The following is a 46,644-nucleotide window of genomic DNA, read 5'->3' as shown; positions in this document are numbered from 1 at the left end:
TATGAATTACGCCCTTGATTTAGCTAAATACTTCATCTTATCATGTTTTAGGTTGAAATTAAGATGCGTTTACCCTGCGATATAGTTTGCATTCAATCAAGTTACATCGTCCAATCTTATGAGCTGGTTTAGCCACTGCTGTTATTGTATCTAATCTTTAGGATAAAGCCTATAAATATTTTTACGGTATAATTATTAATTAGTTTTTTTTATATTTAGATTTGTTAAAATTTAAACAGATTTAAGAAGCTTAGATTATGCTTATTTATAGTGCATTAAAGATTTTTTAGCTCTGCCCAAAATATCAGTGTCCCTACTTAGATACAGCCTGCTATTCAATTGATCTTCAATTTATTATTAGTGAAATTACGCACATGAGCACTAGCATTTTCGGTTACAACCTAAGCGAAGCTATTTACGAAAGTGTCAATACTATTATTTATCGCGGCACAAAACAGGTTGATAGAACATCCGCGATAGTCAAAACCTTCAAAACCGAGCATCCGACAATCGAACAAATTTCCCGCTTAAGACACGAACATAAAATCCTCAGACATTTAGAAAGTGAAGGAATAGTTAAGCCCATAGCCTTAGAAAACTACCATAACGGCTTAGCGCTGATAGTAGAAAATTTTAGCGGTCAATCTTTGAAAGATTTTCTCAACAATCAACCCTTGGCTATAAACGCATTTCTCAAAATCGGCATTCAGTTAGCAAACACTGTGGGAGAGATCCATCATAGTAATGTAATCCATAAAGATATTAAGCCCCAAAATATTTTAATTGAGCCAGAGACAAAGGAAGTAAAAATTATTGACTTTAGCATTGCTTCTCTCTTAGATCGAGAAAATCAAACCGTCACCAATCCCAACTTATTAGAAGGAACTCTCGCCTATATGTCGCCGGAACAAACCGGCCGAATGAATCGATCAGTGGACTACCGCACTGACTTTTACTCCCTCGGTATTACATTTTATGAAATGCTGACGGGTAAGCTACCTTTTTCCGCAAAAGACCCCCTAGAATTCGTTCATTGCCATATAGCTAAAGCACCAATACCACCTAAACAACTGAATCCAGAAATTCCGGATGCAGTTTCTGAAATTGTAATGAAATTATTATCTAAAACGGCTGAAGATAGATATCAAAGTGCTTTCGGAATAAAAGTTGACTTGGAAACCTGCCAGCAGATGCTTTCTTCAGGAGAGATTTTCCCCTTTATTATAGCTCAGCTAGATTCCTACAGCCAATTTCTGATTCCGCAAAAACTCTACGGACGGGAAATAGAAGTTGCTAGTTTGCTAGAAGCCTTCACTCGCGTCAGTGCCGGGAAAACGGAAATGATGCTAGTTTCCGGTTATTCAGGTATCGGTAAATCCTCCTTAGTTAACGAAGTTGATAAACCGATAGTAGCAGCAAAAGGGTATTTTATTAGCGGTAAATTTGACCAGTTCAAGCGAAATATTCCCTATGCTTCCTTAATTCAAGCATTTCAGGAATTGATGCGCCAACTGCTGACCGAAAAATCAGAAAAAATAGCAATTTGGAAGTCTAAAATCCTCGAAGCACTTGGGACAAATGGCCAGGTTATTATTGATGTTATTCCCGAAGTAGAAAAGATTATCGATCCACAGCCTGGAGTTCCAACCTTGGGGCCAGCGGAATCCCAAAACCGATTTAATCAAGTATTTCAAAAATTTATACAGGTGTTTAGTAAACCCGAACACCCGCTAGTTGTATTTTTGGATGACTTGCAATGGGCAGATTCGGCTTCCCTCAAGCTCATCCAACTAATTATGACCGATCCAGATAGTAAATATTTACTATTAATTGGAGCCTATCGGGATAATGAAGTCAGCCCCACTCATCCCTTAATTTATACCTTAGAGCAAATTCAAAATACCAAGGCGATAGTCAATAATATTATCCTCCAAGCTTTAGAAATAACTCATGTAAACCAATTAGTAAGCGAAACCCTTCGCAGTCAAATTTCTGAAATTTTGCCCCTGGCTGAGTTAGTTTTTAATAAAACCCAGGGCAATCCTTTCTTTTTAACTCAACTTCTCAAATCCCTTTATCAAGAAAAACTCCTATCCTTTGATTTCGATCGAGTTTGTTGGCAGTGGGATCTTCAACAGCTTCAAGGCATTGAGATCGGCAATAACGTCGTCGAATTGATGGTCAGCCAGATTCAAAAGCTCTCGTCCCAGACGCAGAATGTCTTAAAATTAGCGGCCTGTATCGGAGATAAATTCAGTTTAGATGTTTTGGCAATAGCTAATAAAAAATCTCAGTCAGAGACGGCAATAAATTTATGGGAAGCGTTACAAACTGGTTTCGTTTTACCGCTCAATAATTCTTACAAAATACCGCTCCTATTTGAGGAGGAAACATCCACAGAAAAGTCAACCGAGCAATTTAATGTCACCTACAAATTTTTGCACGACCGAGTGCAACAGGCATCTTATTCTCTAATTCCAGACGACCAGAAAAAAGAAACTCACCTAAAAATTGGTCAACTACTGCTGCATTCCACAACGCCTGAAGAACAAAAAGAAAATATCTTTATACTGGTTAACCAACTAAATTACGGCACTGATTTAGTCACTTTAGAGAGCGAAAAATATGAATTAGCAGAACTCAATCTGATCGCCGGACAGAAAGCCAAAGCAGCAACAGCTTATGAATCCGCTGTCAAATATTTGAATGTGGGTTTGGGACTGCTCGCGGAGGATAGCTGGGAGAGTCAATATGAGCTGACTTTAAATCTGCATTTAGAAGCAGCAGAAGCCGAATTTATCACCACAAACTTTGAGCGCTCTCAACAGTTGTCTGCTATCATCATAAAACAAGCAAAAACCCTCTTAGAAAAAATCAAAGTCTACGAACTAAAAATTCAGTTTGACATGGCTGAAAACCGAGCAAAATCAGCTATAGAGACTGGTATTAATGTTCTTGAAATGTTCGGCGTTTACCTAGAGCAAGAACCCCCTCAAGGATTGATTATTGAGGATTTAGCCAATCTGCCACCAATGACAGATATGAATAAACTTGCGGCGATGCGGATATTAAGCAGCATCGTGATCTCGGCATATCTTGGCAATGGAGCTATGCTGCCACTAATTATATATACAATGATCGATTTGTCGCTCAAGTATGGTAACTCACCGGAATCTGCTTACGCTTACGTTTTCTATGGCTCTCTTTTATGTGGACCAATGGGGGATATAGATTCTGGATATAAATTTGGCAAACTATCCATTGTTGTATTGGATAAATTTGAAACTAACTCGCTCAACTGTAAGGTTGGGTTAATATTTAATGCTCTTCTCAGATCCTGGAAAGATCATAGTATGGAAACCCGAGAACCTTTGATTAAGGCTATGCAAAGTGGCTTGGAAGTAGGTGATTTGGAATGTGCTTGTCACTGCCTGATCAATTACTGCTACATGACATTTTTAACGGAAAAAGAGCTAGAAAAAGTTGAGTGCGAACAGGAAAAATATGTTGCTATTAGCATTAAATACAAGCAAGATTACGATACTTTTGCAATCAAAATTTATCAGCAATTAGTTAAAAATTTGCTGGGCAAAGCCTCAGATAAATATCAGTTGATTGGTGAGAGTTTTAATGAAGAAGAAATGGTGCCGGTGTTCCTAGAATCTAATAATGGGACTCTGCTGTTTTTTTACCATGCCGCCCAAGGGATGCTTCGTTATTCTTTTAAAGATTACGAAGGCACAATAGTCAATGCTAATTTAGTATCAAAATATGCCAGTTGCGGTGTGGGATTAATTCAGAATGCTCTTGGCAACTTCTACCATTCTCTTGGCCTCCTAGCAATGTATCCCAAAGTCTCAGCGCAAGAACAAGAAGAATATTTAATTCAAGTAGCAGTAAACCAAGAAAAAATGAAAACTTGGGCGTTCCATGCACCGATTAATTTCCAGCATAAGTATGACTTAGTAGAAGCAGAAAAAGCGCGGATTTTGGGACAACCTTTAGAAGCCAGCGATTATTACGATCGCGCTATAGCAGGAGCCAAAGAACAGGGATATATCCAAGAAGAAGCCTTAGCTAACGAACTGGCTGCAGAGTTTTATTTTTTTCGCGGAAAAGATAAAATTGCTCTGATGTATTTAACCGATGCTTACTACGCATATAGTCGCTGGGGAGCTAAAGCTATAGTCAAAGATTTGGAAGCCAGATATCCTCAAATATTTTCCCGGATAGCCAAGCCAGAAACTCAACGTAGCCAGATCGCTACGAGCACTAGCTCGACAAGTGGAGGGAGTGGCGCACTAGATTTAGCGACTGTCATCAAAGCCTCTCAAGCTCTCTCTGGCGAAATTGTGTTGACTAATTTGTTAGCAAAATTGATGAAAATTGCGATCGAGAATGCGGGTGCTCAAAATGGCATTTTCATTTTAGACAAAGCTGGAAATCTACTAATTGAAGCCTATGGCACTGTAGATAGCGATGTAGAAGTGCTGCAAAGAATACCAGTGGAAAACAGTAAGCAACTACCCATATCTTTGATTAACTATGTTGCAAGAACTCAGGAAAATGTTGTATTAAACGATGCGAGTTGTGAGGGAACCTTCACGGCGGATACTTATATCGTCAACCAAAAACCCAAGTCAGTATTATGTACTCCCATCGTCCATCAAGGAAAACTTACTGGCATTCTTTACTTAGAAAATAATCTCACAACAGGTGCTTTTACTCCCGATCGTTTAGAAGTTTTACAACTTTTATCTTCTCAAGCAGCTATTTCGATTGAGAATGCCCGTCTTTATAACGATTTGGAAGCAGCCAATGCTACTTTAGAAGTGAAGGTGGCAGAAAGAACGCAACAGTTACAAGAAAAAAATATCGATTTACAAAAAGCAGAAGAATTAGCGAAAGCCGCCAACTCTGCCAAGAGTGAGTTTCTGGCTAATATGAGCCACGAGCTCCGAACGCCACTTAATGGCATTTTGGGTTACACCCAAATCCTCAAACGACAAAAAAACTTGGCTGACGAGCAAAAAGATGGTCTGAACGTGATTAGTCAGTGCGGCGAACACCTCTTAACCCTAATTAACGATATTTTAGATCTCTCCAAAATCGAAGCCCGAAAAATGGAAATCCACTTGAGTAATTTCCATTTCTCACAATTTTTGGAAGGCCTGGCTGAAATTTGCAATATTCGGGCAGAACAAAAGGGAATCTCCCTGATTTACGAGCCCATTACCCAACTACCTATTGCCGTCCAGGGTGATGAAAAAAGGTTGCGGCAAGTTTTAATCAACTTACTCGGCAATGCGATTAAGTTTACCGAAAAAGGTGGGGTGGCATTCAAAGTAGGATATCAGGGTGGCAAAATCCGGTTTCAAGTGGAAGATACCGGAGTTGGTATGGCACTAGAGCAATTGCAAGACATATTTTTGCCTTTTCACCAAGTAGGAGAAGCCAACCTGAAGGTTGAAGGAACCGGGTTGGGGCTGGCAATTAGTCGCCAATTAGTCCAGATGATGGGCGGTGAAATAAAGGTGAAGAGTAAATTAGGACAAGGGAGCATTTTCTGGTTCGATTTAGATTTGCCAGAGGTATCGGAATGGGCGACTAATTCAGCCAAAGCGAATGCCCACACAATCGTTGGTTTCAAAGGCCGAAAGCGAAAAATTCTCATAGCTGACGACAAGTGGCAAAATCGCTCGATCATGACGGGAATGCTTCAGCCGTTAGGATTTGAAATTCTGGAAGCAACGGAGGGTCAGGACTGTTTAAATAAGGCGGTGGAGTTTAAGCCCGACTGTATTTTAATGGACTTGATGATGCCAGTAATGAGCGGCTTAGAAGCGACGCGCCGGATTCGCAAATCACTAGGTCAGACTAATTTAGTGGTGATTGCTACTTCTGCCAGCGTTTTTGATTTCGATCGACAACAAAGTGCCGAGGTAGGCTGCAATGATTTTATTCCGAAACCCATACGAATCGAGGAGCTTTTAGAAAAATTACGTACTCATTTAGGGTTAGAATGGATTTATGAAGAAAATCTGGAAGAGATGAGGAAAACAGAAGGAGAAAAAAAATCTCTAAGTTCTGAAATTGTAGCTCCCCCCGATGAGGAAATCGCCGTTTTATTCGATCTAGCGATGATGGGCGATCTCCGAGGAATTGCGGAGCGAGCCGCAAAACTAGAACAACTCAATGAGCAATGGGTTCCCTTTGCTAGCCATCTGCGCCAGTTAGCGAAAGGATTTGAAGAACAACAAATCCTAGAGTTTATTAAACAATATAGGACGACAGCCAATGAGTAGTGAACTTGCCGAACAAAGCACCATTTTAATCGTAGATGACACCCCGACTAATTTAGGTGTCCTGTTCGATTTTTTGGCTGATTTTGGCTTCAAAGTATTGGTAGCTAGGGATGGCAAAAGTGCTCTCCAAAAGGTCGAATATGCCGCGCCAGATCTGATTCTGTTGGATGTGCTTATGCCAGGAATAGATGGGTTTGAAACTTGTCGCCGTTTGAAAGCGAATGATGTAACGAGAGACATTCCCGTGATTTTTATGACTGCTCTTGCTGATACGGTGGATAAGGTTAAAGGTTTGAGTCTTGGTGCGGTGGATTATATTACTAAGCCTCTTCAGCATGAAGAGGTTTTAGCTCGTGTTAATGTCCACATGAAGCTCCGCAACCTGTCGAAGAAACTGTTAGAGCAAAATGTGTGCTTGCAAGCAGAAATCGAACAGCGTGTCAAAGCGGAATCTTCGCTCTTGAAGCTGGCATCGGAGTTGGAAAGGCGAGTTGAAGAAAGGACGGCTGAACTTTTCCAATCCAATCAATTGCTCAAACAGGAGATTCAAGAGCGTCTGCAAGCAGAGGCGGGATTGCAACAATCGGAAGCTCAATTGCGAACCCAAGCTCAATGCTTAGAAAAAGCTTTTCGCGAATTGCAATTGACCCAGACTAAACTTGTGCAGAGCGAAAAAATGTCTTCTCTAGGTCAGCTTGTTGCAGGTGTAGCCCATGAAATCAATAATCCCGTTAATTTCATCTATGGGAATCTTTCTTACGCCCATGAGTATACCAAAAGTCTGATTGAACTCGTGAATCTGTATCAGCAGGAATTCCCCGTTTCAGGAGCGAAAATTGCAAATAAAATAGACGAGATAGAACTAGATTTTTTGGTTGAAGACTTGCCTAAATTGCTGACTTCGATGAAGGTAGGTGTAGACCGTATTCGCGAGATTATTCAGTCGCTGCGAATCTTCTCGCGATTAGATGAATCAGAGATGAAACCAGTGGATATTCACCAGGGTATTGAGAGCACTCTATTAATTTTGCATAACCGCGTTAAAGGAAGGGGCGATCGACCTGCAATTGAGGTGGTCAAAGAGTTCGGCAATCTGCCTCTGGTAGAGTGTTATGCTGGTCAGCTTAACCAGGTGTTTATGAATCTTGTCGCTAATGCTATTGATGCCCTAGATGATTACAATGCAACGCGATCGTTAAGTGAAATTAAAGCCAATCCGTCTAAGATTGTCATTCGCACTGAAGTTACCGAAAGTAATCGGGTAGTAATCCAGATTAAGGATAACGGGTCGGGAATGACAGAAGATATCAGCAAACATCTATTTGAGCCATTTTTTACTACTAAACCTCTAGGGAAAGGCATCGGTATTGGGTTGTCAATTTCCCATCAGATTGTAGTGGAGAAACATGGTGGCAAGCTCAATTGTATTTCAGCCCCTAATCAGGGGGCAAAGTTTATTATTGATATTCCCATTAACCAGCAATTATTTGCTAGCAATTTCATTACGATGTCTGAAACAGCCTTGGGAATTTCTTAGTGGATTTTAACTTAAGGGGGCTTAAACAAATTTTAAGCCCAAATAAATCCAAACTCACTTTATACACAGTAAGTACGTCCATGTTTTCTTCCAGCTAGTGCAGAAATCTATAAAATATAGCTATTCTCAAACCTGACACAGCATCAGTAAATGTGCCTAAATGTAGGAGACCGCCATCACAATCACTCAAGAGTGCAATCAGTATTTTTTTGAGACCACATTAAATAGACATCTCCGAAAATTTTTAAACAATTGATGTGAAACGTTTGTGGTTGTGTGACAGCAGGTGTCAACAGCCATAAAGGGAACAAGCGATAAGACTTAAAAAATTAATCAATAAAAACAAGCCTATTTAATCAACTATTTTAATTCATTTTTTTACTTAATTGCACTTTAAGTGAGCAGAACTATCGCACCTTTTCGCCACCTCACTAATCCACATACTATCAAGATTACTTGTTCATAATTTTCCGATTTTATCCAAAATTTTTCTGCGACTACTCTGAAAACTTTTACGACTCTCATTATCTGCTCTACAACTGTTATTTTTTGAACCCGATCGCGATTTTCAGTTTTTTGCTCGGTAGTTAAATCTTTGTTTTGCGTTTTTTTATGAGGTGTAAATAGTGCCTATGAGCCGAGACAAGCTCGATTTGCGTGAAAGAGTTTACTATCACTTAATTTCTTTTGTCGTTCGCAATATATTAATATCAGTAGTTTATCCACTTTTTCCTACCTCTAAATCTACTATTTTTTGCCCGCGACGACTATTATTTAATTTTTAAATTTAGGTATTTTTTGCGATCTTATCCTAACATTTTTTTTGATAGTTTGTTGTATTTTACGGGGTTGGTCGTAGCTATCTACTGTTAATTCCTCTTGACTCAATATTTTTTTACCATAACCTTTCGCTTTCATTGTTTTTACTTGTTATAGGAGGGTCGATGATAATAATTTTCTTAAAACACCTAGCCAATAATGAAAGATATCATTAGCTTTTATTTATCTTAGATTAAATTGTACCATAACATTTGAAATCTCGGCCAGTGGTGCAAATTAACTAAGGTTAATAGAATTTAATCTGCAACTGTTAACTTACGATGTCGGCAGCCTCCTACTTTAATAATTAGCGTTTTTTTTCGGTCTATTTATGGTTGTTGAGCGTTACCACCCTCGGATTGAATAATTAAATTTATCAGTTGTTCGTATTTCAGACCTGCCAAGTTTTGAGTTTCGGATGGATACTTGTCAATTTATTATTAAAACTGAATCATATGAGTATTTTTTGGTAAAATCCTATTTTATACTATCTGCGAGCGAACCGTATTTTTAATTTCGGAGATGTCTAATCTCTGAATTTGGGCAGCAAGGTGATTATTTTTTTGCAGTCATGCACAACATTGAAAGTTAAATAAGATGGTAAGGATTATCAAGTAGCGATCGCACTAAGCTAACTTTTTTATAAATACCGCCCCACAGGCGCTGTAAATCGCCGATCGTGCGAAATTAGCTTAGTGCGATCGGACAAATATTTTTTACTGCGATCGGCTATTTCGAGCGTCAATCATAAGCGTAATAACTTCAATAGAACTTGCAGCAGCTAACAGTCAAAAAATTAATCTAATGTTAACCATAATTTAAAATAAACTTATTGTTATTGCGCCCATTACTTAGGTGTTAAAAACTTAATCTAATGTTAACCATAATTTAAAACAAGCTTATTGTTTCCTATGTCTTTACTTAGGGATTTCCGTCTATCCTATGGAGGAGATTTGTCAAGCCTGCTATCAATATTGAGGACGAGGATTATGATTTTCTTCACTGCACGTTGGCGGCGTGCTTTTATAGTTACGCTAGCGGTAGCAGCATTTTCGCTCTCGTTGATTACTTCTGCTGTAGCTGCTGTCACACTAAACGGTTCGGGAGCCACTTTCCCTAAACCTCTTTACGATCGCTACTTCTCTCAGATGAGAAGTGCCAATCAAATTACTGTAAACTACGAAGGAACTGGCAGCGGTGCTGGTATCAAAGCATTAATTGCAGGCACTGTTGATTTCGCAGGCAGCGACGCGCTGATGACGGCGGCGCAAATAGCCGAAGTAAAGCGCGGTGTCATGGCGGTTCCGACTGCTGGCGGCGCTGTTGCAGTTGTCTACAACTTGCCCGGAGTGACCAATCTGAGGCTAAATAACGATGCCGTGAAAGGCATCTTTGAAGGAAAGATTACTCGGTGGAACGATCCTAAAATAGCGGGAATTTCTGGACAAGCTAAAAACTTGCCAAATACTGCGATTCGAGTAGCTGTACGCGCAGACAGCAGCGGTACAACCTTTATTTTTGCTAACCACTTGCAGGCGATCGGCAGCAGCATCAAAGCAGCCGCTCAGCCGAGTTGGCCGGGGAGCCCTGTCAGCGGTCAAGGAAACCCCGGCGTAGCTGCTTTGGTGAAAAATACAGCGGGTGCGATCGGCTACGTTCAAGATACTTTTGCTCGGCAAAACAATCTCCAAACAGCATTTATTCAAAATAAAGCTGGCCGGTTTGTAGATCCTAGCTTGGCTGAAGCAGAGAAAGCTTTAGCAGGGGAAACATTCCCCGCAGACTTCCGCTTAGTAGAAGGCAATCCCAACGACGGTTATCCGATTGTTGGTTTGACTTGGTTGTTAATCTACAAACAGTATCCTGCTGCCAAAGCAGATGCTATTAAAAAGATGGTCAATTGGGTGATGACTACAGGCCAAGGTATCAACAAACAGTTAGAGTTTACTCAAATTCCTTCAGCTACAGCTCAAAAGGTGATTCAAACAGTGAATCAGAGTGTGGTTGCCAAAAGTTAATTCGGATGTTTTCAGGGAGTTATGAGTTTTGAGTTAAATGTATGACTCAAAACTCATAACTTGCCCGGATTTTGGTGCAGCGCACCCTACAAGCTAGTCCCTCAAGCAAATATTTCACTTTTTACGCCATAAGTTTGTATGACCAATTCTTCAAAGAAACCGAAAAAATTAACTCCGAAGGCTGCTGGAATAAACACACACGTAGACTTGACTGATACGAATGGTGAAGCTTTGTGGCTGGAGTCGGGATTTACAATATTTGTATGGGCTTTTGCGATAGCGACAGCCGGTACGCTGTTCTGGATGAGTTGGATAATTTTTAAGGATGCTTTGCCCGCTATTAGCAAGTTTGGACTGGAGTTTTTTTGGAATCCCAGATGGGATATCGGGGAATTACAGTTTGGGGCTTTGCCTTTTATTTACGGTACGGTGGTTAGTTCTGCGATCGCCATTATCATCGCCATTCCTCTAGGACTTTCAGTAGCTATAATTACCAGCGAGAACTTTTTGCCGAGTTGGGTGCGATCGCCCTTGGGATTCATGGTTGAATTAATCTCGGCTATTCCCAGCGTGATAGTTGGCCTGTGGGGAATTTTTGTTTTGATTCCCTTTTTGTTGCCCTTCCAGCAGTCATTGTTCGATAATTTCAGTTGGTTTCCCCTGTTCAGCAGCGAACCTTTAGGTCCCGGAATGCTGCCCGCTGGAATACTTTTATCGATTATGATTCTGCCCACAGTAGCCGCCATCAGCCGCGATGTATTGATATCAGTTCCAGTCGATTTGCGCAGTGCTTCGATGTCCCTCGGGGCCACCCGTTGGGAAACTATATTTAAGCTGTTATTGCCAGCAGCAAGTTCGGGCATTATCGGAGCGACTATCTTGGCATTGGGGCGCGCTTTAGGCGAAACAATGGCAGTTACGATGGTAATTGGCAACTCGATTCAAATCAACAAATCTATATTAGCTCCAGGCTACTCAATCCCTGCTGTTTTGGCCAGTCAATTTCGAGAAGCTCAAGAAGATTTGCACATCGGCTCTTTAATGTATTTAGCGCTAATTCTATTTGTCATCACACTATTGGTGAACGCAGTGGCAGTATTGCTGGTTAAGCTAATCGGTGTTAAGGGAGCTAATAATTAACACGCTCGAAAGTAATTGGTAACAAGCTCTTTTATGTATTCTTTCCCAGGCTCATGACGGAGAAAGAGAAAAGTCTAACATCCTGAGAACAAGCTCGATCTATCCGCAGAATCAATCTAAAATCTAAAATCTAAAATCGCATGACTAAACCGCCAAAATTAAACAGTATTCTCGATGCAGAAATCTACAATCCCCTCTCACTGAGCAGAAATTTATTCAGTCGCGGAATGACACTTCTTGCCTTCGTATTCACAGCTCTTGCCGTGCTACCTTTGTTCGCTATTTTGTACAAAATATTGGGGGAAGGACTTACACATTTGAGCTGGGAAGTGCTAGTGTCTCTGCCCGCACCCGTCGGAGTTGAAGACCAGCCCAACGGCTTTGCAAATGCGATTATAGGCACTGCTTTAATGGTGGGAATTGCGACATTAATCAGCGTACCTATCGGTGTAATGACAGGAATATTTTTGTCAGAGTTTGGTAGGGAAAATAAGGCGATAGCCAATACCGTCCGCTTTATCACCGTCATTCTCAGCAGCGTTCCTTCAATTGTTGTCGGGGTGTTTGCTTACGCTTTAATTGTTGTTACCACTAAGGCATTCTCAGGATTAGCCGGCGGTGTCGCTCTCGGCATTATCATGTTACCGGTTGTTGCGCTAACAACAGAACAAGCATTAAAATTGGTGCCTGCTTCTTACCGCCTCGCTTCTGCTGGTTTGGGAGGCGGACGCTTTCAAACTATTTTTCGGATTATTATTCCCTCGGCACTCCCGACTATTACCACAGGCATTTTACTCGCAGCTTCCCGCGCCGCCGGGGAAACTGCACCCCTAATTGTAACTGCCTTGTCGAGTCAATTTTGGCCGCCTTTGGTTGAGAAATTGGGGGAGATAGTTCAGTTTCCCGTCAGCGCAGAAACTATCTCCAAAATCCAAGAAATTCCCGAGACACTGCTAACTCCAACTCCTTCTATGTCTGTATTAATATACAGTTATGCCAGCTCTCCTTACAAGGAGCAGAACGAATTGGCATGGACTGCTGCCTCTGTCCTTTTGGGCATGGTTTTGATTACTAGCGTCGCATCCCGTACAGTAACTAGGAAACGCTTTCAAAATCGATAAATCAATAACTAAAGTTCATCTCTCAGTCAAATATTCACACTATAACCAGAGAAATAATGAAACCTAAAGCTAACTTGAAATCAGAAAAATATACCGCTCATTTTCTAGAAGATGCCACTCCGGAAATTGACCCCAATGCAATGCCAGCACTGCGGGTTCAGGACTTGAGTTTCTCCTACGGAACTCACAAAGTTTTGGAAGATTTGTCGATGAATATGCCTCACCGGCAAGTTACGGCGATTATTGGTCCTTCAGGTTGTGGCAAATCTACCTTTCTTAAAGCTCTCAACCGGATCGGCGAATTGGAGGGAAAGGTTCAAATTAAAGGAAGAGTAGAGTTTTTTGGACAGGATATTTACAGTCCTAAAGTCAATATTAATAGTTTGCGCCGCCAAATGGGGATGGTGTTTCAAAGACCGAATCCTTTTCCGCTGAGCATCTACGATAATATTGCTTACGGGGTGAGGATTTTTGGCCGCAAAAGCAAAGCAGAATTAGATGAAATTGTGGAATCTGCACTCAAAAGTGCGGCGCTTTGGGATGAGGTGAAAGACGATTTGAATAAATCCGCTCAGGGGATTTCGGGCGGACAGCAGCAGCGGCTTTGTATTGCTCGCGCTTTGGCGGTGAAGCCGAAAATTTTGCTGATGGATGAACCTTGTTCTGCTCTAGATCCCATTTCTACAATGAAGATTGAGGAGTTGTTTCAGACTCTGCGGCAGCAGTTAACTGTGGTAATTGTAACGCACAATATGCAGCAGGCGGCTCGGGTTTCTGATTACACGGCTTTCTTTAATACTGATGAAAGCCGCATCGGCCGCATGGTGGAATTTGGGCCGACAAGCGGGATTTTTACCTCTGCAAGCAATTCGAGTACCAGGGATTACATTCAAGGTCGTTTCGGTTAATTTACATCTTGAACCTCTTTCATAACAGGCTCGAAGGGCCTGTTCCACAACAGACAAATATTTTTGTGCAGGCATCTTGCCTGCTATAGTTATGTCTTCAGAACAGGCTCGAAGGGCCTGTTCCACAACAGACAAATATTTTTGTGCAGGCATCTTGCCTGCTATAGTTATGTCTTCACCACTGCTTAAGCGAGAGTTAGGTGTTTTCGGCGCAACTCTCATGGGCCTGGGCTCAATCCTAGGTACCGGAGTATTTGTGAGTATCGGTATTGCTGCGGAAATTGCTGGGCAGGGAGTGATTTTGGCTGTGGGTATTGCGGCTTTAGTTGCTGTTTGCAATGGCCTTAACAGCGCTCAATTAGCGGCAAATCATCCTGTTAGCGGCGGTACTTATGAATATGGCTACAAATATCTCAATCCTTGGCTGGGTTTCACTGCCGGCTGGATGTTTTTGTTGGCGAAAACGGCTTCGGCTGCTACTGCTGCTTTAGGTTTTGCGGCGTATTTTTTAAATGCAGTTGGTGTAGCCGATCGCACTTACGAGATCCTAACAGCTTTAGTCGCCCTCGCCGCTCTCACTCTGGTTGTATTGACGGGAATTAGGCGATCGAATATTGCCAATAGTGCCATAGTCTCAGTTACACTTCTATCCTTAGCGGTGTTTGTTGCTGTCGGTTTGCCAGAGGTAAGGTGGGAAATGCCCGCGCTACAAAATGATAGCTCGATCGGCTCCATCCTCCACGCCACCGCCCTGATGTTTGTCGCTTATAGCGGTTACGCCCGCATCACCACAATGAGCGAGGAAGTGCGGGAACCGAGGGAAACCATTCCCAAAGCCATAATTTTCACTTTGGTGCTGACAATGCTGCTTTACGTCGGGGTAGCAGTAGTTGTCGCGGGCGCGGGGGCCGATAAATTGTCTGTACAAACAGGCGGCACGGCTGCACCTCTGGAAGTCATCGCCCGCAGTTTCCGAATTCCAGGAGTTTCTCAACTGCTAGCCGCCGGCGCAATTACTGCCATGTTGGGAGTCTTGCTGAACTTAATTTTAGGGCTGTCGCGGATATTGCTGGCGATGGGGCGGCGCTGGGATATGCCGAGAGTCTTGGCGCGACTGAATCCTTCGGGGACAACTCCCTACGTGGCTGTGGTGGTTGTCGAAGTTACGATCGCACTTTTAATCCTCGTCGGCGATGTCAAAACCACTTGGTCATTTAGCGCTTTTAGCGTTTTGATATATTACGCTATCACCAACTTCGCCGCGCTGCAACTTTCCCCCGCCGAAAGGCTTTATCCGCAGTGGTTGGCTTGGGTGGGTTTGGGAAGTTGTCTGTTCCTGGCTTTCTGGGTTCAGAAGCAAATTTGGCTGACAGGATTGGCATTAATTGCCGCCGGTTTAATTTGGCGGGCGATCGTCCGGCTGCTGGCGAGAAACTAGAATTGTGATAGATTGAAACACCATCCCGGATTGTGGAGGGTCATGCCCGATCGAACTCCCGAGCTTGCGACTCAAGAATCTGTCGCATTCAGCGCCATCAGTCGCTATATCGCTCAAACACTAATTTCCATTCAGGAAAAACATCCCGAATGGATAGCTGAAAAATACAGGAAAACCCCCTGGGCAAAACCTGATTTTCAGTCACTTTTGATTGGAAAATTGACCAAAAGTTTCCGAGTAGCCAGCGATACAGATTCCCTGCTGCTGACTGCCAAAAAATACCTACAAATTCTGCTGGTTCCAGAATTCATTAATTCACCTCAATTCCGCACATTATTTGCCCGAATAGAGTTCCTAGCCCAATCTCAAACAGTCCCAGCTAAATCACAAAACTCAGTTTCGTCAAAACCTCCAAATCCCACCCCAAATCAAACAAATTCGCTTCCTGTCGGCATTGCTATCTTGCTGCTAGATGTTGAAAACTTGCAACTCAACATCGAAACCGAAAAATTCCTAGAGGGAATTTGCCACTATCCCATCCAAATCAAAGTTGCCTTTGCCAATTGGCGCAGCATGGGCAAGAAAGATGCCGAATTTCACCAGCGCGGCTATCAACTAATTCACGTCCCCCCCGGCAAAGACAGCGCCGACTTAAAAATGGCTACAGTCGGCGCATCGATTTTCGTACATTATCCCACAGCCAAAGAGATTTTTGTCTGTTCGTCCGATCGCGCCCTCACTCACCTCAGCAATACACTGCAAGCCCACGGATTAACCGTATTTCAAGTTCGCAAACAAATAGATAAAATCATAGTTTTAAACAGCAAAACCGGACAATTTGAAACCCATTCCCTCGTAACTGTACCGGAAATTACACCCCTCGAACAATTAGTTATTCAGCTAAAAGAATTAATCAAAACCGAGCAAAAACGTACCTCAAGTCAGTGGATAAAACTTTCTACTATTGCAGTTATGTTTAGGCAAAATTACGGTTTAGTCCTCAATCAAGTTGTTGCCACTCATTCCCTAGGCAGTAAAACCAGGGATATATTTCTCAAATATCCCACCGAGTTTGTCGTCCACAAACCCTCAGAACATTCTCAAACTTATGTCACTCTTTTTGAAGTAAAATTGTCCCCCCCACCGCCAAGACTTAACAAAGAAAATCAGAATAACACTGCGACAACACCTGCAACATTGACAGATATTAATTCTCTGGAAGACTTGGAAAAAGCTCTGGTCAAAATAGTTAGCGACTTAACCGGCAACTCTCCTGATAATTCTGTATTTCTCTCCAATGTAGGCAGCGAATTTCACCGACAATACGGCAAACAAATTACCCAAATAATTAAGGACTTTAATCTCGGTAGAAAATTTCCTAAATTTTTGCAATCCTGCACTTCTCTCCAGCTCACAAAAGCAGAAAAAGGCTGGCAAGTTTCCCTAAATTAATTAAAAATTAAAATATATAAACATCCCGATTACTAGAAACTTGAGTTATCATACAACCTGGACGTAAAGAAATGTAAAGGGATATGCAGGACAAAGTTGTGGTTGTGGTGGGTGCGACTGGCGGCATCGGTTCAGCGGTGGCCCGCAAACTCGCCGATGCGGGTGCGAGGTTAGTGCTCGCCGCCAGAGACAGCAGTAAGTTAGAGGCTTTAGCTAGCGAACTTTCGGCAACAGAGGTACTGTGCGTACCCACAGATATCACCGATTTGCCGCAAGTCGAGACGTTGATGCAGACAACTCTAGAACATTTCGGACAAATTGATGCCCTCGTAAACGCCGCCGGTGCCGGAATTCTCAAGCAGTGGAACAAGTTAGAACCCGCTGATTTAGATGCAATGCTTGACTTGAACTTGAAAGGCAGTTTTTATACGTCTCAAGCAGCGGCGAATGTGATGAAAGACCGAAAATCCGGTCACATCTGCAATGTCATCGGGATTTTGGGCAAGCATTCGATGGCGATGGGAACCGCTTATTGCGCTTCAAAGTTTGGAGTAGTTGGTTTCAGCAAGTGCATGGCAGATGAACTGCGACGCTACGGGATTAAGTTTACGCTATTCTATTTTGGCGGGGTAGATTCTCCGTTTTGGGATAATGTGAGTTTGAAGGTAGACAGGTCAAAAATGCTGAGTACCGAAACTGCTGCAAATGCGATTATTTTTGCTCTTTCGGCTGACCCCCAAGCTGTGCCGATGGAGATTAATATTCAGCCGGAAAGTCATTTGTTCTTTTAGCGATTGAGGAGTCAATCGATTTTCGATTTTCGATTTTCGATTTTCGATTGACTTGCGCGAGATCAATGCGGGGGACGCAAGGATTTTCGATTTGAGATTTGGGATTGATTCCACGGATAAATCACGTGGCGGGTACTATCAAGAAATTCTTGGTCATTTGAAGGCAGAAGACAGCGGCGCCTCAAGCCCAGAAAAATTATCATATCTTTAGGTTTGAGAACTTGCACAGCACCTAATTATGTAGGGTGCTCTTCTGCCCCGCACCTTACCCATATAAGTAGCACGTCAAACCATTTTTTTGCCTTAGTCCGATTGGCGAAGGTCTAGCGGTCAAAGCTAAGTTATCGCAGAGAGTGGGTTTCTTTTAAGTGCCGACTTATTTCTGCCTTCAGAGGGAGCTATGATATTCTATCTTGAGGTTATTATTAAGTGGGCGCGCAATGAAAAGTATGAAAAATATCGATTACTCAGTCCCTCCCTTGCAGTTTCGCCTTGAAAATCAGCAGATTTTCCATTTTTCAGTTTCCATTTTCAATTATTGATTATGGAGTTCGATCGCATTCAATTTTACGTTGAAAACGCTAAAGTATCCCGCGACTGGTTTGTCGGCCAGTTAGGCTTTCAATCAACAGCAGGTTATGCCAACAGCCACACTCACACTGAAGCTGTCAGCAGCGGCAACGTATGTTTTATTTTATCTTCACCCCTGACACCCGCTAGTCCCGCTGCTAGTTGGTTGAAGTTTCATCCTCCAGGGATTGCCGATGTGGGTTTTCGGGTAAAAAATATCGAATTAGCAGTAGCTAGAGCGGCTGCTGAAGGCGCTAAAATCCTAGAACCGATTCACGAAGACCTAAACCAAGCAGGCTATTTTAAGCGGGCAAGAATCGCTGGTTGGGGAGATTTAAGCCATACGCTCGTTCAGCGAATTGGCGAGAATTCAGCGCTGCAGGCTTCTCCTAAGCTGCCGCTGTTTACCCGGATAGACCACGTAGTGTTAAATGTTGAATCCGGCGATTTGTCAAGTGCTGTTACTTGGTATCAAAAAATATTAGGTTTTCGACCCCAGCAAAATTTTGACATTCAGACTGAGAAATCGGCTTTGCGGAGCCAAGTTATGGTACACGCTGAAGGTGGGGTGCAATTCCCGATTAATGAACCGGCATCAGCTAATTCTCAAATTCAAGAATTTTTGAGCGCAAATCGGGGGCCGGGAATTCAGCACATGGCTTTGCAAACTAATAATATTGTCGGGGTTGTTGCAGATTTGCGATCGTGCGGTTTGCCTTTTCTACCAGTTCCTCCCACATACTACTCCAAATTGCAGCAGCGGCAAAAATATTTGCCCGCAGATTGGCAAGCAATTGCAGCTTGTCAAGTTTTAGCAGATTGGCAAGAAGATACTCCAGGAGCGATGCTGCTGCAAATCTTTACCCAGCCAATTTTTGCAGAACCGACTTTCTTTTTCGAGATTATTGAGCGCCGAGTTAGTTTAGTTGACGGCAAACAGGTGCAAGCTGGAGGTTTTGGTGCGGGTAATTTTCGAGCTTTGTTTGAGGCAATTGAACGGGAACAAATGAAGAGGGGAAGTTTGATCGATGATTGATCAAACTTCCACTTTTTAGGTCATACAGGCTTGTCGATCAGCACTGCGATATCTTTCCACCCGTAGGCAATTTCTTTGAGTTCAACGCCTGCTCTAATTGTTTGCACTTCCTCCACTTTTTCACCTCCTAAAAATTCATAAAACCTACAGGCTGAATTGTCTCCTAGTACCCAAACCAGCATCGAGTTCAAACTTAATTCTGCCAATTTTGTGGCAACTGTCCTCACGAGTTGCCGTCCGATTCCTTGACGCTGATATTCCTCCAAAATATAGATGGCAAATAATTCTCCTTTATATACATATTTGCCGCTGCGCTCGCAACCACCCGCAGCAAAACCCACAATTTGTCCCGAGTCATTCTCAGCAACGCAGACAAAAACCCCGGTATTTTTGACGTTGGCCAGGATTTCTTGCCAACGGCTTTCTTTTTTTTCATAGGAGAGTTGCGCGAGGTAATCTGTCGGTACAATTTTTCGGTAAGCAGTCCGCCAAGTATCTAGATTCACCCGTGCGATTGCAGGTGCGTCAGCGATGTTAGCTTCTCTCACAATCATCAGAAAATACTCCTTTACCCCCCTGAAATTCTCTGTTTAAGTCCAGGTAAACTATGCGATCGCGCCCTTCTAGTTTAGCTCGATACAGGGCTCGATCGGCCTGTCCAATTAACTCCTCAATCGATAAACCAGCAGCAGGTACAGTAGTAGCAATACCCATACTGAGAGTTATAAACTTACTTACCTTGGAAGCAGCATGAAAAATTGCCGCAGCTTTCAAATCCCTGCGAATTGCTTCAGCTACCCGCTTTGCTCCTTGCACATCAGTTCGCGACAAAATTACCGCAAATTCTTCGCCGCCGTAGCGGGCGGCTAAATCTCCTGCCCGCTGAGCGTTGCTACCTAAAATCTGGGCTACTTGTTTTAAACATTCGTCGCCTCCTTGATGCCCGTAACGATCGTTGTAAAGTTTGAAAAAATCGATATCGCACAAAATTAAAGACAGCGACTCTTTTTCTCGCTCCATCAACTGCCATTCTAACTCCAATTTTTTGTCAAAACAGCGGCGGTTGGGAATTTGAGTCAATCCATCGACCGAAGCGAGCCGCTGCAATTCCATGTTAGCTGCTTGTAATTCTAATTTGGCTTGTTCTAAAGCTAAATTTTGCCGAGCTAATTCTTCACTTTGCCGTTTTTCTTGTTCGTACAAAAATCGGATTGAAGCTTCAGCTTCTTGCAATTCTTGCTCCGCATATTTGCGCTTGACAAATTCTCCTAATTGAGAACCTACCACAGCTATTATCTGAAGTAAATCTTGATCCGGTTGCAGTTCTTCCCGGCAAAAAAAAGTCATTACTCCTACAACTTGGCCCCTAGCGTGAATGGGGAAACCGAATCCCGATCGCAGTCCCGCTTCCTCGGCCAAGCGCGATCGCACGAAATTGCGATCGCCCGCAAGATCGGTAATCCACTGCGTAGAACCGCTCCTGGAAACCGCTCCGGGCAAACCCTCACCCGCCGCCAAAGTAATCTGCTGGTCGTTTTCGGCAAACTCCCTAACTTCCTCGGCTGCCTGCCAAACTGCCACCCGTCGCAAACCAGCAGTTTCCTCGATCGGACAGCAGAGCTGCACGCACCAAAGCGGCTGTTTTTCAGATTTTATTTCCGCACCCAATCTAGTTTCTGTCTCCGCCTCTGCAGGCGTCCAAAGCTCGCCCAGATCCCACCCAAAACTTTGGCAAATAGCTTGCAAAATTCTCGGAGTTGCGCTATCTAGAGAACTTGATTCTGACAGGATATGAGTAACAGCATACTGTGCTTCTTGACACTTTTTTATGCGTTGTTGCTTGGTAATGTCTTTGCCGATATAAACAAAATCTTGTATAACCCCGCTCTCTGTATCCTTGCTTCCTATGCTTGTCTCGAAAGTAGAGCATGAAAACGCGACAATCAGCTTTAAACCTATTTTCGTTTGGCAAGCTACTTTTACTTGAGGCCAATATTGGCTTTTAAGTGCAGGAGGTAGCTGGCTGACTTTGCGTAACAATTCCTCCTCTGCCGTAATCATGGATATGGATTTGCCGATTAATTCCGATTCGGTATATCCAAATAATTGCTGTGCAGCTTGATTCACTTTTTTGATTTTACCCGATGTCCCTGTTACGAACAAAACATCACCTAGGGAATTAATAATTTTGTCAATATAATCGCCAGTCGCAGCTAAGTAATCGGCTTTAATACTGTTTTCGTTTGCCGCCTGAACCATGCTTTGCTGAGCTGCAATGCTATCTGTCACATCTTCGCATAAAATAATCAATCTGTCACCATTGGCTTGTCCCTTATAACCAAAGATGTACAAATTTAGATACAAATAAGATCCGTCTTTGAGAACTCTGGTAATTGATTTTAACTGAAAGTCTTGCTCTCGTTCTTCAATAATGCCTTCAAGGATTCCTTCAATTCCGATCAGTTCAGGAAAACTATCGCGCACGTCTTTTCCTTCGGCTGCTTCCTCATGAATGTAGGCAAAATCTTGCACTTTCAAAGATATTTCTTTAATCTTAAGTTCCCGATCGACTTCGATGTATTCAATCCTGCGTAAGGATAACAGCTTATAAAGAAGAATATTCATACTTCTTGGGCTGCTCTCTACAGTTAATGTTGGAAGTATTTCGTTATTGTAGAGCATCACTCTCCAAGGTTAGCACGTAAAGTTAGTTGTTGTTTTGCTGCTATTTCTCATGGGAATTTTTATACTGACGGATGTCACCAACTGTTACCGCGGGCTAATTTATGGAAACAGTACACTTGAGATTCTCCAAGCAGTTTTTTTAAATTTTAATTAGATGGCAAAATATTAATTTAACCAACTTTTTTTTGAGAAAGCGCAGTCAAAATTAGCTTCGATTGAGGTTGAAATTTATGAACGATACGTAGCGGTTTGGACTATTTGTGCCGCACATTTTAATTGTAAATTCCCCATTGTAAATTCCCGATATGGGTGACAACCGCTAAAGTTGAGGAGCGGCACAGTTTAATTCAAATGTTTCCTTTAATTAGAACCATTCCTATAGACCTTACCTCCCCTGGGTAGTTGTGTCAATTTTTGTAAAGAAAGTGTTACCTTTAAGTGATATAGTATCGAAGGATTTGTATAAAAGCTGAAAAATACTCTGCTAAATGCTGAGACTTATTACCGACTTTGACGGCCCGATCATGGACGTGTCCGATCGCTACTACCGAGTTTACCAGCAGTGTCTCGCCGAGACTCAGCGTTCGGGCCAACCAGTGCGCGAACTCCCCAAAGCCGAGTTTTGGGACTTGAAGCGCGCGCGCGTTCCCGAAACAGAAATCGGCATCCTGTCAGGATTAGACGCAGCCCAAGCCCGCGATTTTGCCCAGAAACGCCGTCAAACCGTTCACACCCTACCCTACATGATTTACGATCGACCAGTTCCCACCGCTGTGGAAACTCTCGAAAAGGTGCAGCGCGCTGGAGTAGACTTCGCGGTGATGACCATGCGCCGCGTCAGGGAACTAGATGAAGCCTTCAACCGCTACAATTTAGGGCAATTTTTCCCAGAAAACCGCCGTTATTGCCTCCCCAACGATTACGTTAAAACCGGGGATGTCAAAGATAAGCCCCTGTTGATGGCAAGAGCTCTCGCCGAACTGCCGCCGGCTTCTGACACTTGGATGGTTGGGGATACGGAGGCGGACATTGTAGCAGCAAAAACGCACGGTGTCAAGGTAATTGGTGTTTTGTGCGGAATTCGCGATCGCACCCAACTAGAAATGCACCAACCGGATTTAATTGCCAACAATTTGAGCGAAGCAGTTGAGATTATTTTAGGTCGCCAAAATTAGTCATTAGTAATTAGTCATTAGTAATTAGTCATTAGTTATTAATTTTTAGCTGACGTTATTTGTCCGAGGTCTTGATTTCACAGTTATTAGTTGTGGGCTGCTGACTAATGACTAATAATTACTAATGACTGCTGACTAATAACTCCTGACTAATGAATGCTAACTATCGCAGAAAACCGCTGACCAGCCACAGAATTAAAAACGTAAACAAAGCAATAAATTTCTCTGTTGTTATAAATGCCGGACTGACCAAAGAACCCAACAAGCCTCCCAGCACCAAGCCTATAACTAAGCCAGCGACAGTCAGCAACACGGCCCGACCAAATTTTTGTTCCTTGCGATTAACAAAATAAAGACAACAGCCGACCCCAAGAGCCAGAGTCAACTGTAGTAAAGAATCATTAGCCGCCGGATAAATACTCAGTCCGCCCAACCCTGCATACACCCCAGCAGGCCACAAAATGTCCGATCGACTAGGAGTATCAATTAACCGTTGCAACCAAGCTGGGCTGCCACTGGGAGGAGACGGAGTAAAGCTTGCGGGTGCGGGAGTCAGCCGCTCAGGAAAGCGGATGCGTTCGGGGACTTTTATTTTACCTTCCTGTCGCTGCCGCAGGCGATCCATGAGGATCGCATCGTAAGCTGCTTCGATCGATTCCAAACGTTTCTTGTCACCGCTGTAATGCTCAGCTAGGCGCGTGCGGGCCTCTTGCACTTCATCAAAGGAAGCATCTTCATCGACTTCAAGCAGTTGATAGGGAGTTGGCTCACTCATTGTAATAACCCGCTGAAGACTCTCGTTATAGAGTAATCTTAACAAGAGAGGAAAGCGGGGCGGGGGCTTAGGCCGCTTTCCCAAAAGTTTTGCTGCTAGTTTTTAGTGCTTTAAAACAGGAACCAGCAAACCTTAGGAAGGTAGAAGATAGAAGGCATTTGGCATTGGTAAATACAAAATAATGAATCCAAAGATTTTTATTTTTATCTTTGCCGTCTAAAATTTTACCTTCTACCAAATGCCCTCAGAAGGGACTTGTCCCGCCGGCGCTCACAATTCCCGACCACTGGACTTTTTTAAGTCGATCGCGGCGGTAGGAAAAAAAGCGAGCCGAGTCAGAATAAGTACAGAAAGGAGCGATCGCCACTTGAGAAAGATCGATTCCCAACAGTTGCAATTGCAGAGCATTGCAGAGGCGAACATCAAAGCGTACCTTTCCCGCTTCTGGATCGGCCAAGACAGGCGTTTCCGGCAGTTGGTGCAAAAACTCTAGAATGCCTTCGGCTGTCGCACTAACGGCACTCTTAGGAGCAATGGTGGCTCCCAGTTCCGCTGCTACTTCCACAGATACCTGGTAAACCTTTCCAGCGATCGCCGGCCCCATAGCAATCTTCAGATTTTCTAGTTGACTGCCTTGTGCCACAAGTTGAGCGATCGCCTCTGGTAATATCTTAGCAGCAGTCCCGCGCCAACCCGCGTGAACTGCCGCAACGAGTCCGGTGCGATCGTCAGCAATCAACACCGGTACGCAGTCGGCCGAGCAAACCCACAGCGCCTCCCATTCTCGACCGGCAACCAAGCCATCAGCCTCAGCATAGCTTGGGGCAGCGGTTTCCGAGTCCGGAGCCACTATCGGGGCCAACTCAGTGGTTTTGAGTACCGCATTGCCGTGTACCTGTTGGAGTCGGTAAACCTTAGCTCCAGGTGCGAAAACTTCCGTCAGATCGATCGGTCCCCGGGGCGAGAAATCGCGAGTAAAAAAGCCGTGAGACCACCGGTCGAGCAAGCTGCAAGTCAGATATGGCAAGCCTTCCCAGCTCTGCCACTGCCAACTGGTACTCTCACGTTGTCCGACCCGTTCAGAGTCAGGAAAATTTGTCAAGCGATCGCCAGCTACAGTCATGAAACCTATCCTTACCCAAGCGAATCATTTAGCTTGTATTCTAAACAATCAACAATTTTCTCCGCGAAGTTTAAAGGCGGCGCCAGCTTTAAGGAAAAAATCGCGATGATTCAGCAGTTTGAAGACGACCGACTGCGCCGAAATTTTGCATGACCCGATAAATACAGGCAACAAATTAACATAGACGAACCCCAAAGCGCTATCATCAGTGTGGCTCTCACAGGTTCCTAGGCAAGTGCACTTGGGAGCAAAAAAACCGGATATCGATCGCGACTGAATGTGCAAGGCATTCGAGCTTGTTCTATCCACAAAAAAAATTGCCTCAAGCCCGGTAGAATCAGTAAGGCCTGTATAAAAGACAAGGATTGCCATACATTCGATCCTGACTTCGAGATCCCTGCGCCCCCTGTTGAGTTGGGAAAAAAAATCGTGAAACCAGTTCCAGACAAGCAAATAACAGCCCCTTTGAACACCAAACAGCAAAAAAACAACCCTAAAGGCACCCGGACTCGATCGCGCCTTTTGTCCGATCGCTCACTGCTGGTGGGACTGGGTTGCCTTGCCAGTCTGGGACTGCTCAGCAAAGGCATAGTGTGGGCTCAAGCCGAAACTCCGCCAGCAGAACAAGCCGTCCCCGGCGCAGCAGACCTCCAGCCATTATTTGAAGCTCCTCTCCCGCCCCCGGAACCAGAATTCAGCCAAGTGGAGCCAGAACCCTACCCTGAACCGCAGGCAGAAGTTCCGCCGTCCGAGCCTTTCGATGCCGCACCGCCCAGTGAGCCGGAGTACGCCAGCGAACCACCTCCCACCCAATATTATCTGCCAGAACCCGAGCTGATTCCCCTGCCAGAAGCGACGGCCCAGGAGCCGCCTTTTGAAGCGCCAGTTAACCCAGCCCACGCTGAAATCGACCAAACAGACTACAGCATTGGCGCTACCAGCGAGTACGAAGAGTACGAAGCGCCAACCAGAATAGAGTTTGCAGAACGATCGAACGGCTGCGAAGAAGTTGGCGGTTTGTGCGCGCCTCCTCCTGTTTCCGAGCCAGTGACGGCAGATGCCGGAGAACCCAACTACAGCCCGGAAACTCCGATCGCAGACGACGGCTATATTGCAGCCCCTCCTCCTCGAAATCTGCCAGAAAGCATTCCAGACAATGTTCGGGAAACTGTGGCAGGAAATAGTAGCGGGAATCCTGTCAGTAAAATCGGTCAAGCCGTTCAACAAATAGGCAGCCAGGTTTGGGGGGGTTCAAACCCGCCGGAATCTGCTTACGCACCCCCGCGCTACTCCGCTAACCCCGGCTACTCCGCAGACCCTGGATACTCCGCAGGCGCTGGATACTCCGCAGGCGCTGGATACTCCGCAGACGCTGGATACTCGGCAAACATCGGCTACTCCGCAGACGCTGGATACTCCGCAGACGCTGGGTATTATGCCGGATCTGCATCTTACGGCGGCGGCGCTCCAGCGCCCAGCATGGGACTCGGGCCGGTTCAAGTCGGTGCGGTTAGTGTCAGCAGCGGCAGCAATACCGGTTTTGCTTACTACAATCTCACGCCTCGTCCCGCAGGCCTGCCCGGAAATGGCAACAAAAGCTTGCTGTTTCCGCTATCTATTGCTTCGGCAATTACTTCGCCGTTTGGGTGGCGGACTCATCCGGTTATGGGCTACGGCAGGTTTCACACCGGAACTGACTTGGGAGCCCCGATGGGAACGCCCGTACTCGCGGCCTATGCGGGTCAAGTGGCGATCGCCGATTGGTTGGGCGGCTACGGTTTGACGGTGGTTCTCAACCACAACAAAAAGTCTCAGGAAACTCTCTACGGCCACCTTTCTGAACTGTTTGTGAAACCGGGAGAGTGGGTGAAACAGGGAGAGACGATCGGCCGCGTCGGCAGTACGGGAATGTCTACAGGGCCTCACCTCCACTTCGAGATCCGGCAAATGACTGACCAGGGTTGGGTGGCGATCGACCCGGGTTCTCAGCTAGAATTCGCTCTGGCTAGAATGATCGGCACTTTGGAAACCGCCAAAGTACCCCAAATGCCAAAAATGGTGGAAATACAAACCGCTAACTCACTCAAGGATTTGGAAAACGATCTGCCCCAGCTTCCACCTCTGCCGCTGGGAATGGACATCGAAGTTCACAACCTCCAGCCGCCATTCCCGGAACTGTTAAAAGCTGACACTTCTAAGCCCAAAGATGCCGAAGCAGTCAAACCCAAAACTCAGAAGCAAGCTAGCAGGTAAAAATCGGGGATTGGCTGGATAAATTTTCTTGTGCAAAGGTCTAAAAGCCCACCCCACAAGAAAATTTATGTTTTGTGGAACGAGCAAACGAGCTTGTTGCTTTTCCTCTTTATATCAAATCCAGTAGCATCAGAATTAATATTACCCACAGCCTTCGACACGGCGATCGCCGCCTGTCCCTACAATTAATCCGGGTAGTCCAAGGGCACGGCGCGCTGTCCTCTATATTATGTCGATCGTGCAACCGGAAACGATATTACCAGGATCTTTCGGGTAACGAGGAAAAACTGATAAAAAATGGTAACTTGCAGCTTATGCTAATAGCGCAGCATTTGTGGGAATTAATTTTATTTCTGATTATTGTAGTCGGCCCGATTCCCTTAAGCTTGTCTCTTGCCTTCGAGAATCAGAAGGAAAACAGTAACTATTCATTTCCCCATTTTCTTCTCGTACTCCTGACGGGATGGAGTATTGCACAAGTTTGTACGGGCTTGATTTTAGGAAGTGCCGATCGCCTAAATATTTCTGCGGTGATTATAGCAGAAATTCTGATTTGTGCGATCGGCTTAATCCCGATATATACCAAAAACCACAAAACTTTTACCTTCTCGCAGTGGCAGATTCCCCAACTCAACCAACCTTTGGGCAAAGCAGAATCGCTAATTATTGTTGCCGCCGCTGTTGCAGGATTTTTGCTGTTGGAAACTCTCGCAAGCAAACCCACAACCAATTATGATTCATTGTGGTTTCACCTGCCTGCGATCGCCCGATGGTATCAAACCCATTCATTTACATTATTAGATGCCGCCGGAAATTGGATTTTTGAACAAGAGCAAGCTAAAGTATATCCGTACAATTGGCACGTTTTATCAGTTTTATGCTTAATCCCATTCAAAGAAGATTTTCTCACAGCTTTTCCCCTGCTAATTGCCTGGGTACTTGAGGGAATTGCCGTCTATCTATTGAGCGTAAAATTTGGAGCCACCCGAATTCACGCTATGGCAGCAGCATCTTTAGTATTGACAGTACCGATGGTGCTCAACCAAGTTAACACCATTCAGCCAGACTTACCGCTAGCTGCAATATTTACAGTCGGTTTATATTTGGGTTTATCCTATCATAGCAGCCGATCGCAATCCGAACTATCCCTATTTTTGGCAGCCGCAGGAATGCTAGCCGGAATAAAAATCACTGGGATAGTCTATGCTGCCTCACTTTTAGGAGGATTAGCAATATTAGAACTTAAAAGATTGGCGGTTAATAAACAAGCCACACCAGCTAATTTTATAATTCGCCACTTTCTCAAACCAGTGTTACTGTCCGGCATAGCTTGTTGCTTGCTTTTAGGAAGTTTTTGGTATGCGAGAAACTTGCTGCAAATCAATTATCCAGTCGGCGAAGTCGGCGATATTAAAGTTCCTTTACAGCCTTTTTCTTTACCGTCTCCCTTACCTGGGCAAACACCTCCGGTACAGCAGCCGTCGGCTTCGCCACTTTTAAAGATTTGGCAAAGCACTTTAGCAGCTCAATTTAATCCCAGCAATATTTCCCACTGGCAAACTCTAGGCTTACAAATTATCATTAGATTGCAACTGCCCTTTCTGGCGATCGCCTTTCAAATATTGGCAGCACCTCTGGCTTCGGTCAAAGGTAAAACCAGAATAATCAATCAAAATAACATTATTTTAATCATACTGCTTGCCAGCACAGGAATTCTGTATTTAATTACACCTTATACGTCCGGTACAGCAGGAGAGACAATGGGTCAAATAAGTCCTCTACTCGGTTTTAACCTCAGATACGGATTTCCCTTTTTAAGCGTACTCGCCATCGCAGCGGCATCTACAGCAACTCTCTTGAAAACAGAAAATCAAGTTGTTCTGGCAGTGGTTTTAGTTAGTAGTTTTTTCGGAATTACTAGCAACACAATTTTTGATTATATTAAAGAGACTTCTTTTACCGGAGATAGTATTGTTTGGGGAAGTTTTTTGATTGACTATTTTAAGTCAAATCCAGTCGAAGCCATTAATAGTATCGGGCAAATTTTAGCCCCCAGTTGGCAATATATATTACGAGATTCGATATTTTATATTGTGTCGATGACTCTGGCTTCAATATTGTTGAAAATAAATCCCGGTTTAGGATGGCTAAATCATCTATTTTACCTCCGTCAAAAATCACTGTACATAGTGATAATTGGTGTATTTATAGGATTGATATTAATCGGTCATTGGAGGGAAAAGCGAGATATTGCACGCACCGAACTGTATCGCGGCATTTACGAGTATATTGATAAAAATACAGTAGCCGATGAAAGAATAGGCTTCTTTTTAAGTTCCCGCAGCTACCTGTTTTACGGGAGAAATGTGGACAGACAAGTCTTATATGTGCCGTTTAAAGCCGATCGACTTTCGGCATGGATTGACAACCTCCGGCAAAATAAAATTAAGACTGTAGGATTCGGACCCCTGAGTGGGACAAACGCAGCTACCAGAAAAGCTCTATCTTGGCTGACAAGTGCCGAGGGCCCGCTGCAACCAGTTTTCGGAAAAGATTTTAATACTGAGCCGGTGCTGTATCGCTTTAAAAATTAAAAGTTATTAGTTATCATGAACCAAGCCAAAACTCTCTTTTCAATTATCGTTCCAACTTACAATCGCCCCGAGCAATTAGCAGCGTGTCTTCAGTCTTTTGTTGAACTTGAATATCCGCGCGATCGCTTTCAAGTTATCGTCGTCAATGATAGCACCGAAATATCTCTAGAATCAACTGTTTTTCCCTTTCAAAACCAGTTAAATCTCCTACTTTTAACGCAACAGAATTCAGGGCCAGCCATCGCAAGGAATACTGGCTCTTTTGCAGCCACAGGCAAATTTTTAGTATTTACAGACGATGACTGTACTGCTGCCACAGACTGGCTGCAAACTCTAGAAGCTCGATTTGCCAAAACACCTGACTGCTTAATCGGAGGTCGAATTATTAACGCACTTCCTGATAACATATATTCTACAGCCAGTCAGCAATTGATCGATTACCTTTACAGTTACTATAATGCTATTCCCGATCGCGCGCAATTTTTCACTTCTAACAATTTTGCCCTTCCGGCTGACTTATTCCAAAAAATTGGCGGCTTTGGCAGTTTTTCCTTTTCTGGAGAAGATCGGGAATTTTGCCATCGGTGGCTTAATTCTGGCTATGGCGCGGTTTACGCTCCCGAAGTTATAGTATATCATGCCCACAAACTGACACTGCACAAATTTTGGCAACAGCAATTCAATTACGGTAAAGGTGCTTTTTTGTTTCAGCAAGTTACTTCTAAAAGTGTGGCTAAGGGAAAACTGCAACATCCATCATTTTATCTAAATTTGCTAACTTACCCATTAGTCCACACACGGGGTATTCAAAAGCTATTAATCGCAGGATTATTTTTTGTTTCGCAGGCGGCAATTGTAGCGGGTTTGTTATGGGAAAAAAACAATCAGGCTGAGAAATAGAATTGCTCTCGTTAGGGGCTACACCCGTTGCCTGCTGCAATCTGCCTGTGACCTTTTAAAGACGAAAGACTTACAAAGCAACGACTGTAATTAGCAGCAGCAATTACAGCATCCATCAACAGTTGAGGTTCAAAATCGCCGTTGCACCGCTCTAGAATTCTGCGAATAGCTATGATTTGGGGTAAAAATATCGTCCCCGGCTGATGGATGATTGACTGCACAGACTCGTTGAAAGGCTTGCTATGCTTCAGCTCGATCTTCTTGTGCTTCAGAGAAAATGTGCATATATTTAGTGGGTAATATCAAATCCAGTAGCATCGTCGGGCGTCAAATCCAGCCAACAGTCAACAATCACCGACGGTGCAATCGGAATCGATCTAATTAATCTGCGTTAATCTGTGTTAATCTGCCTATATCTGCGGTAAAAAAAAAGATAATGTATTAACCGCCCCGGACAAGGGGTTGACCCTGATTGACGCAGAGGTGGAGAAGAGAGATTTGAATAAATCCGATGCTACCAGATTTGATATAATTTCTAATCTTGTAGGGTGGGTAGCTGCCAGATTTTCTTTCTTATCCCAGCAGATTGTCTCAGGCGACGCACCTTACGGTATCTACAAGACCTTGCATTATATAATAACCGATCGCTCGGACTTAATATTATCGACTAAATAAATCCGTGTTCTGCTAAGAATTCAGGTGTAATTGTTCCCAAACTGTTGATTGCGGGGGCTTCTTCCCAAGGTTCGGGATGCGATTTTGAGCCGCTGCGGAGAAATTTGGCGACATATTTGCCGAGAATATCTGCTTCTAAGTTGACTAAACTTCCCGGTTGCAAATAACTGAGGTTTGTCTCGCCAAAACTGTGGGGAATTACCGCAACTTCAAACCAATTGCCGTCAGCATCGCAATCTGCCACTGTTAAGCTGATGCCGTTGACGGCGATGCTGCCCTTGGAAACGATGTAAGGTGCGATTTGACGTTGCCATCCCGAATTTGCTGCTGGTGGGGCAGTAAACCGCATCTCCCAAGCGTTGGCGGTTTGGGTTGATGTCGCTAAAGTGCCGATCGCATCTACGTGCCCCGTCACGAAATGTCCCCCCAATTTACTGCCGGCGCGCAGGGAGGTTTCTAAGTTGACCAAAGCATCGGGGAATGCTCCCAAAGTAGTGCGGCGCAGGGTTTCTGGGGAAGCGACGGCGACAAAACCCGTCGCAGGCAGAACTTCCACCACCGTCAAACAGACTCCATCCACGGCTACGCTGTCCCCAACGGCTAAATCTTGTAAAATTTGGTAGGAGTTGCTGGAGGTGCAGGCAATTTGAAAATAATCGTTGCCTAGCGACTTCAGCTTTCCGAGAGATTGAATGAGTCCTGTAAACATAAGTATTTTTCCGTAGTCGATCGCTTATTTACATGAAACCACAGGCACAAACCAGACGCAGCAGCTTTTGCCGTCCCCTCTCCCCCCGAGTCAATCTAAAATCTAAAATCTAAAATCTAAAATCGACAGTACCCGATCAGTTGCAGATTCAGGCGAAGATCGAGTCATACTGGATTTAGGTAATCTTTATGTCCAAGTTCTCTACTGCCTTACAGTTTCTTAATTCTATGAGGCCGATCGAATGATTGAAATGAAAGTCGCTGGAATTGCCTTAGATGCAGCCACGCGCAGTCCTATTGTCCTATTGAGAGACGCTACTGAGCGACGCGCTTTGCCTATTTATATCGGTCAGGAGCAAGCAAAGGCTATTATTAGCGCGATCGAAGGCCACAAGCCTCCTCGACCCTTAACTCACGATCTGATGGTCAATTTTTTAGAGGCATGGAGTCTTACCTTGGAGCGCATAGTTATTCACTCGCTGCAAGATAACACGTTCTATGCCGTCCTGATCGTCCGTCAGGGAGAAGTTAAAAAAGAGATCGATGCCCGACCTAGCGACGCGATCGCCCTAGCCCTGCGCACGAATAGCCCCATCTGGGTAATGGAAGAAGTCGTCGCCGATGCTTCCATACCGGTCGATCGAGATGCTGATGAGGCCGAACGCCGGGCCTTCCGGGAATTTATCTCAAACCTCCGTCCAGAGGATTTGATCAAGAGAAGCGGCTTCAGCCCGGGCGAAACTTCCTAAACTTTATGCGCTATCGACGGTTTGGCAAAACTAATTTGCACCTGTCCGTATTTTCCTTGGGAACCATGCGCTATTTGGCTTCTGAGGAAACTGCCTGTCAGACTGTAGGGCAGGCGGTGTCTCAGGGAATCAATCACCTGGAAACGGCGGCGGGTTACGGTTGCAGCGAGGAATATCTCGGCGCGGCCCTTTCGGCTGGGTTGCCTGTCGATCGATCGCGCCTCCACGTCACCACGAAAATTTCCCCAACCGAGGATGCAGCAGCAATGGAACGCTGCATCGACGCATCCCTCAAACGCCTGAATTTAGACTGTATCGACTGTCTGGCAATTCACGGTTTAAATACTTGGGAACATTTGGCTTGGGTGCGATCGCCCACAGGCTGCATGGAAGCTGTACGCAAAGCCCTCGCAGATCGCCGCATTCGGCACGTCGGCTTTTCGACTCACGGGCCTCTGGATCTGATTTTGGCTGCAATAAATACAGATTTGTTTGAGTTTGTCAATCTGCATTATTACTATTTTTTTCAGCGCAACGCCCCGGCAATTGAACTTGCCAATCACAAAGATATGGGCGTTTTCATCATTTCTCCGGCAGACAAAGGAGGGCAACTCTACACGCCCCCAGAAACTCTCGCACAATTGTGCTCGCCTTTCTCGCCCTTAGAGTTAAACTATCGGTTTTTACTCAGCGATACTAGGATTGGGACTTTGAGTGTGGGGGCTGCAAATCCGACAGAATTAGAGCAACCCCTGAAATATTGCGATCGCGACTTTCCCCTCACCAATGCCGAAATCGCTGCGTTCGATCGGCTAGAATCGGCTATTGCAGCCAGTTTGAAAACCGACAAATGCAGCCAGTGCTATGCCTGTTTGCCTTGCCCGGAAAACATCAACATTCCCGAAGTATTGCGACTCCGCAATCTCGCCGTCGGGTGCGACATGACTGACTTTGGCAAATACCGCTACGCCATGTTTGAAAATGCCGGACACTGGTTTCCCGGCAGCAAAGGCAACCGCTGCACCGATTGCGGCGAATGTTTGCCAAGGTGTCCCGAAGAGTTAGACATCCCAACCCTAGTCAAAGATACTCACCAGCGACTGGGCGGCAAAGCAGGCAGGCGGTTGTGGGATTGAAAAAAACGTTAAGCAAGGAAAATGTCGATCGAGTGTATCTAAGTTTTGCAATAATTACGCTAAACTTTGGTTTAAGTAAATTTACGATACAGTCGATCGAAAAATTACTGAGTCTGGCGACTGTCTGCAAGAGCATCCCGATTTTGCAAAAAGCGTTTTCACAGGAGTGCAAGCATCCTGCACAGCCAAGCCTACATCTAAGCGCGATCGCTCCTGTGAAAGAAATCATTGGGATACTCCGAACAAACTTTCAATAGGAACCGACAGCATATGTAAAAACAGCTAAATAAGATAATTTGATTAACACCTAGAAACTGATTTCTGTGAGCATACCCCAGTCATTTTCTTGCTTGATTAGCGCCGTGAGAGGCAACAATTTTATGATGATATCATGTGCGATCGATCAACCATAATATCCCGGTAGAGGCGGGTTTTGAAGATTGTCAAATTATTGGCAGGTATTGTTGCTGAACCCGCCCTTACAAAAATCTCGGTCGCTCGACCGGAAATGATATGAGTGATTAACCGAATTCGATCTAAAATCTAAAATCTAAAATCCAAAATCTAAAATTGATTGATGGTTCCTGATTGATTTATCGCCTGTCATCCATAACCGATTCAGCATCTACTACTATGGCTCAAACTCAGTTAAACGACAGCAAGCCAAATTGTCTGCAGCCAAATGAAGTTGCGACTTCCGAAAGATTTAAAACAGCTTTCAAGCCGTACACTTACAACTTGTCCGTTACCAGAAAACAGTTAATTGGACTGCTGGCGTTACAAACAATCTTGCCAGTCGGACTAACGGGAGCAGCACTTTGGCTAACATCGGCAGTTGGAAGCAACGAACTGCAAAATCAAGCTAAATCAGAACTGAGTCTTAGTGAAATTAACTACAATCTCAAACTCGATCGCGCCGCCGACCGTTTGCAAAACTCCTCTGACAGCAAAACGATCGCCCAAACAGCTTTAGCTTACAACAGCGGTAAAAAAGTATCATATTTGGAAAAATCTGTCAAGCAAATTCTAGAAAATCAAGTCAAAACAGGGGAAATAGACAGTGCGGCTTTAGTTGGAAAAAATCGGCAGATAGTTGTTAGCGTCAACCCCAAGCAGAAGGGAAAAAGTTTTAACCTGCAAAAAATAGTCGATCGAGTATTCGCTGCAAAAAACCCAATTACAGCTACCGAAATCATTGCCAAATCAGAAGTTCAGAAACAATTGGGATCTTTGCCACCCGGAAAGGGCGATCGTCCTGTGCTCGTCCGCTACGCAGCAATTCCCGTAAAAGATCCCAAAAATCAGACAGTGATTGCTGCCTTAGTGTTAGGAAAAATTATCAGCCAAACTTCGGCAGTTGGTAGCACCGAAACCCTCAATTTACAGGGCGGCGGATATCAGGCTATCTACGCGCCGCTGGCTGACGGCAAATTTGTCTTGGCAAGTTCGCAAGCAATTACAAAAAACCAACAGTTACCAGATTTGCTGGCAGACAAATCGCTGCTGAAATCTGCATTCTCCGCCGCCGGCAAACCAGTCGCCGGAAACGTACAAACAGGCAGTCAAACTTATGCAGTAGCTGCCAAATCCCTTGGCAATTTAGCCGGAAAACCCGCAGCAATTTTAGTGCGGGGCATCCCCAAAACCTCGATCGCAACTTGGTGGGGCAACAACTGGCTGCTGGCAATGTCTGCGGCTGCCCTTGTCCCCTTCGCCTTGGGAGTTGCAGTCACCCGCCGGATTGCCAAACCCGGTAACTCAAATTTATCAACAGCAGAGGGGGATTGGGCATTTAACTCCACCGCCGAACCGCAGCAGCGTTCCCGGAATTTGGATGTAATTTATGACAATTTAAATTTCGGCGAATTTCCCAATTTATTTCCCAAAAAATTTAGTTTAAATGGTAAATTAGCGGTCGATTTTCGATATAAAAAAACAGCGGGCGATGGCCAGATCGCAAATCCCCACGTCCCGCTAACTTTCCAACCCCTAGAATTGCCCGCAAACTCCGCCTCAAAGCACTCACAGCAGCCAAATACAGAACTAGAAAAAAGCGCGATCGCCTTAAATCAAGTCCAGGAAGCTTGGCAAGACTTAAATCGCCTAAACTTAGAATTGCAGCCAGAAATACTCGATCGCCAAAACACTCAAAAAGCCCTGCGAAAGAGCGAAGCACTGCTGCAAGCGATTTTAGACAACTCAACAGCAGTGATTTACATCAAAGATGCTGACGGAAAATACCTGCTCACCAACCGCCATTTTGACAATTTGTTCGACATCGCCAAAGAGCAAATAACAGGCAAAACCGACGGCGATATTTTTCCCGACGAAGACAAAGCAACAGCCTTGCGAGAAAATGACCTGAAAGTTCTCGAATCCTCCTCGCCCCTAACCATCGAAGAAATCATCCCTCAAGACGACGGCCCGCACACTTATATTTCTCTGAAGTTTCCCATCTGCAACTCCGAAGGCAAAGCTTATGCAGTCGGTACAATTTCTACAGATGTGAGCGATCGCAAACTTGCCGAACTCACCCTAGAAAAAGCCAAAGCAGAACTAGAAATAGAAGTCGAACAGCGCACCCTATTCCTCCAACAAGCCAACGAACTTTTGCAGTTTGAACTCGCCGCCAAAGTCCGCGGCGCGATCGCCGTCAGACAAATGACCTCTCAGGTAGCCCGACACGCCAGAACAGTTGACGGCATTCTCGGCGCTTCTCTCGACCTAATTTTTCTAGTGGATCGATCGGGAAGATACACTTACGTCAGCCGCACCGCCGCTCAAGCTGCCGGCATGAACCCCAGAGAAATGATTGGCAAAACCTGGCAGGAATTAGGCTGGTCGGCAAAAATTATGCAGCGGGTTCACCAAGAATGCGACGGCATATTTGCCACAGCCGAACCCGTGAAAGGCGAAGTAATCGTCCCCACGGCAAGCTGGGGAACCCGCGACTACGAGTATATTCTCAGCCCGGTTTGTGCGACAGACGGCAGCGTCGAAGCGGTGGTGGCGACCCTGCGGGATATCACCGAACGCAAAGACGCTGAGGAAGCGTGGCAGTTGGCCAAAGAAGCCGCAGAACTAGCCAACCGCGCCAAGAGTGCTTTTCTGGCAAACATGAGCCACGAGTTGCGCACTCCCCTGAACGCGATTATCGGCTACAGCGATATGTTGGTGGAAGATGCCGAAGAGTTAGGCAATTTAGAGTTAGTCTCGGATTTAGATAAAATTCGCACTGCTGGCAAACACTTGCTGCGGCTAATTGACGACATTCTCGACATTTCCAAAATTGAAGCTGACAAGATGGAGATTTATCTCGAAAGCTTCGATGTAGGAGGCTTAATCGAGGAGGTGGTAACAACCATCAAACCGCTAATGGATAAAAACGGCAATACTTTGCAAGTATTGAGTTCTGACAATATCGGCGCTATGCACGGCGATTTGATGAAAGTGCGGCAGGTAATGCTGAATTTGCTCAGCAATGCTGCTAAATTTTCGGCTAACGGGACGATCGTGCTTACTGTCGAAAGAATTACCAGTGAAGAATTAAAAAATAAATATCAACCGAGAGTTCCTCAAATGTTAATTTTGGATTCAGACTTTTTAGTTTTCCAAGTGACGGACACGGGCATCGGCATGACACCAGAGCAGCAAGAGCGACTGTTCCAACCTTTCACTCAAGCCGACAATTCAACTACTCGCAAGTACGGCGGTACTGGTTTGGGACTGACTATCAGCCAGCGTTTTTGTCAGATGATGGGCGGCGATATTGAAGTTACTAGCGAGTTAAATTGCGGTTCTACTTTTACTGTTTGTCTGCCTGCTTCATTGTTTAGGCGATCGAAATTTTAACATGACTGTAGGGGCGGGTTTTACCAACAATAAAAGAAAAAAAACAATCTGATAAACCCGCCCCCACACAACACAAAATCGCAATGTACATCTTTTGCAGATAATAAAATGTAAGGTTGATGTAGGCGATATGCTGTGGGGGGGCGGGTTTTATAGATAGCGAGTTTCAGACATAAATAGTTGGTAAAACCCGCCCCTACGGGAAATATATAAGAAATCAAACAATAATTATGAAATACGATGTTGATACCCGCAAGAATTGCATTTGGACAAAAAGTTTATTTTTGTTTCCGATCGCCTGTTATGCGTGCTTCGGAGCCTTGCTGTGGGGACAATCTGCGGCTTTTTCCCAGCAGCCGGTCTGCCCGACTGGCAACGCTGCTAATTTGCCGTCGCCCCCGCTTTCGCAAACCGAAAAAAGCGTGCCGAGTCTCTGGTTAGCTCAAAAACAGTTTGGCGGAAAATTGCTCGATCGCTGGTTTGTCGATCCCGGCAATACTTGGGTAATTATCATAGTTAACCGCCAACTTTGGAGTTTGCTCGATTATATGGAACGCTATCAGTTTGTCAACCGCTTCGGCACTGTCGCCAGCGAATACGGTTACAATGTGCGAGTTTGCAACCGTCAAGGCACAGCTTTGGCAGTTTATTCGTGCAAGGGCGATCGGCTAAGGTGTAAAATAGACTTAGAATCTCTGTCAAATCCCGGTCTCCGAGGTAAACTCAAAGGCTTTTAGTAAGGTGCGTCAGCTAGAGAGATTTTTGGGATAATCGATAAATCAAAAGCTGACGCACCCACATTTTAGCTGATAAATGCGGTTTATAATTCGTATAAAAAAATGAAAACAACCCTTGAGCTTCCTGCTGAATTAGAACCGTTTCGCCAAGAAATTGAAAGTTCAGAAAAGCCTGTTATCAAAATCACTTACGAACGAAAGGCGACTGATTTCTGGTCAAGCAAATTTGGCGGAGTGCCTTACTTGCCGAAAGGTTACTATTTTTCCAAAGATAGTGATGGAAAATATATGCACCTTTTGGCACAACTCAATTTTGAGGAAATATTTGCCCAAGTGCCATATTTAGCCCCTTTTCCCAAACAAGGAATTTTACAGTTTTATATCGGTCGGACAGGTATGTTTGGAATGGATACAGAGAAGTTGGACAATCAAAAAGATTTCAAAATATTGTATTTTTACAATATTGATAAAAATAATTGTCAAACAGATTTTGGTTTTTTATTGGATCTAAATGAGACATATTCAACTTTAAACAATCAAAAATTTAGTGGGTGGCAAGTTTTTGACGAAAATAATTGTCCGGTTGATTATCCTTCTTTCGATTGTATTTATGAACATTATTATTCACCTTTACAGCACCAAGATGTAAATAATTCTCAAGAATGTTTGGCTTTACAGTTTAGTTTTGACAATGCGTGGGTGAATCCAGCGGACTATCAATTTGATACTTTTTTTGAAGAACAAAAGCTTCAAAATTATTTGGATCTAATGAGTGCAGATGATAACAGATTATTTGAGTGGTATTCTGCTAAAATATACGAGAATCACCATAAAATAGGGGGATACGGCTACTTTACGCAAACTGACCCTCGTGAGTATAGTTCGCAATACAAAGACCATAAAGTTGTACTCTTACACATGATTAGTGATGATGAGATTCGTTGGGGTGATTGTGGAGTAGGTAACTTTTTGATTCGTGCTGAGGACTTAGAAAATTTAGATTTTTCTCAGGTGATTTATAATTACGATTGTTCTTAAAATTAAAATACTAACACTTTCCGCCTCTGCTGTTTTGTTTGTTATTTCACTGCCGTTTCTTGCTTTGCTACACACACAAGGCTGGTGACTGACGAACCCTACGGTTTAAGGTGCGTCAGTTTTGATGATTTTCTCGGCGCTTTAGGGCTGGTGAGTGACGCACTCTACATTTTAACTTTGCACTACTTGCCGAATTTCTTGCCAGAGCGATCGATATTGGGCAATCCCCGCATCCCCAAACGGCAGCAGAAAGTCGCTAGCAGCAAGAATCTTCGCATCCGGCAACAACACAGAATTAGTGCGAACAGCTTCCGGCAAATCCTCGGGTTTCATGCCGACAATTATCGGCGAACTAGCCTTAGTCAGCAAAGATAGTTGAGGCGCTATCTGAGGCTGCAAGCAAAAATCCATCCACACATCTATCCATTTTTTGTCTAACGGAACTGGCTTCCAAAAGTCAAAATTCCTCCAAAAATCCATCCAGTTTTTCTTTAACGGAACTGGATTCCTCGATGCCGGTTGTACCCACAAATCCGTCCAAAGTGCAGTTCCCGAAACCGGAATTACTAAAGCAATATCCTTTTCAGTTTGCAGCAGCGGCAGCAAGTCCCCAGAGGAACCTACTGCCAACCAAGTATCGCCTAAAATTAATGGTTGCAGGTAAGCGTCAGAACTATAAAGTTTAACTTGTCGGTGCAAAGAAGCGAGTTCTTTTTTGAGATTTGGGACTCGATCTAATTGCTGCGTATTGTAAGATTTCCCTAGTTTTTTTAATGTTAAACCGATAACTTCTCTGGCACTGTCCGGCAGAGAAATTCGATCGCGCAATTCCTCTCGCCACAAGTCACTCCAATCTGTGGGAGTCCACCCCAAAGCCTTAAATTTGTCGGTTCGATAGGCAATTACCGTACTTCCCCAGCGGTAAGGTACACCCCAAACGTTTTCTCTCGCATCTAAGAAACCCTCATCGTTTCGCGTTACCAAATTTCGCCACTTTTCGGGCAATTGTGACCAATTAGCAAGCTTAGCAGGATCGATCGGCTGAATCAATTTTTGCCGAATTGCCAAAGTCAGCCAGTAATCTCCCAACATCACCAAGTTAGCTTGATTTTCTGATTCGGGAACCTGTTTCCACTTCTGCAACAGGGCGAATAATTCTTTTAATTGTCCTTCTTGCGTTACCTGTAAAAGCGGAGACGGTGGTACATCGCGCCTAAATTTGCTTACCAGTTGGGCCGGAATACTGTTTTTGAGCGCTCGAATTGTGAGAATGGACTTGGAGTCGCACCCTGCCACCAATTGACTTAAAGCTAGGGTGGCGGCCCCCAATAGCAAAGACCTTCGTTTCACCTGTGAATCCGCTTTTCTAAATATTGACCCATCGTTTTGCGTTCTGCCGCCCGGGAAATAATTGTTTGTCGAGTCCGGTAGTGGGCGCAGATTAGTCTGATTTATTTTTCCAAGACAGAGCTATTGTACTCGGTTCTGCTGCCCTCTGAGTCTGTTTTGCTCTTGCCCTGATTTTACCCTCTACCTTGTCGATCGAGCTTTCGGATGACTACAACTCGGTCAGCTTAACGCCTGAGTTCTTCCCGAACAGTTCTTTTGAGCCAATTTTGCTCGCCCGGGTTGGCAATCGACTGCATCTGTGTTACATTTTTTAATATAACAAAACAATAAGAGCGTTGCCCTCTGCCGCTGGATGACGCTTTTTACACAACCGAAGTCAAAAATCCTTTTTAAATCCGCGACAGCTTAATAACTAAAAATCCACTCATCTGAATCCTGAAAGCACTGGCAGGCAGAGCAAAGTCAATCTAACATGAGCCTCGGCGCTCCGACTCTCAGAAACCGGATTTTTTAACTCTGATTGAAGGTTTGAACGAAGTATGGGGGTTAAAAATTTTGGTTTTTGCGTCCGCGAGTATCTAAAATCTAAAATCTAAAATCCACTCACGAATGTCGATCGATTCTCCTCTACCTGAGTGCCTAAATTTACCGTCAGGATTGGGGACACAACAATTACGTCAAAAATTAAATAATTCAGTGATAAATCCGCGTTCTATAAAGATTTCCCTAATATGTAAATATATAAGTTACGATCCAAAGGATGATTGTATGGAAGCGCTCCACCAGCAAGTTACAATATTGACGCAACAAGTAGATGCCCTCTACAAACTCATAGAAAACCTCAATGAAAAGTTACTAGAGTCCGCCCAGGAGACGAAGCTTGCCCAGCAGCAGAGAAACGACTGCTCTGGAACGGTAGGAAATGACAAAACCTCGTCCTATCAAAGCTACAGCCGTCGAGACGGCCTCCTCGAACACAAGGACATACTGTTAGACGACAGCTACTTCGACAAGAATTCTCAAAATCTGGAAAAAGAGCTGAGCGCAGAGATTCAAATCCAGCGCCTCACCGCTCAGCTAACAGCGGCTTACAATCGAATTGCCGCCTTGGAAGAACAGTTGCTCTCCAAAAGAATGAACTCGCAACAGGTAGGTGGATCTAATTAAATATTACTAAAGGCAATGGGGGATTAATCCCAAAAAAGATACGAGTTGCGTTGATTTCTGCTCGTCTGCTTATAGAGTCATTGCATAGATTTTTTTCTCTCGCGAAGTTCGCAGGGAGAATACTGCATCAAAGCGAGATATTCTGTAGAAAATTATGTAAATCTGAAAGCATAAATGCTACAGAAAATGATATAATTATTCAGCCAAAACGAAGCTGGTTCAGCAGCACAAGCAGCTTCGCAGCTCGAGACGCGCATCTTAATTTTTAATGTTTAATTCCTCAGAGTCCTGGCGGCACAGATAACGAACAACAGGGTTTTTGAGTGAATTTCTCGCTGCAAAAGCCAATATTTTGAGTAAAAACCGGGTTGTTTTCGTCCAGCAGTTTCTAATGTTTAATTTCACACCTGCGCCGTGCTAAAGCTTCAACAGCTTGGAGGAGTTGAGTAGGAGTCCAATTTGCAGCCAAACCACTGGCGATCGCACAGGCTCCGGCACCGACACCTTCCTTAACATAGCCGCGATCGTAAGCTTGCAGTTGCCCGTAGCGAGATCCAGCAAAACTTAGCTGCGCGGCCAACAGAGGCACACCGCCGATATCATTAGCGAGTCCTACAGTGTCTCCTGTAGGGTCTTCGGCCACCCAGCGCGTAGTCCCCACAGTGACTTGCTCGGGACTCCACAACAGAGCATATTCCCGGGCTAATGCTCGGATCAAAGCGTACACTGCCAGCATTTGCGTGCCCCCGGCCAGGAGTACCCCGCAAGTCCGACTCGCGGCGATCGCCATTGCCGCCACCGCTATTTGCATCGGATCGCCCACCGCCGCCACCAATTCCAGGGGAGTGCTGTTTTCTCCGCCAATTTCCCACTCAGCATGATTGAGTCCCGCTGTCACCGCAGCCAATTTTTGAGCGTGATTGCAGCGAGGATGAGAACTATTAACTTTGCCCGCCGCTGCAATACCCAAACCCATTAACACGCCCAAAGCAGTAGTCGTTCCCCCAACTACGCACTCCCCTAAAATTAAATAGCTGCCATTAGTTTGAGCAGCCAATTTAGCTCCCCAAATTAATCCTTGTTCGAGCAAATGTTTGACTGTTTTGAGTTCTAAAGCATTCCCAGAAATCAGACACTTTGCCGGAGTGCCGCCCAAATCAATTGCAGGTACGGGAGGTGGGAGGGGCAAACCAGCATTAAATAGGTAAAGGGGAAGTTCCAAAGCTTCGACTACAGCGCGAGATATCAGTACCGGCGAAGCACCCGCTTCTAGGGGCGGCAAAGGATATTGGGGCGACGGTTGGGGGCCGTTATACAAAAATTCTGCATCGGCCAAACAAGTAAATTGTCGATCGTGCGGCGTTGCTCCTGCTGCTGAAATACCCGGAATTAAGCCTGTATCCGTAAATCCTAACACGCAGGCAAATATCGGTTTTCGTCCCCGATAGCGATCGAGCCACCGCTGACCCTGTTCGACTTCTGTATAAATCTCAATCATAATTAGTCAGCAGTCATTAATCATTGATTATTGGTTAGTTCTTAGTTATTAGTTCTTAGTTATTGGTTTGCCCGTTACCCGTTACCGCTTATCTCAACTCCGGTGCTATCGGACTTGATATGATGTGTCCTGTTTCTGAGTCCCCACAACATTTGCAACCGTTCCTGAAAGCTTAAGTGCGACTGGTGTTTAGTTGTCGATCCAACCTTTCAGCACTGGGGCGATCGCCTTAATAATTTGGCGTGTCATCAGGATGTACTCTAAAAAGTAGCTTTATTCTCTGCAACTCGATCTAAAATTGATAGAAATGAGTTAATCTGTAGTTGGGTTGACGGCGAGCGTAAATATTCGCAATAATCAACCTGGTTAAATGACATACTTACATATTTGCCTCCATAGCTAACTAATTAGTTTAACAGAAATCTGTCTCGCACTTAAATTTTTTCTGGGTGACGCAGGCGCGATCGTCTTTCAGTCGCCGATCGCGATTCATGTCAAGAGAGCGCGATCGTACTTATAGCAATCCTCGCATCATTTGCGAATTTCTTACTCCCTAGCCAGCGGCTGCGGGCAGGGTTGGGGTGGGGTAAAAAAATTACAACTCCTGCAAGAATTGCTATATACGGTTCTAATTGAATCCTGACCAACTTGTGAGCCAATCTTGTGTCAATTAGTAGCGACAGGATTTACGCAGGCACAAATACGAGCGAGAGTTGCATTTTCTATATCTTTCAAAAGATTCGCCCGCAACTTCTAGGTGGTTGAATCTCTCTAATAACAGAACACTTAGAAGCACCCTTTGAATTAAGTTATCAATTCCGCACTAAAGAGTCAATCCATCTCAAAAGCGATCGCTAGCTGCCCCCAGCCGCACCCCCTGCTTGACCTCTGAGTACAAAAATTACTCCCGTCATAATTAGCGCCACACCTACCAATCGCAGCGGCGGCAACGGCTCGTTAAATACAATTTTCCCGCCCAAAACAGTAAACAGGTAACTGATTGACAGTAAAGGCGAAACTATGCTAAGGTTTGCCCGCGACAAAACTACTATAAAGCCGATGGAAGAAATTGCATACAAAGAAAGACCGCCTACTATCAACGGCTGGGTAGCCATTGCTATCACTTTTTCCATTAAATTAGCAGTGCCAATGGGCCCTAATATTTTAGCTCCTGCCTTTAGACTGAATTGACCTGCCACGCCGCACAATATTGCAGCAAGCAATAACAAAAAAACGCTTCTATTCATAAGTTTACTAACCTATAGTACAATCAAAAATTGCCGTTCCCAAAAACCTAAAAAACTTGAATTAAGTTTTGTTATGTTTTATTCACCACTAATATTTTAAGCAAAGATACTTGATTTTCAAGTATTGTCGATCGCGATCGAGAGTAGAAAAAATATATGGCAGAGCAGACCAACCAAAGCGGAGAATACACTCTAGAACTATCGATACTCATGCCTTGCCTGAACGAAGCAGAAACTTTAGAAATCTGCATCGAGAAGGCGCATCAGTCCCTGCGCGAACTTGAGATTGCAGGCGAGGTCATCATAGCAGACAACGGCAGCACTGACGGTTCTCAAGATATCGCTACCAGAATGGGAGCCCGAGTCGTGCCGGTAGCCGCAAAAGGCTACGGCAGCGCCCTCATGGGAGGCATCATTGCAGCGCGCGGAGTTTATATTATCATGGGCGATGCTGACGACAGCTACAATTTTTCCAATCTCGGCGCTTTTGTCAAGAAATTGCGAGAAGGTTTCGACTTAGTAATGGGAAACCGCTTTCAAGGGGGCATCAAATCAGGTGCAATGCCGCCGCTGCACAAATATTTAGGAAATCCGGTGCTGACATGGGTTGGGCAATTATTTTTCGCGAGTCCAGTCGGCGACTTTCACTGCGGATTGCGGGGTTTTAGGAGAGACTCAATTTTGAAACTCGACCTGCAAACAACGGGGATGGAATTTGCTAGCGAAATGGTCGTCAAAGCATCTCTGTACACATTGCGGATAACTGAAGTCCCAACCGTACTCTCTCCCGACGGCCGCAGCCGGCCACCGCACTTGCGAACTTGGCGAGATGGCTGGCGCCACCTACGATTTCTGCTGCTTTACAGTCCCCGGTGGCTGTTTTTGTATCCGGGTGTAGCGCTGATAATTTGGGGTATAATTGTCGGCCTCTGGCTATTACCTGGTACTCAAAAGATTGGTAGTATTAGCTTTGACGTACACACGCTGCTGTATGCTGCGATCGCAATTATCATCGGTTTTCAAGCAGTAACTTTCGCTTTCTTCACCAAAGTTTTCGCCATCAGTGAAAAACTGCTTCCCGAAGACCCTAAACTCAATAAAATATTTCGCTATGTCACGTTAGAGACAGGATTGATTGTCGGAGTCACGCTAATTTTAATCGGAATAGTTGGCTCGTTCTTGTCATTAACTATCTGGAGCGAAACAGCTTTCGGTTCTCTCGACCCTTCTAAAACTCTGCGTTTGGTTATTCCCTCGCTCACTTGCCTGACTGTCGGTTTGCAGATGGTTTTGTCGAGCTTTTTTCTCAGCGTGTTGGGGTTGAAGCGCAGGTAAAACAATTAAATTTAAAATTTGTAACAATTTTCGGTAAAGATGATTTGGCTCTCTCGTAGTTAGGGTAATAAGTAATATTTATTTAAATACAGCAGATTGCGCGTTGATCGAGGACACCCGCCTATCGATCTATCCCGCCGTAGTGACACTCTTGCTCTCGCCGCGTCGCTACTTCATAAACCTGGAATACGCTGTATCGTCGCTTTTACGATCGTCTATTACTTCTAATAAAGAGTTTTTATCTAAATCTGTTACAATAGTTGCCAAATTTCCTTGTCCCTTTCTTCTGCTAAATTCATCAAGGCTTGTGCGTTTAGGCATTCCCCAGTCTTTTTTTTTACACTCCTGGACGCACAGACTCTACTTGTAGGGCGATGCACACCGCACCTAGCACTACAGATAGTGTAAAAAATGATTTCTGGCGTCAGCCCTAAATAGGGCTTGCTGAATCAGTGTCAAAAGGTTACACCACCAGGATTAAGAGAGCGGACGATCAATAATGGTCGCCGTGA

31 protein-coding genes and 1 pseudogene are annotated in these 46,644 nt (G+C 44.5%); 21 read left to right on the top strand and 11 right to left on the bottom strand.

The annotated features are described in order from the left end of the window. Positions 1 to 374 precede the first annotated feature (374 nt). Positions 375 to 6,305 (top strand): AAA family ATPase, encoded by a 5,931-nt coding sequence (locus QUA80_RS24055; protein WP_333427530.1) that lies wholly within the window; start codon positions 375 to 377, stop codon positions 6,303 to 6,305. Beyond that, positions 6,298 to 7,842, top strand: a complete 1,545-nt coding sequence (locus QUA80_RS24050) for a response regulator (RefSeq protein WP_333427529.1) — start codon at positions 6,298 to 6,300, stop codon at positions 7,840 to 7,842. Before QUA80_RS24055 ends, QUA80_RS24050 begins: the two co-directional genes overlap by 8 nt. Before the next feature lie 393 nt (positions 7,843 to 8,235). On the opposite strand, the pseudogene QUA80_RS33930 reads toward QUA80_RS24050, so the two are convergent. Next, positions 8,236 to 8,454 (bottom strand): annotated as a pseudogene (locus tag QUA80_RS33930) (transposase family protein); the annotation flags it as partial. Positions 8,455 to 8,616: 162 nt separating this feature from the next. Beyond that, entirely contained in the window at positions 8,617 to 8,760 is a 144-nt protein-coding gene (locus QUA80_RS24045; RefSeq protein ID WP_333427528.1) for a hypothetical protein, read from the bottom strand. Between the two features lie 890 nt (positions 8,761 to 9,650). Here QUA80_RS24045 and pstS point away from each other — a divergent pair. The 8 genes from pstS to hppD all read left to right on the top strand — a co-directional run bounded on the left by pstS (position 9,651) and on the right by hppD (position 19,135). Beyond that, complete coding sequence (gene pstS / locus QUA80_RS24040) at positions 9,651 to 10,679, top strand: phosphate ABC transporter substrate-binding protein PstS (RefSeq protein ID WP_333427527.1); 1,029 nt, start codon at positions 9,651 to 9,653, stop codon at positions 10,677 to 10,679. Between the two features lie 138 nt (positions 10,680 to 10,817). After that, a complete protein-coding gene (gene pstC, locus QUA80_RS24035; protein ID WP_333427526.1) occupies positions 10,818 to 11,819 on the top strand; it encodes a phosphate ABC transporter permease subunit PstC in 1,002 nt (333 codons plus the stop codon). Positions 11,820 to 11,959: 140 nt separating this feature from the next. After that, positions 11,960 to 12,940, top strand: coding sequence for a phosphate ABC transporter permease PstA (pstA, locus tag QUA80_RS24030; protein WP_333427525.1), 981 nt, complete (start codon positions 11,960 to 11,962; stop codon positions 12,938 to 12,940). Positions 12,941 to 12,996: 56 nt separating this feature from the next. Further along, entirely contained in the window at positions 12,997 to 13,848 is an 852-nt protein-coding gene (pstB, locus tag QUA80_RS24025; RefSeq protein WP_333427524.1) for a phosphate ABC transporter ATP-binding protein PstB, read from the top strand. 91 nt (positions 13,849 to 13,939) lie between these two features. Continuing rightward, positions 13,940 to 15,286: an APC family permease gene (locus QUA80_RS24020; RefSeq protein WP_333427523.1), complete on the top strand. Its 1,347-nt coding sequence runs from the start codon at positions 13,940 to 13,942 to the stop codon at positions 15,284 to 15,286. A 42-nt stretch (positions 15,287 to 15,328) separates the two neighbouring features. Further along, a complete protein-coding gene (locus tag QUA80_RS24015; protein ID WP_333427522.1) occupies positions 15,329 to 16,738 on the top strand; it encodes an NYN domain-containing protein in 1,410 nt (469 codons plus the stop codon). 83 nt (positions 16,739 to 16,821) lie between these two features. Further along, positions 16,822 to 17,529 (top strand): SDR family oxidoreductase, encoded by a 708-nt coding sequence (locus QUA80_RS24010; RefSeq protein WP_333427521.1) that lies wholly within the window; start codon positions 16,822 to 16,824, stop codon positions 17,527 to 17,529. Between the two features lie 544 nt (positions 17,530 to 18,073). Beyond that, positions 18,074 to 19,135: a 4-hydroxyphenylpyruvate dioxygenase gene (gene hppD, locus QUA80_RS24005; protein WP_333427520.1), complete on the top strand. Its 1,062-nt coding sequence runs from the start codon at positions 18,074 to 18,076 to the stop codon at positions 19,133 to 19,135. A gap of 20 nt (positions 19,136 to 19,155) precedes the next feature. Here the strand turns inward: hppD and QUA80_RS24000 are convergent, their stop codons facing one another. Together QUA80_RS24000 and QUA80_RS23995 are read right to left on the bottom strand one after the other, a co-directional pair. Continuing rightward, positions 19,156 to 19,689: a GNAT family N-acetyltransferase gene (locus QUA80_RS24000; protein WP_333427519.1), complete on the bottom strand. Its 534-nt coding sequence runs from the start codon at positions 19,687 to 19,689 to the stop codon at positions 19,156 to 19,158. Then, positions 19,670 to 21,760: a diguanylate cyclase domain-containing protein gene (locus QUA80_RS23995; RefSeq protein ID WP_333427518.1), complete on the bottom strand. Its 2,091-nt coding sequence runs from the start codon at positions 21,758 to 21,760 to the stop codon at positions 19,670 to 19,672. The genes QUA80_RS24000 and QUA80_RS23995 overlap by 20 nt, the downstream gene beginning before the upstream one ends. A 548-nt stretch (positions 21,761 to 22,308) precedes the next feature. On the opposite strand from QUA80_RS23995, the gene QUA80_RS23990 reads away from it, so the two are divergent. Beyond that, positions 22,309 to 22,995, top strand: coding sequence for an HAD family hydrolase (locus tag QUA80_RS23990; protein ID WP_333427517.1), 687 nt, complete (start codon positions 22,309 to 22,311; stop codon positions 22,993 to 22,995). A 163-nt stretch (positions 22,996 to 23,158) separates the two neighbouring features. On the opposite strand, the gene QUA80_RS23985 is transcribed toward QUA80_RS23990, so the two are convergent. Together QUA80_RS23985 and pgeF are read right to left on the bottom strand one after the other, a co-directional pair. Continuing rightward, positions 23,159 to 23,770 (bottom strand): CPP1-like family protein, encoded by a 612-nt coding sequence (locus tag QUA80_RS23985; protein WP_333334335.1) that lies wholly within the window; start codon positions 23,768 to 23,770, stop codon positions 23,159 to 23,161. Between the two features lie 244 nt (positions 23,771 to 24,014). Continuing rightward, positions 24,015 to 24,893, bottom strand: a complete 879-nt coding sequence (gene pgeF, locus QUA80_RS23980) for a peptidoglycan editing factor PgeF (protein ID WP_333427516.1) — start codon at positions 24,891 to 24,893, stop codon at positions 24,015 to 24,017. Positions 24,894 to 25,322: 429 nt separating this feature from the next. On the opposite strand from pgeF, the gene QUA80_RS23975 reads away from it, so the two are divergent. From QUA80_RS23975 to QUA80_RS23965, 3 genes are all read left to right on the top strand, one after another. Beyond that, positions 25,323 to 27,146, top strand: coding sequence for a peptidoglycan DD-metalloendopeptidase family protein (locus QUA80_RS23975; RefSeq protein WP_333427515.1), 1,824 nt, complete (start codon positions 25,323 to 25,325; stop codon positions 27,144 to 27,146). A 74-nt stretch (positions 27,147 to 27,220) separates the two neighbouring features. Further along, positions 27,221 to 29,740 carry a hypothetical protein gene (locus QUA80_RS23970; protein WP_333427514.1) on the top strand — a complete coding sequence of 840 codons (2,520 nt, stop codon included), beginning with the start codon at positions 27,221 to 27,223 and terminating at the stop codon, positions 29,738 to 29,740. Positions 29,741 to 29,755: 15 nt separating this feature from the next. Next, positions 29,756 to 30,640: a glycosyltransferase gene (locus QUA80_RS23965; RefSeq protein WP_333427513.1), complete on the top strand. Its 885-nt coding sequence runs from the start codon at positions 29,756 to 29,758 to the stop codon at positions 30,638 to 30,640. Between the two features lie 11 nt (positions 30,641 to 30,651). On the opposite strand, the gene QUA80_RS23960 is transcribed toward QUA80_RS23965, so the two are convergent. Together QUA80_RS23960 and ribE are read right to left on the bottom strand one after the other, a co-directional pair. Further along, complete coding sequence (locus QUA80_RS23960; protein WP_333427512.1) at positions 30,652 to 30,861, bottom strand: hypothetical protein; 210 nt, start codon at positions 30,859 to 30,861, stop codon at positions 30,652 to 30,654. A 446-nt stretch (positions 30,862 to 31,307) separates the two neighbouring features. Continuing rightward, positions 31,308 to 32,024 carry a riboflavin synthase gene (gene ribE / locus QUA80_RS23955; protein WP_333427511.1) on the bottom strand — a complete coding sequence of 239 codons (717 nt, stop codon included), beginning with the start codon at positions 32,022 to 32,024 and terminating at the stop codon, positions 31,308 to 31,310. A gap of 241 nt (positions 32,025 to 32,265) precedes the next feature. On the opposite strand from ribE, the gene QUA80_RS23950 reads away from it, so the two are divergent. From QUA80_RS23950 to QUA80_RS23930, 5 genes are all read left to right on the top strand, one after another. Then, the gene (locus tag QUA80_RS23950) at positions 32,266 to 32,772 is read left to right on the top strand and encodes a bifunctional nuclease family protein (protein WP_333026715.1); all 507 of its coding nucleotides are present in this window, start codon (positions 32,266 to 32,268) and stop codon (positions 32,770 to 32,772) included. Between the two features lie 5 nt (positions 32,773 to 32,777). Next, the gene (locus QUA80_RS23945; protein WP_333427510.1) at positions 32,778 to 33,908 is read left to right on the top strand and encodes an aldo/keto reductase; all 1,131 of its coding nucleotides are present in this window, start codon (positions 32,778 to 32,780) and stop codon (positions 33,906 to 33,908) included. 633 nt (positions 33,909 to 34,541) lie between these two features. Further along, positions 34,542 to 37,760, top strand: coding sequence for a PAS domain-containing protein (locus QUA80_RS23940; protein ID WP_333427509.1), 3,219 nt, complete (start codon positions 34,542 to 34,544; stop codon positions 37,758 to 37,760). Positions 37,761 to 37,990: 230 nt separating this feature from the next. Further along, a complete protein-coding gene (locus QUA80_RS23935) occupies positions 37,991 to 38,497 on the top strand; it encodes a hypothetical protein (RefSeq protein WP_333427508.1) in 507 nt (168 codons plus the stop codon). Positions 38,498 to 38,599: 102 nt separating this feature from the next. Then, the gene (locus QUA80_RS23930; protein ID WP_333427507.1) at positions 38,600 to 39,535 is read left to right on the top strand and encodes a DUF1963 domain-containing protein; all 936 of its coding nucleotides are present in this window, start codon (positions 38,600 to 38,602) and stop codon (positions 39,533 to 39,535) included. A gap of 171 nt (positions 39,536 to 39,706) precedes the next feature. Here QUA80_RS23930 and QUA80_RS23925 read toward each other — a convergent pair whose 3' ends face one another. Further along, positions 39,707 to 40,885 (bottom strand): extracellular solute-binding protein, encoded by a 1,179-nt coding sequence (locus tag QUA80_RS23925; protein ID WP_333427506.1) that lies wholly within the window; start codon positions 40,883 to 40,885, stop codon positions 39,707 to 39,709. Positions 40,886 to 41,653: 768 nt separating this feature from the next. On the opposite strand from QUA80_RS23925, the gene QUA80_RS23920 reads away from it, so the two are divergent. Beyond that, positions 41,654 to 42,052, top strand: coding sequence for a hypothetical protein (locus QUA80_RS23920; protein ID WP_333427505.1), 399 nt, complete (start codon positions 41,654 to 41,656; stop codon positions 42,050 to 42,052). A 388-nt stretch (positions 42,053 to 42,440) separates the two neighbouring features. Here the strand turns inward: QUA80_RS23920 and cobT are convergent, their stop codons facing one another. Together cobT and QUA80_RS23910 are read right to left on the bottom strand one after the other, a co-directional pair. Continuing rightward, entirely contained in the window at positions 42,441 to 43,550 is a 1,110-nt protein-coding gene (cobT, locus tag QUA80_RS23915) for a nicotinate mononucleotide-dependent phosphoribosyltransferase CobT (RefSeq protein ID WP_333427504.1), read from the bottom strand. An 854-nt stretch (positions 43,551 to 44,404) separates the two neighbouring features. Then, a complete protein-coding gene (locus tag QUA80_RS23910) occupies positions 44,405 to 44,797 on the bottom strand; it encodes a transporter (protein WP_333427503.1) in 393 nt (130 codons plus the stop codon). A 156-nt stretch (positions 44,798 to 44,953) separates the two neighbouring features. Between QUA80_RS23910 and QUA80_RS23905 the strand changes: the two genes are divergently transcribed. Further along, entirely contained in the window at positions 44,954 to 46,132 is a 1,179-nt protein-coding gene (locus QUA80_RS23905; protein WP_333427502.1) for a glycosyltransferase family 2 protein, read from the top strand. Positions 46,133 to 46,644: the final 512 nt, after the last annotated feature.

It is taken from the genome of Microcoleus sp. F4-D5, from assembly GCF_036704885.1.
In the GTDB taxonomy this organism is placed as follows: Bacteria; Cyanobacteriota; Cyanobacteriia; order Cyanobacteriales; family Microcoleaceae; genus Microcoleus.
The sequence above is the reverse complement of the archived record's forward strand: the minus strand, read 5'-3'. Positions and strand labels throughout refer to the sequence as shown.

Excerpts from the sequence above, each read along its gene's own strand:
- QUA80_RS23965 (WP_333427513.1), top strand. The coding sequence starts at position 29,756 with ATGAACCAAGCCAAAACTCTCTTTTCAATTATCGTTCCAACTTACAAT.
- pstB (WP_333427524.1), top strand. The coding sequence starts at position 12,997 with ATGAAACCTAAAGCTAACTTGAAATCAGAAAAATATACCGCTCATTTT.
- pstC (WP_333427526.1), top strand. The coding sequence starts at position 10,818 with ATGACCAATTCTTCAAAGAAACCGAAAAAATTAACTCCGAAGGCTGCT.
- QUA80_RS23930 (WP_333427507.1), top strand. The coding sequence starts at position 38,600 with ATGAAAACAACCCTTGAGCTTCCTGCTGAATTAGAACCGTTTCGCCAA.
- QUA80_RS24050 (WP_333427529.1), top strand. The coding sequence starts at position 6,298 with ATGAGTAGTGAACTTGCCGAACAAAGCACCATTTTAATCGTAGATGAC.
- QUA80_RS23935 (WP_333427508.1), top strand. The coding sequence starts at position 37,991 with ATGAAATACGATGTTGATACCCGCAAGAATTGCATTTGGACAAAAAGT.
- QUA80_RS23940 (WP_333427509.1), top strand. The coding sequence starts at position 34,542 with ATGGCTCAAACTCAGTTAAACGACAGCAAGCCAAATTGTCTGCAGCCA.
- ribE (WP_333427511.1), bottom strand. The coding sequence starts at position 32,024 with ATGTTTACAGGACTCATTCAATCTCTCGGAAAGCTGAAGTCGCTAGGC.
- QUA80_RS23985 (WP_333334335.1), bottom strand. The coding sequence starts at position 23,770 with ATGAGTGAGCCAACTCCCTATCAACTGCTTGAAGTCGATGAAGATGCT.
- pgeF (WP_333427516.1), bottom strand. The coding sequence starts at position 24,893 with ATGACTGTAGCTGGCGATCGCTTGACAAATTTTCCTGACTCTGAACGG.
- QUA80_RS24055 (WP_333427530.1), top strand. The coding sequence starts at position 375 with ATGAGCACTAGCATTTTCGGTTACAACCTAAGCGAAGCTATTTACGAA.
- QUA80_RS23905 (WP_333427502.1), top strand. The coding sequence starts at position 44,954 with ATGGCAGAGCAGACCAACCAAAGCGGAGAATACACTCTAGAACTATCG.
- QUA80_RS24020 (WP_333427523.1), top strand. The coding sequence starts at position 13,940 with ATGTCTTCAGAACAGGCTCGAAGGGCCTGTTCCACAACAGACAAATAT.
- QUA80_RS24010 (WP_333427521.1), top strand. The coding sequence starts at position 16,822 with ATGCAGGACAAAGTTGTGGTTGTGGTGGGTGCGACTGGCGGCATCGGT.
- QUA80_RS23920 (WP_333427505.1), top strand. The coding sequence starts at position 41,654 with ATGGAAGCGCTCCACCAGCAAGTTACAATATTGACGCAACAAGTAGAT.
- hppD (WP_333427520.1), top strand. The coding sequence starts at position 18,074 with ATGGAGTTCGATCGCATTCAATTTTACGTTGAAAACGCTAAAGTATCC.
- pstA (WP_333427525.1), top strand. The coding sequence starts at position 11,960 with ATGACTAAACCGCCAAAATTAAACAGTATTCTCGATGCAGAAATCTAC.
- cobT (WP_333427504.1), bottom strand. The coding sequence starts at position 43,550 with ATGATTGAGATTTATACAGAAGTCGAACAGGGTCAGCGGTGGCTCGAT.
- QUA80_RS24045 (WP_333427528.1), bottom strand. The coding sequence starts at position 8,760 with ATGAAAGCGAAAGGTTATGGTAAAAAAATATTGAGTCAAGAGGAATTA.
- QUA80_RS24015 (WP_333427522.1), top strand. The coding sequence starts at position 15,329 with ATGCCCGATCGAACTCCCGAGCTTGCGACTCAAGAATCTGTCGCATTC.
- QUA80_RS23950 (WP_333026715.1), top strand. The coding sequence starts at position 32,266 with ATGATTGAAATGAAAGTCGCTGGAATTGCCTTAGATGCAGCCACGCGC.
- QUA80_RS23910 (WP_333427503.1), bottom strand. The coding sequence starts at position 44,797 with ATGAATAGAAGCGTTTTTTTGTTATTGCTTGCTGCAATATTGTGCGGC.
- QUA80_RS24000 (WP_333427519.1), bottom strand. The coding sequence starts at position 19,689 with ATGATTGTGAGAGAAGCTAACATCGCTGACGCACCTGCAATCGCACGG.
- QUA80_RS23990 (WP_333427517.1), top strand. The coding sequence starts at position 22,309 with ATGCTGAGACTTATTACCGACTTTGACGGCCCGATCATGGACGTGTCC.
- QUA80_RS23995 (WP_333427518.1), bottom strand. The coding sequence starts at position 21,760 with ATGAATATTCTTCTTTATAAGCTGTTATCCTTACGCAGGATTGAATAC.
- QUA80_RS23945 (WP_333427510.1), top strand. The coding sequence starts at position 32,778 with ATGCGCTATCGACGGTTTGGCAAAACTAATTTGCACCTGTCCGTATTT.
- pstS (WP_333427527.1), top strand. The coding sequence starts at position 9,651 with ATGATTTTCTTCACTGCACGTTGGCGGCGTGCTTTTATAGTTACGCTA.